General features: G+C 62.9%; 58 protein-coding genes and 1 riboswitch (1 of these 59 running past the window's edge). Of the genes, 38 read left to right on the top strand and 20 right to left on the bottom strand.

Annotation, left to right across the window (positions count from 1 at the left end; translation table 11 throughout):
- Positions 1-194: 194 nt before the first annotated feature.
- On the top strand, positions 195-1,478 hold the full coding sequence (locus ACIPZH_RS02065) for an FAD-binding oxidoreductase (RefSeq protein WP_012313845.1): 1,284 nt from the start codon (positions 195-197) through the stop codon (positions 1,476-1,478).
- 60 nt (positions 1,479-1,538) lie between these two features.
- Here ACIPZH_RS02065 and ACIPZH_RS02070 read toward each other — a convergent pair whose 3' ends face one another.
- On the bottom strand, positions 1,539-2,282 hold the full coding sequence (locus ACIPZH_RS02070) for a peptidase C39 family protein (protein ID WP_400635005.1): 744 nt from the start codon (positions 2,280-2,282) through the stop codon (positions 1,539-1,541).
- A gap of 156 nt (positions 2,283-2,438) precedes the next feature.
- Between ACIPZH_RS02070 and ACIPZH_RS02075 the strand changes: the two genes are divergently transcribed.
- Entirely contained in the window at positions 2,439-2,618 is a 180-nt protein-coding gene (locus ACIPZH_RS02075; protein ID WP_241806497.1) for a hypothetical protein, read from the top strand.
- A gap of 224 nt (positions 2,619-2,842) precedes the next feature.
- Here ACIPZH_RS02075 and pobA read toward each other — a convergent pair whose 3' ends face one another.
- On the bottom strand, positions 2,843-4,030 hold the full coding sequence (gene pobA, locus ACIPZH_RS02080) for a 4-hydroxybenzoate 3-monooxygenase (RefSeq protein ID WP_400634884.1): 1,188 nt from the start codon (positions 4,028-4,030) through the stop codon (positions 2,843-2,845).
- A 130-nt stretch (positions 4,031-4,160) separates the two neighbouring features.
- Between pobA and ACIPZH_RS02085 the strand changes: the two genes are divergently transcribed.
- From ACIPZH_RS02085 to ACIPZH_RS02095, 3 genes are all read left to right on the top strand, one after another.
- Positions 4,161-5,039, top strand: a complete 879-nt coding sequence (locus tag ACIPZH_RS02085) for a helix-turn-helix domain-containing protein (RefSeq protein WP_400634886.1) — start codon at positions 4,161-4,163, stop codon at positions 5,037-5,039.
- Between the two features lie 110 nt (positions 5,040-5,149).
- Entirely contained in the window at positions 5,150-5,548 is a 399-nt protein-coding gene (locus ACIPZH_RS02090) for a MerR family DNA-binding transcriptional regulator (RefSeq protein WP_012313840.1), read from the top strand.
- Positions 5,549-5,568: 20 nt separating this feature from the next.
- Positions 5,569-6,468, top strand: a complete 900-nt coding sequence (locus ACIPZH_RS02095) for a hydroxymethylglutaryl-CoA lyase (protein ID WP_400634888.1) — start codon at positions 5,569-5,571, stop codon at positions 6,466-6,468.
- Between the two features lie 532 nt (positions 6,469-7,000).
- Here the strand turns inward: ACIPZH_RS02095 and ACIPZH_RS02100 are convergent.
- Positions 7,001-7,519, bottom strand: coding sequence for an MgtC/SapB family protein (locus tag ACIPZH_RS02100; RefSeq protein ID WP_241806501.1), 519 nt, complete (start codon positions 7,517-7,519; stop codon positions 7,001-7,003).
- A gap of 212 nt (positions 7,520-7,731) precedes the next feature.
- Here ACIPZH_RS02100 and ACIPZH_RS02105 point away from each other — a divergent pair, with 212 nt between their 5' ends.
- The 3 genes from ACIPZH_RS02105 to ACIPZH_RS02115 all read left to right on the top strand — a co-directional run bounded on the left by ACIPZH_RS02105 (position 7,732) and on the right by ACIPZH_RS02115 (position 11,677).
- A complete protein-coding gene (locus ACIPZH_RS02105; protein WP_241806502.1) occupies positions 7,732-7,971 on the top strand; it encodes a DUF3203 family protein in 240 nt (79 codons plus the stop codon).
- A 122-nt stretch (positions 7,972-8,093) separates the two neighbouring features.
- A complete protein-coding gene (gene mapR, locus ACIPZH_RS02110) occupies positions 8,094-9,503 on the top strand; it encodes a GntR family transcriptional regulator MpaR (RefSeq protein WP_349974456.1) in 1,410 nt (469 codons plus the stop codon).
- A gap of 101 nt (positions 9,504-9,604) precedes the next feature.
- The gene (locus ACIPZH_RS02115) at positions 9,605-11,677 is read left to right on the top strand and encodes a PAS domain-containing protein (RefSeq protein ID WP_400634890.1); all 2,073 of its coding nucleotides are present in this window, start codon (positions 9,605-9,607) and stop codon (positions 11,675-11,677) included.
- On the opposite strand, the gene ACIPZH_RS02120 is transcribed toward ACIPZH_RS02115, so the two are convergent.
- The gene (locus ACIPZH_RS02120) at positions 11,674-12,420 is read right to left on the bottom strand and encodes an SDR family oxidoreductase (RefSeq protein WP_241806505.1); all 747 of its coding nucleotides are present in this window, start codon (positions 12,418-12,420) and stop codon (positions 11,674-11,676) included. The two genes, ACIPZH_RS02115 and ACIPZH_RS02120, sit on opposite strands and share 4 nt — an antisense overlap.
- A 100-nt stretch (positions 12,421-12,520) precedes the next feature.
- Positions 12,521-12,814 carry a DUF1330 domain-containing protein gene (locus ACIPZH_RS02125; protein ID WP_400634892.1) on the bottom strand — a complete coding sequence of 98 codons (294 nt, stop codon included), beginning with the start codon at positions 12,812-12,814 and terminating at the stop codon, positions 12,521-12,523.
- A 78-nt stretch (positions 12,815-12,892) separates the two neighbouring features.
- On the opposite strand from ACIPZH_RS02125, the gene ribBA reads away from it, so the two are divergent.
- The 10 genes from ribBA (at position 12,893) to ACIPZH_RS02175 (ending at position 23,392) form a co-directional block, all read left to right on the top strand.
- A complete protein-coding gene (gene ribBA / locus ACIPZH_RS02130; RefSeq protein WP_400634894.1) occupies positions 12,893-14,008 on the top strand; it encodes a bifunctional 3,4-dihydroxy-2-butanone-4-phosphate synthase/GTP cyclohydrolase II in 1,116 nt (371 codons plus the stop codon).
- A gap of 310 nt (positions 14,009-14,318) precedes the next feature.
- Complete coding sequence (locus ACIPZH_RS02135; protein ID WP_267822750.1) at positions 14,319-15,344, top strand: polyamine ABC transporter substrate-binding protein; 1,026 nt, start codon at positions 14,319-14,321, stop codon at positions 15,342-15,344.
- Complete coding sequence (locus ACIPZH_RS02140; protein ID WP_267822748.1) at positions 15,341-16,258, top strand: ABC transporter permease; 918 nt, start codon at positions 15,341-15,343, stop codon at positions 16,256-16,258. Before ACIPZH_RS02135 ends, ACIPZH_RS02140 begins: the two co-directional genes overlap by 4 nt.
- A gap of 6 nt (positions 16,259-16,264) precedes the next feature.
- Positions 16,265-17,074: an ABC transporter permease gene (locus ACIPZH_RS02145; protein ID WP_400634897.1), complete on the top strand. Its 810-nt coding sequence runs from the start codon at positions 16,265-16,267 to the stop codon at positions 17,072-17,074.
- A 19-nt stretch (positions 17,075-17,093) separates the two neighbouring features.
- Positions 17,094-18,242, top strand: a complete 1,149-nt coding sequence (locus ACIPZH_RS02150) for an ABC transporter ATP-binding protein (RefSeq protein WP_400634898.1) — start codon at positions 17,094-17,096, stop codon at positions 18,240-18,242.
- 384 nt (positions 18,243-18,626) lie between these two features.
- The gene (locus tag ACIPZH_RS02155; RefSeq protein ID WP_400634900.1) at positions 18,627-19,793 is read left to right on the top strand and encodes a DUF1624 domain-containing protein; all 1,167 of its coding nucleotides are present in this window, start codon (positions 18,627-18,629) and stop codon (positions 19,791-19,793) included.
- Between the two features lie 28 nt (positions 19,794-19,821).
- Positions 19,822-20,020: riboswitch (cobalamin riboswitch) on the top strand.
- A 109-nt stretch (positions 20,021-20,129) separates the two neighbouring features.
- A complete protein-coding gene (locus ACIPZH_RS02160) occupies positions 20,130-21,140 on the top strand; it encodes an ABC transporter substrate-binding protein (protein ID WP_400634902.1) in 1,011 nt (336 codons plus the stop codon).
- On the top strand, positions 21,140-22,156 hold the full coding sequence (locus ACIPZH_RS02165; protein ID WP_400634904.1) for a FecCD family ABC transporter permease: 1,017 nt from the start codon (positions 21,140-21,142) through the stop codon (positions 22,154-22,156). The genes ACIPZH_RS02160 and ACIPZH_RS02165 overlap by 1 nt, the downstream gene beginning before the upstream one ends.
- A complete protein-coding gene (locus ACIPZH_RS02170; RefSeq protein WP_400634905.1) occupies positions 22,153-22,941 on the top strand; it encodes an ABC transporter ATP-binding protein in 789 nt (262 codons plus the stop codon). The genes ACIPZH_RS02165 and ACIPZH_RS02170 overlap by 4 nt, the downstream gene beginning before the upstream one ends.
- Positions 22,942-22,957: 16 nt before the next feature.
- Positions 22,958-23,392 carry a pseudoazurin gene (locus ACIPZH_RS02175; protein ID WP_241803383.1) on the top strand — a complete coding sequence of 145 codons (435 nt, stop codon included), beginning with the start codon at positions 22,958-22,960 and terminating at the stop codon, positions 23,390-23,392.
- 7 nt (positions 23,393-23,399) lie between these two features.
- On the opposite strand, the gene ACIPZH_RS02180 is transcribed toward ACIPZH_RS02175, so the two are convergent.
- Positions 23,400-23,900, bottom strand: coding sequence for a GNAT family N-acetyltransferase (locus tag ACIPZH_RS02180; RefSeq protein ID WP_349974463.1), 501 nt, complete (start codon positions 23,898-23,900; stop codon positions 23,400-23,402).
- A 117-nt stretch (positions 23,901-24,017) separates the two neighbouring features.
- On the opposite strand from ACIPZH_RS02180, the gene ACIPZH_RS02185 reads away from it, so the two are divergent.
- From ACIPZH_RS02185 to ACIPZH_RS02195, 3 genes are all read left to right on the top strand, one after another.
- The gene (locus ACIPZH_RS02185; RefSeq protein ID WP_241803381.1) at positions 24,018-24,482 is read left to right on the top strand and encodes a hypothetical protein; all 465 of its coding nucleotides are present in this window, start codon (positions 24,018-24,020) and stop codon (positions 24,480-24,482) included.
- Positions 24,483-24,640: 158 nt separating this feature from the next.
- Entirely contained in the window at positions 24,641-25,027 is a 387-nt protein-coding gene (locus ACIPZH_RS02190; RefSeq protein WP_400634906.1) for a hypothetical protein, read from the top strand.
- A gap of 123 nt (positions 25,028-25,150) precedes the next feature.
- Positions 25,151-25,927, top strand: coding sequence for a ParA family protein (locus ACIPZH_RS02195; protein ID WP_267822727.1), 777 nt, complete (start codon positions 25,151-25,153; stop codon positions 25,925-25,927).
- 21 nt (positions 25,928-25,948) lie between these two features.
- Here ACIPZH_RS02195 and ACIPZH_RS02200 read toward each other — a convergent pair whose 3' ends face one another.
- From ACIPZH_RS02200 to ACIPZH_RS02215, 4 genes are read right to left on the bottom strand one after another with little or no spacing between them, the layout of a single operon-like run.
- Positions 25,949-26,683, bottom strand: coding sequence for an amino acid ABC transporter ATP-binding protein (locus tag ACIPZH_RS02200; protein ID WP_267822725.1), 735 nt, complete (start codon positions 26,681-26,683; stop codon positions 25,949-25,951).
- Positions 26,670-27,317, bottom strand: a complete 648-nt coding sequence (locus ACIPZH_RS02205) for an amino acid ABC transporter permease (RefSeq protein WP_267822723.1) — start codon at positions 27,315-27,317, stop codon at positions 26,670-26,672. Before ACIPZH_RS02205 ends, ACIPZH_RS02200 begins: the two co-directional genes overlap by 14 nt.
- A complete protein-coding gene (locus ACIPZH_RS02210) occupies positions 27,317-27,982 on the bottom strand; it encodes an amino acid ABC transporter permease (protein ID WP_400634909.1) in 666 nt (221 codons plus the stop codon). Before ACIPZH_RS02210 ends, ACIPZH_RS02205 begins: the two co-directional genes overlap by 1 nt.
- Positions 27,983-28,004: 22 nt before the next feature.
- Positions 28,005-28,790, bottom strand: coding sequence for a transporter substrate-binding domain-containing protein (locus ACIPZH_RS02215; RefSeq protein WP_267823931.1), 786 nt, complete (start codon positions 28,788-28,790; stop codon positions 28,005-28,007).
- Between the two features lie 278 nt (positions 28,791-29,068).
- Here ACIPZH_RS02215 and ACIPZH_RS02220 point away from each other — a divergent pair, with 278 nt between their 5' ends.
- The 4 genes from ACIPZH_RS02220 to ACIPZH_RS02235 all read left to right on the top strand — a co-directional run bounded on the left by ACIPZH_RS02220 (position 29,069) and on the right by ACIPZH_RS02235 (position 32,759).
- Positions 29,069-29,752, top strand: coding sequence for a FadR/GntR family transcriptional regulator (locus ACIPZH_RS02220; RefSeq protein ID WP_267822721.1), 684 nt, complete (start codon positions 29,069-29,071; stop codon positions 29,750-29,752).
- Positions 29,753-29,936: 184 nt separating this feature from the next.
- Complete coding sequence (locus ACIPZH_RS02225; RefSeq protein WP_241803373.1) at positions 29,937-31,274, top strand: MFS transporter; 1,338 nt, start codon at positions 29,937-29,939, stop codon at positions 31,272-31,274.
- A 190-nt stretch (positions 31,275-31,464) separates the two neighbouring features.
- On the top strand, positions 31,465-31,914 hold the full coding sequence (gene aroQ, locus ACIPZH_RS02230) for a type II 3-dehydroquinate dehydratase (RefSeq protein ID WP_241803372.1): 450 nt from the start codon (positions 31,465-31,467) through the stop codon (positions 31,912-31,914).
- Entirely contained in the window at positions 31,911-32,759 is an 849-nt protein-coding gene (locus tag ACIPZH_RS02235; RefSeq protein WP_241803371.1) for a shikimate dehydrogenase, read from the top strand. Before aroQ ends, ACIPZH_RS02235 begins: the two co-directional genes overlap by 4 nt.
- Positions 32,760-32,813: 54 nt before the next feature.
- Here ACIPZH_RS02235 and ACIPZH_RS02240 read toward each other — a convergent pair whose 3' ends face one another.
- Positions 32,814-33,350 carry a thioredoxin family protein gene (locus ACIPZH_RS02240; RefSeq protein WP_400634910.1) on the bottom strand — a complete coding sequence of 179 codons (537 nt, stop codon included), beginning with the start codon at positions 33,348-33,350 and terminating at the stop codon, positions 32,814-32,816.
- Positions 33,340-33,615 (bottom strand): DUF2790 domain-containing protein, encoded by a 276-nt coding sequence (locus tag ACIPZH_RS02245; RefSeq protein WP_400634912.1) that lies wholly within the window; start codon positions 33,613-33,615, stop codon positions 33,340-33,342. The genes ACIPZH_RS02240 and ACIPZH_RS02245 overlap by 11 nt, the downstream gene beginning before the upstream one ends.
- Positions 33,616-33,831: 216 nt before the next feature.
- Between ACIPZH_RS02245 and ACIPZH_RS02250 the strand changes: the two genes are divergently transcribed.
- The 4 genes from ACIPZH_RS02250 (at position 33,832) to ACIPZH_RS02265 (ending at position 36,679) form a co-directional block, all read left to right on the top strand.
- Positions 33,832-34,572 carry a response regulator gene (locus ACIPZH_RS02250; protein ID WP_267822714.1) on the top strand — a complete coding sequence of 247 codons (741 nt, stop codon included), beginning with the start codon at positions 33,832-33,834 and terminating at the stop codon, positions 34,570-34,572.
- Positions 34,569-35,855: a sensor histidine kinase gene (locus ACIPZH_RS02255; RefSeq protein ID WP_400625654.1), complete on the top strand. Its 1,287-nt coding sequence runs from the start codon at positions 34,569-34,571 to the stop codon at positions 35,853-35,855. The genes ACIPZH_RS02250 and ACIPZH_RS02255 overlap by 4 nt, the downstream gene beginning before the upstream one ends.
- 169 nt (positions 35,856-36,024) lie before the next feature.
- Complete coding sequence (locus ACIPZH_RS02260) at positions 36,025-36,159, top strand: hypothetical protein (RefSeq protein ID WP_400625656.1); 135 nt, start codon at positions 36,025-36,027, stop codon at positions 36,157-36,159.
- Between the two features lie 16 nt (positions 36,160-36,175).
- Positions 36,176-36,679, top strand: coding sequence for a DoxX family protein (locus ACIPZH_RS02265; protein ID WP_400625658.1), 504 nt, complete (start codon positions 36,176-36,178; stop codon positions 36,677-36,679).
- Between the two features lie 72 nt (positions 36,680-36,751).
- Here the strand turns inward: ACIPZH_RS02265 and ACIPZH_RS02270 are convergent, their stop codons facing one another.
- From ACIPZH_RS02270 to ACIPZH_RS02280, 3 genes are all read right to left on the bottom strand, one after another.
- Complete coding sequence (locus ACIPZH_RS02270) at positions 36,752-37,303, bottom strand: DUF4174 domain-containing protein (RefSeq protein ID WP_400625660.1); 552 nt, start codon at positions 37,301-37,303, stop codon at positions 36,752-36,754.
- A 236-nt stretch (positions 37,304-37,539) separates the two neighbouring features.
- The gene (locus tag ACIPZH_RS02275) at positions 37,540-39,900 is read right to left on the bottom strand and encodes a DNA polymerase II (protein ID WP_241803364.1); all 2,361 of its coding nucleotides are present in this window, start codon (positions 39,898-39,900) and stop codon (positions 37,540-37,542) included.
- Positions 39,901-39,973: 73 nt separating this feature from the next.
- Complete coding sequence (locus ACIPZH_RS02280) at positions 39,974-40,894, bottom strand: LysR substrate-binding domain-containing protein (RefSeq protein WP_400634915.1); 921 nt, start codon at positions 40,892-40,894, stop codon at positions 39,974-39,976.
- Between the two features lie 160 nt (positions 40,895-41,054).
- On the opposite strand from ACIPZH_RS02280, the gene ACIPZH_RS02285 reads away from it, so the two are divergent.
- From ACIPZH_RS02285 to ACIPZH_RS02320, 8 genes are all read left to right on the top strand, one after another.
- Positions 41,055-41,837, top strand: a complete 783-nt coding sequence (locus ACIPZH_RS02285; RefSeq protein ID WP_349974474.1) for a YqcI/YcgG family protein — start codon at positions 41,055-41,057, stop codon at positions 41,835-41,837.
- Positions 41,838-41,839: 2 nt separating this feature from the next.
- The gene (locus ACIPZH_RS02290) at positions 41,840-42,466 is read left to right on the top strand and encodes a LysE family translocator (RefSeq protein WP_400625668.1); all 627 of its coding nucleotides are present in this window, start codon (positions 41,840-41,842) and stop codon (positions 42,464-42,466) included.
- 40 nt (positions 42,467-42,506) lie between these two features.
- A complete protein-coding gene (locus tag ACIPZH_RS02295) occupies positions 42,507-43,601 on the top strand; it encodes a hypothetical protein (RefSeq protein ID WP_241803360.1) in 1,095 nt (364 codons plus the stop codon).
- Positions 43,602-43,799: 198 nt separating this feature from the next.
- On the top strand, positions 43,800-44,453 hold the full coding sequence (locus tag ACIPZH_RS02300; protein WP_277818026.1) for a sel1 repeat family protein: 654 nt from the start codon (positions 43,800-43,802) through the stop codon (positions 44,451-44,453).
- 96 nt (positions 44,454-44,549) lie between these two features.
- Positions 44,550-45,251, top strand: coding sequence for an AzlC family ABC transporter permease (locus ACIPZH_RS02305; protein ID WP_400634917.1), 702 nt, complete (start codon positions 44,550-44,552; stop codon positions 45,249-45,251).
- Positions 45,248-45,562 (top strand): AzlD domain-containing protein, encoded by a 315-nt coding sequence (locus ACIPZH_RS02310; protein WP_039605278.1) that lies wholly within the window; start codon positions 45,248-45,250, stop codon positions 45,560-45,562. The genes ACIPZH_RS02305 and ACIPZH_RS02310 overlap by 4 nt, the downstream gene beginning before the upstream one ends.
- Complete coding sequence (locus tag ACIPZH_RS02315; RefSeq protein ID WP_241803357.1) at positions 45,559-46,392, top strand: AraC family transcriptional regulator; 834 nt, start codon at positions 45,559-45,561, stop codon at positions 46,390-46,392. Before ACIPZH_RS02310 ends, ACIPZH_RS02315 begins: the two co-directional genes overlap by 4 nt.
- A gap of 40 nt (positions 46,393-46,432) precedes the next feature.
- Entirely contained in the window at positions 46,433-46,660 is a 228-nt protein-coding gene (locus tag ACIPZH_RS02320) for a hypothetical protein (protein ID WP_012313790.1), read from the top strand.
- A gap of 33 nt (positions 46,661-46,693) precedes the next feature.
- Here ACIPZH_RS02320 and ACIPZH_RS02325 read toward each other — a convergent pair whose 3' ends face one another.
- The 5 genes from ACIPZH_RS02325 to ACIPZH_RS02345 all read right to left on the bottom strand — a co-directional run bounded on the left by ACIPZH_RS02325 (position 46,694) and on the right by ACIPZH_RS02345 (position 52,088).
- Positions 46,694-47,182 carry a copper chaperone PCu(A)C gene (locus tag ACIPZH_RS02325; protein ID WP_400634920.1) on the bottom strand — a complete coding sequence of 163 codons (489 nt, stop codon included), beginning with the start codon at positions 47,180-47,182 and terminating at the stop codon, positions 46,694-46,696.
- Positions 47,182-47,790 (bottom strand): SCO family protein, encoded by a 609-nt coding sequence (locus ACIPZH_RS02330; protein WP_349974480.1) that lies wholly within the window; start codon positions 47,788-47,790, stop codon positions 47,182-47,184. The genes ACIPZH_RS02325 and ACIPZH_RS02330 overlap by 1 nt, the downstream gene beginning before the upstream one ends.
- A gap of 208 nt (positions 47,791-47,998) precedes the next feature.
- The gene (nfuA, locus tag ACIPZH_RS02335) at positions 47,999-48,583 is read right to left on the bottom strand and encodes a Fe-S biogenesis protein NfuA (RefSeq protein WP_012313787.1); all 585 of its coding nucleotides are present in this window, start codon (positions 48,581-48,583) and stop codon (positions 47,999-48,001) included.
- 58 nt (positions 48,584-48,641) lie between these two features.
- Positions 48,642-49,676, bottom strand: coding sequence for an acyltransferase family protein (locus tag ACIPZH_RS02340; protein ID WP_400634922.1), 1,035 nt, complete (start codon positions 49,674-49,676; stop codon positions 48,642-48,644).
- A 111-nt stretch (positions 49,677-49,787) separates the two neighbouring features.
- Positions 49,788-52,088, bottom strand: coding sequence for a fatty acid cis/trans isomerase (locus tag ACIPZH_RS02345; protein ID WP_400634924.1), 2,301 nt, complete (start codon positions 52,086-52,088; stop codon positions 49,788-49,790).
- A gap of 171 nt (positions 52,089-52,259) precedes the next feature.
- On the opposite strand from ACIPZH_RS02345, the gene metH reads away from it, so the two are divergent.
- Positions 52,260-53,705: the beginning of a methionine synthase gene (gene metH, locus ACIPZH_RS02350; protein WP_400634926.1), read on the top strand. The gene runs 2,262 nt beyond the window's last position; 1,446 of the gene's 3,708 nt are visible here — the first part of the coding sequence; the start codon lies at positions 52,260-52,262; its stop codon lies beyond the right edge, outside the window.

Below are 53,705 nucleotides of genomic sequence, written 5' to 3' on the forward strand. Positions count from 1 at the left end.
GGTGCGCATTCTACGCATTCCAAAACCGCTGTCAACACTTTTTTTTGCGCTAACCTACTGAATCTTAACCTCTTTATAGAGAAGCGCCGGCCAAGGAGCAGTAAAGGATTTTCAACGGACGACTAGCGGGTGTTTATTATTATTGATAGCATCGGTACATTCGTTAAAAATATAAAACACGAGGTTTCTCGAGCATGGCCAATACCCCCTACCCCCAGTCCTACTACGCCGCCTCGGCCAACCCGGTGCCGCCACGTCCGGCGCTGCAGGGTGAGGTGGAAACCGATGTGTGCATCATCGGTGCAGGCTATACCGGCCTGTCCAGCGCCCTGTTCCTGCTGGAGAACGGCTTCAAGGTGAGCATCGTCGAAGCGGCGAAGGTCGGCTTCGGTGCGTCGGGCCGTAACGGCGGCCAGATCGTCAACAGCTACAGCCGTGACATTGACGTCATCGAGCGCACGGTCGGCCCCAAGCAGGCGCAACTGCTGGGCCACATGGCCTTCGAAGGCGGGCGCATCATCCGTGAACGCGTAGCCAAGTACAACATCCAGTGCGACCTGAAGGACGGTGGCGTGTTCGCTGCGCTGACGTCCAAACAGATGGGCCACCTGGAATCGCAAAAGCGCCTGTGGGAACGCTTTGGCCATAATCAGCTGGAGCTGATGGACCAGAAGCGCATCCGTGAAGTGGTCGCCTGCGACAGCTATATCGGCGGCATGCTGGACATGAGCGGCGGCCACATCCACCCGCTGAACCTGGCCTTGGGCGAAGCTGCCGCCGTCGAGTCACTGGGCGGCATCATCTATGAGCAGACCCCGGCCATCCGTATCGAGCGTGGCGCCAACCCGGTCGTGCACACCCCACAGGGCAAAGTGCGCGCCAAGTTCATCATCGTCGCCGGCAACGCTTACCTGGGCAACCTGGTGCCAGAACTGGCGGCCAAATCAATGCCTTGCGGTACTCAGGTGATCACCACCGAGCCCTTGGGCGAGGAACTGGCCCGCACCCTGCTGCCGCAAGACTACTGCGTCGAGGACTGCAACTACCTGCTCGACTACTACCGCCTGACCAGCGACAAGCGCCTGATCTTCGGCGGTGGCGTGGTCTACGGTGCACGCGACCCGGCCAACATCGAAGCGATCATCCGGCCGAAGATGCTCAAGGCCTTCCCGCAGCTCAAGAACGTCAAGATCGACTACGCCTGGACCGGCAACTTCCTGCTGACCCTGTCGCGTCTGCCACAGGTTGGCCGTATCGGCGACAACATCTATTACTCGCAGGGTTGCTCGGGCCACGGCGTCACCTACACCCACCTGGCGGGCAAGGTGCTGGCCGAGGCACTGCGTGGCCAGGCCGAGCGCTTCGACGCGTTCGCCGGCCTGCCGCACTACCCGTTCCCGGGTGGCCAGATGCTGCGCGTACCGTTCAGCGCCCTGGGAGCCTGGTACTACAGCCTGCGCGACCGCCTGGGCTTCTGATGCTGCTGCCATCACTGGCCTGATCGCCGGCTTAGCGAGGATCAGGCCAGGGTTGGTGGCTTACCTTTGCAGGCTGGCCACGGCCTGCTTCGCCGCCAGTTCCTGGCCCGCGCGGGCCAGTTCATCGGCAGCCTGCAGCCAGCGCTGCCGGTCCACCTGGGCCGGCAGTTGCCGCGGCGGCTGAACCAGTATCGCCCAGCTCCCCTCTTGCGCCCACGCCGACTTGAAATCGTCGAAGGCCATCATCTGCCGCCGGTGCATCCCCGCACGCAGCAGCACCCGCTGCTTGTAACGGTCAAAGCCGATCAGCACCGCATAGCGCGGCTCGCTCCACCACGCCGAACCTTCCTGAAAACGCACCAGCACCGGGTTGCCTGCAGCCACTTGGGTCAACAGAGCGTCCAGCTGTTTGTCCAGCGGGTACACGACCCTGCCGTAATCGCGCGCCACGCGGGGGATGCCGGTGCCCAGTGACTCGGCGCCCTGGGGCAGGTTCAGCGGCTTGTCCAGCAGCCCCGGGGTGATCGGCGCGCCCTGCTGCGAGAGCAACGCCGCCAGCGCCATGGCCCCACTGTGGTTGGCGTTGCCTCGGTAGAACGGCACGCTGCTGATCTCGACCCGCTGCGCAACGCCCTTGACGGCGGTGGGTGGCGTGCCGGCACAACCTGAGAGGCTGGCGGCCAGCAGGCAGGCCACTACCAGGCGGCGCGGCTCGAAAAACCGGGACTTGAAGGAAATTTGCACCATGGACACTCGCTTGTTCTGACGCCAGGCTGCCAACGCCCGGCCTTGGCCGACGATCATAGGATGCCAGTCGACGCGGGTATAGCCCGCTGCGGGCTTGGAACCAAACGAACCAAGCAATAGACCTTCGATAGATGGAACGTCACGCGGCGGGAGCTAGACTAAAGCAATATCTGGAGGGTGAGCCGAAAGCTGACCCAAGAGAAGGAGGTAGACATGAGCCTGACCATGGCAATCCTCATGCTGGTAGGTATGTGGCTTAGCGTCGCTGCCGCCATGCTCTGGGGTGTACTACGCATCGTGCGGCGTCATGCACAGCACCACCACCTGCCACCGCAGGTTCCGGCCAAGCAGCAGCCGATCAATCGGGCGCGCCGTCACGCACAGGCGCATTGATCTTCGCAATTACCCAGGCCCATCGCCGGCAAGCCGGCTTGTATGGACTGCCCCCGCAAGCTGGATACTGATCCAGCCTTGGGGGGCAGCCCAGGCTTTGCACTGGCTTCAACCGCAGCGCAGTACCTGTAGGAGCCGGCTTGCCGGCGATGGGCTGCGCAGCAGCCCTGATCACGCTAACTGACGGCCATTGGTCTGCAGCCCTCTTGTTTGCTCGCAAGCCCCTACACCACCTCTTCGAACGGCAACCCCACGTAGTTCTCGGCAATGTTCACCAGCCCCGCAGGCGAAGACAGGAAGTACTCACGGTCCGCCTCCTGCATCTTCTGCTCCCACGCATCCTTATGTTCACCAAAGTCATGCAGCAACTGGGTCATGAACCAGCTGAAGCGCTCGCCTTTCCACACGCGGCGCAGGGCCAAGGGCGAGTACTGCTGCAGCAGGTCGGTACGCCCTTCGCGATAGACCTTGACCAGGATACGGTACAGATAATTCACGTCCGAAGCCGCCAGGTTGAGGCCCTTGGCCCCGGTGGGCGGGACGATATGGGCCGCGTCACCGACCAGGAACAGGTGCCCGTACTGCATCGGCTCGACCACCAGGCTGCGCAAGGGCGCAATGCTCTTTTCCAGCGCCGGGCCGGTAACCAGGCGCTCTGCCACGTCCTCGGGCAAGCGGGCCTTGAGTTCGGTCCAGAAACGCTCGTCGGACCAGTCCTCCACGCGTTCATCCAGCGGCACTTGCAGGTAGTAGCGGCTGCGGGTCTGCGAACGCTGACTGCACAGCGAAAAACCACGCGCGTGATGGGCGTAGATCAATTCGTGGTTCACGGGCGGCGTATCGGACAGCATCCCCAGCCAACCGAACGGATACACGCACTCATAGTGCTTGAGCACACCTTCGGGGATGCTTTGGCGCGACACACCGTGGAAGCCGTCGCAGCCAGCGATGTAATCGCAGTCCAGGCGGTGGGTCTGGTCGTCCTTCTCGTAGGTAACGTAGGGCCGTTCGCCCTTGAGTTCGTGGGGCCGCACATTGCTGGCCGAATAGATGATCGGCGCACCACTGGCCTCGCGCGCCTGCATCAGGTCCCGCGTCACCTCGGTCTGGCCATAGACCATGACCGTCTTGCCTCCGGTCAGGCCCTTGAGGTCCAGCCGTTGCCGGCGGCCACCGACAAGCAACTCGACACCCTCGTGCACCAAGCCTTCACGGTCCATGCGCTCGGCAACACCTGCCTCACGCAGCAGGTCGACAGTCCCTTGCTCGAGCACGCCGGCCCGGATGCGGCCAAGTACATAGTCTGGTGTCTGTCGTTCAAGAATGACTGTGTCGATCCCAGCCTTGTACAGCAGTTGACCCAGCAGTAGGCCAGACGGACCTGCACCGATGATTGCAACCTGAGTTTTCATTGTTGTTCTCTCGTGTTATTAGATTTCTACTTGCATTTTTACGGGCTGCGCAGGCGGATTAGCTGTGCTATCCGATGGGAAAACTGCACTTTTGTAAAAAGCGTTCGATTAACGGACAGGTCAGTTCTTGATGAAATCGTCACTCCCCGGCGTCCCACTGTTTCAGCTGTATGGCGAAAACCAGGCATGGCCCGGCACGGACCTGCTGCATTGCGAGTCGATCCCGGCCCGCAGCCGCCTGCACCATTGGGAAATCAAACCGCACCAGCACGCCGAGCTGTTTCAGTTGCTGTATGTGCAACGTGGCCAGGCGCAGGTAGAGATCGAGGGCGTGCGCAGTGCCATCAGCGAAGCGGCAATCCAGGTGGTACCACCGCTGACCGTGCACGGGTTTCGCTTCAGTGCCGATATCCAGGGGCATGTACTGACCTTCGGCACCGCGCTGGTAGCCAACCTTGAGCAGCGCCTGGGCGCACCGCTGGGGGTGCTGGCCAAGCCTGCCTGTTACCCGCTGGGCAAGGACCGCGTGCGCCTGCGCGGCCTGATCGACACACTGCAGCAGGAGTACCAGGGCCATGCCCCGGCACGCGCGCCCATGCTCGAAGCCCTGGTGACCGCGCTGATGGTGTGGATCAGCCGTCGCCAGCAATTGGGCCAGGCGCCCCGCAACCGAGACGAACGTGACCGTCAGTTGCTGGGGCAATACCTGCGCCTGGTCGAAGCGCACTACCGTGAGCACCTTTCAGTGGAGGACTTCGCCGCGCGGTTGAAGATCCCGAGCCTGCAGCTCAACCAACTGTGCCGGGCCTTGAGCGGGCAGACCGCACTGCAACTGGTGCACCAGCGGCTGCTGCTGGAGGCACAGCGCAACCTGATCTATACGCGGATGAGCATCGGGCAGTTGTCGGACAGCCTGGGGTTCAGTGACCCGACCTACTTTGCGCGGTTCTTCAAGCGCTTGAGTGGGCAGACACCCAATGGTTACCGTCGCTCGGTCCAGCCAGATTGACTGCAAATGCCTCTACTGGACGGCCAAGAGCGACGCATGCGCAACACCCTGCTTGACGTTTACGTCAACCTGCATTCAGGATACCGTCATACTCCACGCCGAGCCCACGCATGAGCACCCAGACCTACAGCATCTCCGACCTGTCCCGCGAGCTGGACATCACTACCCGCGCCATCCGCTTCTATGAGGAACAGGGCCTGCTCAGCCCGGAGCGCCGTGGCCTGGAGCGCATCTATTCGGCACGCGACAAAGTCAGCCTGAAGCTGATCCTGCGTGGCAAGCGTATCGGTTTTTCGCTGGCCGAATGCCGTGAACTGATCGAGCTCTACGACCCCAGCAGCGGCAACCTCAAGCAACTCAACAGCATGCTGGCCAAGATCACCGAGCGCCGCGCCCAGCTTGAACAACAGATGCTGGATATTCACCAGATGCAACTGGAGCTGGACACTGCCCAGGAACGTTGCGAACAGGCCTTGGCCGCAACCCTGAACAATAACGACAACCGTTGACCCGCCACAGGAACCCCACCATGCCTTTGCCCGAAAAAGTCCGCTTGGTCGAAGTCGGCCCCCGCGACGGCCTGCAGAACGAAGCCCAGCCCATCAGCGTTGCTGACAAGGTGCGCCTGGTCGACGACCTTACCGACGCCGGGCTGGCCTACATTGAGGTCGGCAGTTTCGTCTCGCCCAAGTGGGTGCCGCAGATGGCCGGCTCCGCCGATGTGTTCGCCGCCATCAAGCAACGCGAGGGGGTTACCTATGCGGCGCTGGCGCCCAACTTGCGGGGTTTCGAGGACGCCCTGGCGGCCGGGGTGAAGGAAGTGGCGGTGTTCGCCGCTGCCTCCGAGGCGTTTTCCCAGCGCAACATCAATTGCTCGATCAGCGAAAGCCTCAAACGTTTCGAGCCGATCATGCTGGCAGCGCGCAGCCACGGTGTGCGGGTGCGCGGTTACGTTTCCTGCGTGCTCGGCTGCCCGTATGAAGGCAAAGTCAGTGCCGAACAGGTCGCCCCCGTGGCCAAGGCCCTGCATGAGATGGGCTGCTACGAAGTGTCCCTGGGTGACACCCTCGGCACTGGCACCGCAGGTGATACCCGCAAACTGTTCGAAGTCGTCTCGGCGCACGTGCCGCGTGAGCAACTGGCCGGCCACTTCCACGATACCTACGGCCAGGCCCTGGCCAACGTGTATGCCAGCCTGCTTGAAGGTATCAGTGTGTTCGACAGCTCGGTGGCGGGCCTTGGGGGTTGCCCCTATGCCAAAGGTGCCACGGGCAATATCGCCAGCGAGGACGTGATTTACCTGCTAGAGGGGCTGGGGATTGAAACCGGCATTGACCTGGACCGCTTGATCGCTGCGGGGCAGCGGATCAGCGAGGTGCTGGGCCGGGCCAATGGCTCACGTGTGGCGCGAGCACGCAGCGCACAATGATTCACACGGTCGTCACAAATGTGTGGGTGAGTGTTACCGCCCCCACAGGCCTCAGCAAAAAATCGGGTAACAGGGAAACAATTCGACAGAATTTCACGCCACCCGAATTGGGCGATTCAACTCAACCCATTGATTTACAAAGCTTTTCAAAAGTTGGCACGGCGCCTGCTATATCTTTCGTACAACAACAATAAAAAATGCGACACCCAATAAAAACAACATGTACCGGCTCTGACATAACAAGAACAACACGGCAGAGGCGCAGCAAGCAGATTTTTTTGGAGTAGACACGCTTTTCAGGGGTTCGCCCCGCGGCCTGGCACAGAACAATAAAACTACCTCAAGGTAGCGGCAGCCAGCATCGGATCCTCAGGATGAAAGCAGGTCAGCGCTCAAAAAAATACGTTTGCTCTTGACCCCGGTTGGGGGTCACTCGCAGCACCAAGGCAAGCCTACAAAAACAATAAAAGGTCGGCCTTCAATAATAAGAAAAGAGCAGGCAACAACGCTTTGAGGGGAGCTTCGGCTCCCCTCAGTGCTTCCTGACATCCTCCTCCTGCTGCTTCTCCTCGTCCTGCCCCTCCACCTTCTCCACCATTATCGGCATCGTGGCCAGTACCAGCAGTGAAAGCACTGTGCTGATCAGCGCCGTCGCTTCACGCCCCATGCCTGCAGCGGTACCGATGGCGGCCGTCATCCACAGGCCGGCGGCCGTGGTCAGGCCTTTGACGTGGCTGGTGTCGCGACCATTACCTTTGAGGATGGTGCCTGCACCGAGAAACCCGATACCGGCGACGATACCCTGGATCACCCGGCTCAAGGCCTGCTCGTCGGCACCGGCCATGCTTGGCGCCAGCACGAATAACGCGGCGCCCATCGACACCAACATATGTGTACGCACCCCAGCGGACTTGCCTTTGTGCTCACGCTCGAAGCCCAGAATGGCCCCCAGACTGGCGGCCATCAACAGGCGCAGGATGATACGGGTGACTTCACGCACTTGCGTGATATCGGCGAATTCGGCTTGTATGGTTTGCCAGATCACGTCCATGAAAAATTTCTCGCGGTCATGCTAGTGGCCGGCCCTGGCGCCGTTTCGCGGCTGAGTTCGCGCTCACAGCGCAGCCTTCAGAGCCGCGTACGGCAGGGCTCTTTGAGGGTGGACCGCCGCCGCCCCCACAAAGTGCCCCGCCCGGCGGTTTGATGCAGCAACCGTTGAGTGCCTGCGGTCACAGCTGTAACTGCAACCCGGAGGACTAGCCCATGCCCGTCGAAATCGAAGAAAGCACCCGCCGCTGCACCCTCATAGGCGAAGACCTGCGGATCGAAGGTGATGGCCCGGACATTGAGATCATCACCGATGAACAGTTGCGCATGTCCGTGGCACTGTTGGCAGGCCAGCGCGTGCCGATCACCGAAGCCGAAGCCGACGCGCTGACCGTAGCCGGCGCCGTGGACAGCCGAAAGCATTTGAAGGCGAGCGTTCCTGGCTCGGTAATCTAGAGCGGCTGAAGCACTGACCAGCAACTGATCCGGTTTTTGGTGCATGGCCTGAGCCTGTACTGAAAACCGCTTCGGGCCCATAGTGGGGGTGACTTGCCTGTTGACCCTGCTGCCGAGCCTTCATGAAACGCTACGAACGATTCGCCGATGACATTGCCGAACTGATCCGCTCTGGCGTGCTCGGCCCCGGCCAGCGCGTGCCATCGGTGCGCTACGCCAGCCAGACACATGGCGTCAGCCCGTCGACCGTGTTCCAGGCCTACTACCTGCTCGAACGCCGCGGGCTGATCCGCGCTCGGCCGCGGTCAGGGTATTTCGTCACTGCCCATGCACCGCGTCACTTCTGCGAGCCACAGCCACTGGAGCCGCTGAGCGAATCGACTGACGTGGATGTCAGCGCCCTGGTGTTCTCGATACTCGAATCGATCAAGGACCCGAACACCGTGCCGTTCGGCTCAGCGTTCCCCAGCCCGGAACTGTTCCCGCTGCAGCGCCTGTCGCGCTCGCTGGCCAGCGCCAGCCGGGCCATGGACCCACGCATGGTGGTCACCGACCTGTCACCGGGCAACCCGCAACTGCGCCGGCAGATCGCCCTGCGCTACATGGTTGGCGGGATGATGCTGCCCATGGAGGAGTTACTGATCACCAACGGCGCGCTGGAAGCACTGAACCTGTGCCTGCAGGCGGTCACCGAGCCGGGTGACCTGGTGGCGGTCGAGGCACCGGCCTTCTACGCCTGCCTACAGGTGCTGGAACGGCTCAAGCTCAAGGCAGTGGAAATACCCGTGCAGCCACGCGAGGGCATGGACCTGGCCGCCCTCGCCCAGACTTTGGAAAAGCACCCGGTCAAAGCCGTGTGGTGCATGACCAACTTCCAGAACCCGGTGGGCGCGAGCATGCCCGAGGCGAAGAAACAGGCATTGGTAACATTGCTGCAGCGCCATCAGGTGCCGCTGATCGAGGACGATGTCTACGCCGAGCTGTATTACTCGCAACAGGCGCCCAAGCCTGCCAAGGCCTTCGACACTCAAGGCCTGGTCATGCACTGCGGCTCATTCGCCAAGAGCCTGGCGCCCGGTTACCGGATCGGCTGGGTAGCCGCAGGGCGCTTTGCCCAGAAGATCGAACGGCTCAAGCTGATGACCTCACTGTGCGCCTCGATGCCGGCCCAGGCGGCCATTGCCGACTACCTGGAACACGGTGGGTATGACCGCCACTTGCGCAAACTGCGCTATGCCCTGGAAGGCCAGCAAGCCAACATGCTCGCCGCCATCTCGCGCTATTTTCCGGCGCAGACGCGAGTCAGCCAGCCTTCTGGCGGCTACTTCCTGTGGCTGGAACTGCCCGAACGGATAGACGCGCTGAAGCTGTTCCACATGGCCCTGGCCCAAGGCATCAGCATCGCGCCGGGGCCTATATTTTCGCCCACCCGCCGCTTTGGCAACTGCATCCGCCTGAACTACGGCACCCCGTGGAGCGACACCGCCGAGCGGGCCATGGCAACCCTAGGCCGCATCATCCGCTCGTTCTGACAGCAAAATGGGCATTCGGGCGTAACCTGGCAAAATTACGAGTAGGCGTAGCACAGCCGCAGCGTTAAAGTCTTCATCACGCACTGCTGCCGGACGCTGCCATGCCTGTGAACGAGATGCTTGCCCTGCGCGAAGAAATCGCCACCTTGCGCCAACGTATCACGCAGCTGGAAGCCGAACTGCAGCAGCATTCGCCGCTAGGCCTGGATGTTTACCGCTTTCTGTTCAATACCATGGACGAAGGCTTCTGCATCATCGAATTCATTGACGGCCCCCATGGCCCGCTGAGTGATTTCGTGCACGTGCTCGTCAACCCCGCCTATACCAAGCACGCCGGCATCGCGGACGCGACCGGCCAGAAAATGCGCGACATATTGCCTGATGAAGCCGACGCGTGGGTTGCCCGTTACGGTCCCGTGCTGCACACCGGTGCCCCCCAGCAATTCGAACAGGAACTACGAGCCAGCGGCCGCGTTCTGTCAGTAAGCTCTTTTCGTATCGAGCCGCCGGAGCGCCGGCAGGTTGCGGTTCTGTTCAAGGATGTGACCGAGCGGTGCAATACCGAGCAGGCCCTTGCCCAGCTCAACGCTCACCTGGAGCAACGGGCAAGCGAAGCCATGGCGCAGCGCAGCCTGTTCGCAGAGCTTATCGACCAGAGCGCAGCCAACGTGCACGTGCTCGACAACGGTATGCACTGGCTGGCCGTCAATCGCAAGGCCAGGGAAGACTTTCGGTTCCTGTACGGCCATACACCGGTAGTCGGCGCCTACATGCCGTCGCTGATGGGTGACAATGCCGCAGATCGCGAGACGATCCTGCCCTTATGGCGACGCGCACTGCAGGGCGAGCAGTTCACCGAGATCGGTGCATTCGGCCAGCAACCAGAACAGCGCCATTATGAACTGCGCTTCAATGCCCTGCGTGACGCTGCTGGGGCCCCGGTGGGCGCTTACCTGTTCGCCTACGACATCAGCGACCGCGTACAGGCGCAACAACGCCTTGCCAACGCAGAGCAGGCCTTGCGCCAGGCGCAAAAGATGGAGGCCGTCGGGCAACTCAGCGGCGGTATCGCACATGACTTCAACAATTTGCTCGGCAGCATCCTCAATACCCAGGAACTGATCCAGCTGCGCCTGCAGCAACAGCGCTATACCGAGCTGGACAATTTACTCGACATGTCCAACAGCACGGCCAAACGCGCCTCATCCCTGGTGCAACGACTGCTGGCATTCTCGCGCCAACAAACCCTGCAACCACGCGCTACGGAGGTGGCAGAGCTGCTAGGCGGCATGCAGGAGCTGGTACGCCGAACGATCGGCCCCTCCATTTCCCTGCACAGCCGGTTCGCTCCTGAACTATGGCCCACCTTCATCGACCCGCCACAGTTGGAAAGCGCCCTGCTCAACTTGTGCATCAATGCACGTGACGCGCTGCCTGACGGGGGTGTCATCAGCATCCATGGTGACAACGTGGCGCTGCACAATGATCAGGCACGCCCTTTGGGGTTACCCAGCGGCGACTACGTGCGCCTTAGCGTTGTCGACAACGGCTGCGGGATGACCGAGGAAGTGATTGCACGTGCCTTCGACCCTTTTTTCTCCACCAAACCCATCGGCAAGGGCAGCGGCCTGGGGCTGTCGATGACCTATGGTTTCGTGCGCCAGTCCGGTGGGCAGTCACGCGTGCTGTCGCAACCCGGCATGGGCACACGTGTTGAATTGTACCTGCCGCGCCATCACCAACAGCCCACGGCGCAGCCCCAGGCGCCCAAGGCCAGCGCTCTGGCTCAACACCGTGCCAACGGGCAGCGCATCGTGCTGGTGGAAGACCAGCTAGCCCTGCGCGTGGTGATCAGCGAGGTACTGCAAGAGCAGGGTTACCGGGTCAGCGCCTTCGAGAATGGGCGTGGCGCCTTGGCACACTTGGAACACAGCGAACGGCCGGACCTGCTGATAAGCGACATCGGCCTGCCCGACGGCCCCAACGGTCGCCATGTGGCGGAGCACTACCGGCGGCAGCACCCCGACCTCAAAGTGCTGTTCATTACCGGCTATGACAACAGTGCGGCGCTGGGAGGCGGCCCGCTACTCCAAGGCGCTCATGTGCTGGGCAAGCCGTTCGAGCTGGACGTGCTGGCCGAGTGCGTGCAGCAACTGCTGAGCGGTAGCGATTAGCGCCCGCCGCCAAGGTCGAGAAAGCTGCCAGTGGAATAGGACGCCTTGTCCGACAGCAACCAGAGAATGGCCTCGGCCACTTCTTCCGGGCGACCGCCACGCCCCATGGGCAAGCCAGGTTCCAGCTTGGCGACACGGTCGGGGTCGCCGGACAGGGCGTGGAAGTCAGTATGAATGTAGCCTGGGCGCACGCCATTGACCCGCACACCCTCACCTGCCACTTCCTTGGCCAAGCCAAGGGTGAAGGTATCGAGGGCGCCTTTGGACGCGGCGTAGTCCACATACTCGTTGGGTGAGCCCAGGCGTGCAGCCCTTGATGACACATTGACGATGGCCCCACCTTGGCCACCGTGGCGGCGGGCCATGCGCAGCAAGGCGTGCTTGGCACAAAGCATCGGCCCGACGACATTGGTTTTCATCACCTTGAGCAGGCGGAACTCCGACATGTCTTCGACACGGCTCTGCTGGCCGATGGTGCCCGCGTTGTTCACCAGTGCGGTGACGGCGCCGAGCGCTTCATCGACGCGGTGGAACAGCTGGATCACCTCGTCCTCGACACTGGCGTCTGCACGCACACAAATGGCCTGGGCGCCGAGTGCGCGGACCTGGGCAAGAATGGCGTGCGCGGCCTGGTCATCGGCGTGGTAGTTGATGCAGATGCGGTAACCCTCACGGGCAGCCTGCAGCGCGGTGGCGGCGCCGATGCCACGGCTGGCGCCGGTGATGACAATGACTTTCTCCATGGGCCTGCCAAATCACGTGGGAACATAGGTTCGACAATAGGGGAAAAGCCAGCCTCTTGGAATGACCCAGCACAACAGCTCAGGCAATTTCGCCCCGCGCTCAGGGCTCGAACCCTTCGACGATGATCACCTCAGCCTTGGCCACGCCGTGACGATGGCTGCACGCTCGTTGGTACAGCTCGGATCGATAGCAGGCCAGCGCCTGTTCGTAGGTCTGGAACTCGATCACCACGGTCCGCTGGGGCGTCGACCGCCCTTCCATCGCCTCGCTGCGCCCGCCCCGGGCCAGGAACCGCCCGCCGAATGCGGCAAAGGCGGCGGGCGCACATTGGGTGTATTGCTGATACTGCTCGGGGTCGGTCACGTCCACGTGGGCAATCCAATACGCTTTCATCCGCTACTCTCCTGATGCAAAACTATTTGTGTATGATGGTATACCATAATAATCACCCATTCACAGTGAGCGTTCAGCATGGCTTTCAACACGATCGAAGAACTCCTCGAGGACTACCGCCAAGGCAAGATGGTGCTGCTGGTGGACGACGAGGATCGGGAGAACGAGGGCGACCTGCTGATCGCCGCCGAGCGCTGTGACGCGCAGGCCATCAACTTCATGGCCCGCGAAGCGCGGGGCCTGATCTGCCTGACCCTGACCGACGAGCATTGTCAGCGCTTGGGGCTGGAGCAGATGGTACCGGCCAACGGCAGCGCGTTCAGCACCGCCTTCACCGTATCCATCGAGGCGGCCACGGGGGTGACCACGGGCATTTCTGCGGCTGACAGGGCGCGCACCGTGGCCGCAGCCATGGCCGCCGATGCCCGCCCGGCGGATCTGGTGCAGCCCGGCCACATCTTCCCATTGCGTGCCCGCGAAGGCGGTGTGCTGAACCGCGCCGGCCATACCGAAGCGGGTTGCGACCTGGCACGCCTGGCCGGTTTTGCCCCGGCTTCGGTGATCGTCGAGGTGCTCAACGATGACGGCACCATGGCCCGCCGACCGGACCTGGAAGTGTTCGCCGCCCGGCACGGCATCAAGATCGGCACCATCGCTGACCTGATCCACTATCGCCTGAGCACCGAGCAGACCATCAAGCGCATCGGTGAGCGCGAGTTGCCGACCGTGCACGGCACCTTCCGCCTGGTGACCTATGAAGACCGTATCGAAGGTGGTGTGCACATGGCCATGGTGATGGGCGATATCCGCCGCGAGCAGCCGACGTTGGTGCGCGTGCACGTCATCGACCCGTTGCGCGACCTGGTCGGTGCCGAGTATGCCGGGCCGGCGAACTGGACCTTGTGGGCTGCGCTGGAGAAGGTCGCGGAGGAAGGTGCCGGGGTGGTGGTGATCCTGGCCAACCATGAATCATCCCAGGCGCTGCTCGAACGCATCCCGCAACTGACCCAGCCGCTGCGTCCGTACCAGCGGGGCCAGTCGAAGGTGTACTCGGAAGTCGGCACTGGCGCGCAGATTCTCCAGGACCTGGGCGTCGGCAAGCTCCGCCACCTGGGCCCCCCGCTCAAATACGCGGGCCTGGCGGGCTATGAGCTGGAAGTGGTCCAAAGCATCCCCTTCCAAGCCCAGAGCTGAAAGCTCCAAGCCGCAAGCTGCAAGCTCCAAGCAAAAGCCGATCTGCGGCACGACGCGATCCGCTTCTACTTGCAGCTTGCAGCTTGAAGCTTGCAGCTCACAGCAGACAAGAGTGATGGCCGGTAGCCTCTCCCTCTTGCCAAAATCTTGGAATACCATAATATGATATCCCGTAGACCTTGAAATCGCAGGCCGCTACCTACACTTACCCAACGGCCACCGACACTTTGTTTTAGCTGCTCCCCGAATACTGTTGGCGGGCGCACTACCAGCCCCGCCTCGAATAACAAAAAGCAACGAGGGCGTAACCATGCTGTTGAGCAAACGTGTAACCGCAGTGCTGTCCGCCAGCCTGCTGACCCTGGCATGTCAGGCGACCCAGGCCGCTGACAGCCTCAACTTCGTCAGCTGGGGCGGTACCACCCAGGACGCCCAGAAAGAAGCATGGGCCGTACCTTTCAGCAAATCGACCAACATCAAAGTGGTACAGGACGGCCCGACCGACTACGGCAAGCTCAAGGCCATGGTCGAGAGCGGCAACGTGCAGTGGGACGTGGTCGACGTGGAAGCCGACTTCGCCCTGCGTGCCGCCAGTGAGGGCCTGCTCGAACCCCTCGATTTCAACACCATCGCGCGCGACAAGATCGACCCACGCTTCGTCTCCGACCATGGCGTCGGTTCGTTCTTCTTCTCGTTCGTGCTCGGCTACAACGAAGGCAAGCTCGGCGCCAACAAGCCGGTGGACTGGACCGCCCTGTTCGACACAAAGACCTACCCCGGCAAACGCGCCCTGTACAAGTGGCCGAGCCCCGGCGTGCTGGAACTGGCCCTGCTGGCTGACGGCGTGCCGGCTGACAAGCTCTACCCGCTGGACCTGGACCGCGCCTTCAAGAAGCTCGACACCATCAAGAAAGACATCGTCTGGTGGGGCGGTGGGGCCCAGTCGCAGCAATTGCTGGCCTCCGGTGAAGCCTCGCTTGGCCAGTTCTGGAACGGCCGCGTCTACGCCCTGCAGCAAGATGGAGCGCCAGTGGGCGTGAGCTGGAAGCAAAACCTGGTCATGGCCGATTTCCTGGTCATCCCCAAGGGCGCCAAGAACAAGGACGCGGCCATGAAGTTCCTGGCCCAGGCCAGCAGCGCCGAAGGCCAGGCCGATTTCGCCAACAAGACCGCCTACGCGCCGGTGAACCTGGACAGCGTGGCCAAACTCGACAAAGACCTCGCGCAGAACCTGCCGACCGCCTACGCCCAGGACCAGGTAACCCTGGACTTCGCCTACTGGGCCAAGAACGGCCAGGCCATCGCCGCGCGCTGGAATGAGTGGTTGGTGAAATGAAAGTCGCCATCAACGCCCTGCAAAACGCGCAAGGTGCCCCCACGGGCGCCGGCGCCCCCGGGACGGCCCCGCGCCGCATGAGCCTCGGCCAGCGCTGGAAAGGCAGCCGCAACCTGTTGCCTGCCCTGCTGTTCCTTGGCCTGTTCTTCTTCGCCCCGCTGATCGGCCTGTTGCTGCGCGGGGTGCTGGAGCCCGTGCCGGGGCTGGGCAACTACGAGCAGCTGTTCGCCAACTCGGCGTATGCGCGGGTCTTGTTCAACACCTTTTCGGTTGCCGGCGTCGTCACCCTGATCAGCGTGTTGCTGGGCTTCCCGCTGGCCTGGGCAATCACCCTGGTGCCCAACGGCTGGGGCCGCTGGTTGCTGAACATCGTGCTGTTGTCGATGTGGACCAGCCTGTTGGCGCGCACTTACTCGTGGCTGGTGCTGCTGCAGGGTTCGGGGGTGATCAACAAGGCGTTGATGGCGCTGGGCATCATCGATGCCCCGTTGGAAATGGTGCACAACCTGACCGGCGTGGTGATCGGCATGAGCTACATCATGATCCCGTTCATCGTGCTGCCACTGCAGGCGACCATGCACGCCATCGACCCGATGGTGCTGCAGGCCGGCTCCATCTGCGGCGCAAGCCCCTGGACCAACTTCTGGAAGGTGTTCCTGCCGCTGTGCCGCTCGGGGCTGTTCTCCGGTGCGCTGATGGTGTTCGTCATGTCGCTGGGCTACTACGTCACCCCGGCCCTGCTGGGTGGCGCGCAGAACATGATGCTGCCCGAATTCATCATCCAGCAGGTGCAATCGTTCCTCAATTGGGGCCTGGCCAGCGCCGCCGCCGCACTGCTGGTGGTCATCACCCTGGTGCTCTTCTACCTGTACCTGAAGCTGCAACCGGAGTCCCCGGTCGGCAACGCGAGGTAAACCGCCATGCTTCTGTCTCCCAATGCCATGGGGCGCCCGCTGCGCACGGGCCTGTACCTGACCACCGGCGTGATTGCGGCCTTCCTGCTGCTGCCGGTCGTTTTCATCATCCTGCTGTCGTTCGGCTCATCGCAATGGCTGGTATTCCCGCCACCAGGCTGGACCTTCAAATGGTATGCCCAGTTCTTCGCCAACCCTGAGTGGATGGACGCCGCCCTGGCCAGCTTCAAGGTCGCCGTGCTGACCACCATCGCCGCCGTGCTGCTGGGCCTGCCTACCGCATTCGCCCTGGTGCGTGGCCGCTTCCCTGGCCGCGAAATGCTCTATGGGCTGTTCACCATGCCGATGATCGTGCCGCTGGTGATCATTGCCGTGGCGGTGTATGCACTGTTCCTGAAGCTCGGCTACACCGGCACGCTGTTCGCCTTCGTGGTCAGCCATGTGATCGTCGCCCTGCCCTTCACCATCATTTCGATCATCAACTCGCTCAAGCTGTTCGACCAATCGATCGAGGACGCCGCGGTGATCTGCGGCGCCTCGCGCCTGCAGGCGATCTTCAAGGTGACCTTCCCGGCCATTCGCCCGGGGATGATCGCCGGCGGGCTGTTCGCCTTCCTGGTCTCGTGGGACGAGGTGGTACTGAGCGTGATGATGGCCAGCCCCGACCTGCAAACCTTGCCCGTCAAGATGTGGACCACCCTGCGCCAGGACCTGAGCCCAGTGATCGCCGTCGCCTCGACGCTGCTGATCGGCCTGCCGCTGTTGGTCATGGTCATTGCCGCCGCCTTGCGCCGGCGCACCGAAACGAACGCCTGAGCGCCCGGAGAAAACAACAATGAGTGCAGTGATCAAAGACAACGCGCACAACAAGACCCTGGTCAGCCTGCGCGGCCTGAACAAGCATTACGGTGACTTCACCGCCGTGGATAATCTGGACCTGGAAATCCAGGACGGCGAGTTCCTCACCTTCCTCGGCTCCAGCGGCTCGGGCAAGTCCACCACGCTGTCGATGCTGGCCGGGTTCGAGACGCCCAGCAGCGGCGAGATTCTGGTCGAGGGGCAGTCGCTGGTGAATGTGCCACCACACAAGCGCGACATCGGCATGGTGTTCCAGCGCTACTCGCTGTTCCCGCACCTGAATGTGCGTGACAACATCGCTTTCCCCTTGGCCATCCGCAAGCTCAGCGCTGCTGAAACCCAGAAGCGGGTCGATGCCATGCTCAAGTTGGTACAGCTGGAGGCGTTCGCCCATCGCAAGCCTTCGCAGATGTCGGGCGGCCAGCAACAGCGGGTGGCGATTGCCCGCGCCTTGGTATACGAACCTCGTATCCTGCTGATGGACGAGCCCCTTGGCGCACTGGACAAGAAACTGCGCGAAGACCTGCAGGATGAACTGCGCCAGTTGCACCGCCGGCTGGGCATCACCATCGTCTACGTCACCCACGACCAGGAAGAAGCCATGCGTCTGTCCCAGCGCATCGCCATCTTCAGCCACGGCAAGATCGTCGGCCTGGGCACCGGTTATGACCTCTACCAGAATCCACCCAACGCCTTTGTCGCCTCGTTCCTGGGCAATTCCAACTTCCTGCGCATCACGGCCACCAGCAACGGCGCTGGCAGCTTCGAAGGCCAGCCGGTGGCGATCCGCCTGACGCCTGGCCTGGCGGCGGGGCAAGATGCGTTGATCATGGTACGCCCGGAAAAGGCCCTGGCACTCACCACCGAGCAAGCGGCACGCCAACCGTTGCCAGCGGGCTGGAACGAAGTGATTGCCAAGGTCGGCGAAGTGCTGTTCCTCGGCGAAAGCCAGACCTGCCATGTGATGACCCCAGGCGGGACCGAACTGACCGTGAAAGCTCTCTCGGCTGCGGGGATGTCCATGCAGCCTGGCGATACCGTGAAGGTCCGCTGGGCGGTTGCAGATGCCTGCATCTACACCCAATGGGCGCAAAGCGACCTGAGCAAGTCGGCCGGCGCGCACTGAGGAGCAGCAGTAGATGGATGATTGACGCGCATCGTGACCAATCCTCGCATGCGCGTTCCAGGTGCCAGGCGCTGACCCGCGGCGTCCTTAGCGGAGCTGTAATAGCCCCAGCGCGCTCGACGGGAGCAGCGAGCATCTGGGGCCGCTGTGCGGCCCATCGCCGGCAAGCCCGGCTCCCACCTGGATTGCGCCGGCTATTGGAAATTGGGCAAGACCGTTGCTTGCACAGGTAAGCGCAGGCTTGAAGAACTGCGCGGTCGCGGTGGGAGCCGGCTTGCCGGCGATGAGGCCTGCACAGCCACTGCAAAAAATCACTACCTTGCGCAGGTGAAAATGTTAGAAAATAACATTTCATTTGACATACAGCCTGCCTGCGATACCTCCATGACAAGCTCCGCCGCCACCCCAACCCTGCTCACCCAGCGCCTGCAGAGCATCGATGCCCTGCGCGGTCTGGTGATCCTGTTCATGCTGCTCGACCACGTTCGCGAAACCTTCTTCCTGCACCACCAGGTCAGCGACCCGATGAGCATCGACACCACCGACCCGTCGCTGTTCTTCAGCCGCACCCTGGCCCACCTCTGCGCCCCGGTGTTCGTCCTGCTGACCGGCCTGTCGGCCTGGCTGTACGGCGAGAAATATCAGGGCCGCAGCGATGTCTCGGCGTTCCTGTTCAAGCGCGGCCTGTTCCTGGTGGTGCTGGAGTTCACCCTGGTGAACTTCGCCTGGACCTTCCAGCTGCCCCCCAGTGTCATCTACCTGCAGGTGATCTGGGCCATCGGGGTAAGCATGATCGCCCTGTCGCTGCTGGTGTGGCTGCCGCGCCCGGCGCTGATTGTGCTGGGCGCAGTGATCATCGCCGGCCACAACCTGCTCGACGGCCTGCACTTTGGCACCGAGTCGGCGCTGCATGTGCCGTGGGCGATCCTGCATGACCGTGGCTGGCTGGAACTTTCTGACAGCCTGCGCCTGCGCACCTCCTACCCGGTACTGCCGTGGATCGGCGTGATTGCCTTGGGCTATGGCCTGGGCCCATGGTTCGCCCGTGGCAGCGATGCCGGCCAGCGTCAGTACCGCCTGCTGCTGGCAGGGGTCATCGCCCTGCTCGGCTTCATGGTGCTGCGCATGCTCAATGGCTACGGCGAGGCGCCGTGGAGCGGCTACCCGACGCTTACCCAGACCGTGATGAGTTTCTTCAACATCACCAAATACCCGCCCTCGTTGCTGTTCCTGGCCCTGACCCTGGGCTGCGGCCTGCTGCTGCTGCGCGCCTTCGAACGTGCAGGGCAAACACGCTGGATCGGTGCCCTGGCGGTGTTCGGCGCGGCGCCGATGTTCTTCTACCTGCTGCACCTGTACGTGCTGAAACTGCTGTACCTGGCCAGCGTCGCCCTGTTCGGCCGCAATCACGGCGATTACTTCGGGCTCGACGGCATGGGCGCGGTGTGGCTGGGCGCTGTGCTGCTGGCCGTGGCGCTGTACCTGCCGGTGCACTGGTTTGCCAGGCTCAAGGCGCGCCGCCGCGACATCACCTGGCTCAAGTACTTCTGATTCAGCGTTTTCACCGGCTGCCTGATGGTCTACCATGCGGGCCGCCGGTTTCCACCACGGAAACAATAGGGAATCCCAAGCCGCCCAGGCGCGCCAAACGGAACTGCCCCCGCAACTGTAGGTGCCGAGCCCGCTCCATCGATGCCACTGGATCCGCTGATCCGGGAAGGCCGGAGCCGGGTGATGACGCACCAGTCAGGAGACCTGCCGGCTTACATCTACCAACCGGCGGGGTGTCCGGGATTGGCCATCAGAGTTGCCCCTGTCGCATGAGGGGCTCGGCGATGCCTGTCCGCGCGTTCCTTCCGTGAACTGTCCGATAGGAGATCGCCCCGCATGCTGTCCCGTTTCGCCACCCTGCTTGTCGGCCTGAGCCTCACGGGCGCGGCACAGGCCGCCGTCACGCATTATCCGCTGACCGTGGACAACTGCGGCATGCCGCAAACCTTCGCCCACGCCCCCGCACGCGCTGTGACCATCGGCCAGGCCGGCACCGAAATCCTCTACGCGCTGGGGTTGGGCGACAAGCTGGCCGGCACTTCGCTGTGGTTCAACAACGTCTTGCCCGAGTACAAGGCGCAGAATGACAAGGTGCCGCGCCTGGCCGACAACGACCCAAGCTTCGAAGCGGTGGTGGGCAAGCGCCCCGAACTTGTGGCGGTACAGTTCGAATGGATGGTTGGCGCCCAAGGCGTGGTCGCGACCCGTGAGCAGTTCAACGAACTGAAGATTCCCACCTACCTGCTGCCCTCGGACTGCGAAGGCAAGGACAACCTGGTGGGGGCCGATGGCACGCGGCTGCAGGCGTTTCAGGTCCAGAGCATCTACAAGAGCGTCAGCCAGCTGGCAGAAATCTTCGACGTCCAGGACCGTGGCGCGGCACTGAACAGCGACCTCCAGGCACGCCTGGACGGCGCCAGGCAACAACTGGCCGGCAAAGACCTGAGCCAGACCTCTGCGCTGTTCTGGTTCTCCAGCGCCGACCTCGACATCGACCCCTACGTCGCGGGCCGCCAGGGCGTGGCAGACTTCATGCTGCGCACCCTGGGTGTGCGCAACGTGGTCGAGTCCACCGAAGAATGGCCCACGGTGGGTTGGGAAACCCTCGCCAAGGCCAACCCGACGTGGCTGATCATCGCCCGCATGGATCGCCGCCGCTTTCCGGCCGACGACTACCAGAAGAAGCTCGACTTCCTGCACAGCGACCCGGTAACCAAGCACATGGATGCCGTGAAAAACAACCGCATCATCATCCTCGACGCCGATGCCATGCAGGCCGGTATCCGCCTGTTCCGGGGCCTGCAGACCCTGTCGGCAGCCTTCGCCAGCGGTAAAGCGGCGCCGTGATGAAGCGTCTGTTGCCCTGCTCTGCACTGGCCCTGATGGCCCTGCTCGGCGCACTGCTCGCCGGCACTGCCATCGGCGAGACCAGCGTGTCACCCCGCGTGGTGTACCAGGTATTGGCCAACCAGCTGTGGCAGGCCGGTTACCCGATCGACCCGATCGACGCCGGTATCGTCTGGAACTACCGCCTGACGCGCACGCTGGTCGCCGCCGCCTGCGGCGCAGGGCTGGCGACCTGTGGGGTGATCCTGCAGGCACTGCTGCGCAACCCGCTGGCCGAACCCTACCTGCTGGGCCTGTCAGCCGGGGCATCGACCGGCGCCGTGCTGGTGGGCCTGCTGGGCCTGGGCAGCATTGCCCTGAGCATGTCCGGCGGCGCCTTCGTCGGCGCCGTCGCAGCCTTCGCGCTGGTCCTGGTGCTGGCCCGCGCAGCTGGCCCGAGCAGCAACAATGCCCAAGTGATCCTGGCAGGGATTGCCGGCTCGCAACTGTTCAACGCCCTGACGGCGTTTCTGATCACCAAATCAGCCACCGCCGAGCAGGCTCGCGGCATCCTGTTCTGGCTGCTGGGCAACCTCAGTGGCGTGCGTTGGCCATCCGTATGGCTGGCCATGCCGGTGGCACTGTTCGGGCTGGTGGTGTGCCTGTGGCACCGGCGCACACTGGACGCCTTCACCTTCGGCGCTGATTCGGCGGCGTCGATGGGCATCGCGGTGCGGCGCAGCCAATTGCTGCTGATCAGCTGCGCGGCGCTGGTGACGGCAGTGATGGTGTCCATCGTCGGCGCCATCGGTTTTGTCGGGCTGGTCATCCCGCATGCCCTGCGCCTGTTGCTCGGCCCAGGACACAGCCGCCTGCTGCCGGCCAGCGCCTTGGGCGGTGCGCTGTTCCTGATCGCCGCAGACATGCTTTCGCGCACGCTGATCCCGGGCCAGGTGATCCCGGTAGGGGTGGTCACAGCGCTGATAGGCGCACCGGTGTTTGCGCTGATCCTGGTCAGCCGCAGGGGGCGCGCATGACGGCCATGACACCGCCGAAAGTCGCTCCGCTCGCCTGCCAAGGCTTGGGTTTGCAACTGGCGGGCAACCCCGTGCTACGCGACATCAACCTGACGGTCGTCGCCGGTGAAACCCTTGGCATCGTCGGCCCGAATGGCTCCGGTAAATCATCCCTGCTCAAACTGCTGGCCGGGCTGCGCACGCCGCATAGCGGCGGCGTGCAATTGCTCGGCGAGCCGCTTGCACGCCTGCCGCGTCGGCGCATCGCCCAGGCCTTGGCGCTGGTCGAGCAACAGGCCGACACCCTCGACGCCATCAGCGTGTTCGACGCCGTGGCGCTAGGGCGTACCCCATGGTTGTCCGCCCTGGCGCCGTTTTCCCAGGAGGATCGTACGATCGTCGAGCAGGCCCTGGCCGACCTCGATGCCTCGCACCTGCGTAGCCGTATCTGGGGTTCGCTGTCCGGTGGCGAACGCCAGCGCGTACACATTGCCCGCGCCCTGGCCCAGCGCCCGCAGGTGCTGCTGCTCGACGAGCCGACCAACCACCTCGACATCCAGCATCAGCTGAGCCTGCTGCAACAGGTACAGGCGTTACCGCTAACCACCCTGGTGGCCCTGCACGACCTGAACCAGGCACTGACCTGCGACCGCGTGGCGGTGCTCGAACACGGCCGCCTGGTCGCCCTCGGCGATCCGCTTGAGGTACTGACCCCCGAGCGTTTGCTGAGCACCTTCGGCGTACACGCCCGCTACCTCACCGACCCCTTCGACGGCGCGCGCATCCTGCGCTTTCGCGCCCCCTGAACCAGGAAGCTCCGGCATGCTGTTGCGCACTACCGTCCTGCTGCTCGCCAGCGCTGTGCTACCTCTCGCCGCGCTGGCCGATGTGCACGAAGTGAAGATGCTCAACCGCGGGGCGGCAGGCTCGATGATCTACGAGCCCGACCACCTGCGTATCGCTCCGGGTGATACGGTACGTTTCGTGCCGACCCAGAGCGGCCACAACGCAGCCAGCCTGCCCGGGTTGCTACCGGAGGGCGCCGTGGCCTTCAAGAGCAAGCTGAACCAGCCCTTCGAGCAGACCTTCACGGTGCCAGGGGTGTACGGCATCCAGTGCATCCCGCACCTGGCGATGGGCATGGTGATGCTGATTCAGGTAGGCGATGCCCGCTTGACCGAATTGCCAGCGGCGTTGCCTGCCCGGGCACGCACGCGCCTGGCAGCTCAACTGCAGCAGTTGGAGGCCGGCCAATGACCGGTTCCTAAAGCGCCTGCCACTGCTCCATGTGCGTAGTCAGCCACACCGGGTCATCCTCTACGTCGACCACCACAAAGCCCTGGCGCTCCCAGAACCGGATCGCACCCGGCAGAAACGGATGGGTGTGCAGGTACAGGCAGTCGACACCTGCCTCGACGGCGTGCTCACGCAAGGCCTGGAACAACGCCGCGGCCAAGCCGTTGCGCCGGTAGCCGGGCAGCACGAACAGGCGCACGATTTCAACGACGCGTTTGCCGTGATAATCGAGCTGATGAAAGCGATGGTCGTAGGGCTGGTAGCCGATGGTTGCGATCAAGGTGCCGTTATCCCGGGCTTCCAGAAAATGCCCGTCGCCATCGAGGTAGGTCGCCTCGAAATCGGCCAGGTCTTTGGGCAGAGGTGAATGGGCGAGCATGGGGAAGAGCTCCCGGCGGGCCTTGTCGACGAAGGCTACGACTTCATCGATGGCGTCACGGCCGGGTGTTTGGAAAGTCCAGTCGGGCATGGGATTGAAGCGATGGCCTGAAAAAAGGTTCCCTACCCTACCGCATCGGACGGCCCAATGCATGGCCGGCCCGATCTCGCTATAATCCTCGCCCTAGAACGCGCCCAAGGCCAGCCCATGCCCCGCCTCTGCAAGTTGTTGCTGCCGCTGTTGTTTGCCGCTGCCCTCACCGCCTGCGACCAGAAACCGACCCGCGAAGAGCAGATCGTGGCCATGCTGCCGCTGCAGGAAGCCTACGAGCACAACATAGACCGCATGGCGTCGCTGCTCACCCGCACTCACCCGCAACTCGACGAAGAGACAATCCGCAGCGTGCTGCGCAAGCACCTCACGGTCGAGGACCAGCGCCAGGACCTGTTCAAGCTCTACAGCGAAAAGAACTTCAGCGACGCCGAGTTCGCCACCATCGTCCAGGTCACCCGCGACCCCGCCAAGGCCCAGGCCCTGGAGCAGACCGAGGACGGCCAGCGGCTGAGCGCCAAGCTTACCCGGCTGATGCGCGAGACCGCACGCGACGAGAAGGCCCAGGCGCTGGCACAGAAGCGCTTGCAGCAGGTGGAGGACGAGCTGAATGGGTTGTAACCGCGCAGTACTGTAGGCGCTGCGACCCTCTCACTGGGAGTGGCGCAGGCGCACAGCGAAGCTGACAGGCGTTCAATGGCGGCCACCCGTCGGTTGCACGGCACCTCCCACCCCGCCGGCCAGCCGAAGATTGGGTAATCACTTTACTGGAGATCACCATGAAACGGTTGACCCATCATGCGCTGCTGCTCGCCCTTTGCCTGGGCGCCGGCACATCCGCCGCCTTGGCGGCGACCGACATCAACGACAACGGTAACTCGCCCCCAGGCCCTGGCACGATGGCAGTCGACAAGGGTGGTGCGACGGGCGCGGGTGTGCCTGCCGATGCCACCGGCAGCGGAACGGGCAGCAACGACACCGACAACACTGGCGGAGATGGCACTACCAAAGGCGCGGAGAGCAGTGGATCCCAGGGCTCCGGTGGGGCTTCAGGCTCTGGCAGTGGTAGCGGCGGTAGTGGTAGCGGCGGTAGTGGTAGCGGCAGCAGTGGAAGCGGCGGTAGTAGTAGCGGCAGCAGTGGAAGCGGGTCAGGGAGCGGCGGCTGAGCAGGTCCCGCGGAGGCCGGGTTTATCGTGACCAGATGTAACGGTCGCTGTCATAAAACTGTCGTGTATTGGTCATAGGATTGACCCCAACCTGACATTTCTCTCTTCATGGATGAGCGTCCAATGCGTCGTGTGGTTTTCAATCAGAAAGGTGGCGTGGGCAAATCCAGCATCGCCTGCAACCTTGCCGCCGCCAGTGCAGCCGAAGGTTACCGCACGTTGCTGGTGGACCTCGACGCACAGGCCAACGCCACCTACTACCTCACTGGCCTGGCCAACGACGCCATACCCGCCGGCATCGCCGATTTCTTTCGCCAGACGCTGTCGCCCGTCACCGCTGCGGGCAAGAAGCACCGCGTGGCAATCACCGAAACCCGTTACCGTAACCTGCACCTGGTGACCGCCAGCCCCGACCTCAGCGACTTGCAGAGCAAACTGCAGAGCAAGTTCAAGATCAACAAGCTGCGCAAGCTGCTGCTGGCGCTGAGCGAGGATTACGAACGGATCTATATCGACACCCCGCCTGCGCTCAACTTCTATACCCTCAGCGCCTTGGTGGCGGCTGAGCGCCTGTTGATCCCGTTCGACTGCGACAGCTTCTCGCGCCAGGCGCTGCACAGTGTCATGGCCCAGGTCGAGGAACTGCGCCTGGACCACAACCCCGCGCTGCACGTGGAAGGCGTGGTGGTCAACCAGTTCGCCGGCCGCACAGCATTGCATCAGACGTTGGTTGACCAACTGCGCAGCGAGGGCATGCCAGTGCTGCCGGTGTATTTGAGCAGCTCGATCAAGATGCGAGAGTCGCACCTGGCGTCGGTGCCGCTGGTACACCTGGCACCGCGGCACAAACTGGCGATGGAGTTCGTCGACCTGCTGGACGTGCTGGAGCGGGCGGCCTGAGCTGCAGCCGCCGAGGCAGGCTCAGGCCGATACCACCGAGCCGATGAAATTGGCCAGCTCGGCCGTTTGCGGTGCAGCGAACACTTCACGCGGGTTACCCACTTCATGCACCTTGCCATGGTGCATGAACACCAGCTTGTCGCCCACTTCGCGGGCAAAGCGCATCTCATGGGTGACCATGATCAAGGTCATGCCTTCGCTGGCCAGCTGGCGCACCACGCCCAACACCTCGTTGACCAGCTCGGGGTCGAGCGCCGAGGTGATTTCGTCGCACAGCAGCACCCTGGGCGACATGGCCAGCGCCCTCGCGATCGCCACCCGCTGTTGCTGGCCACCGGAAAGCCGATCAGGGTAGGCATCGAACTTCTCCGCCAGGCCTACCCGCGCCAGCATCTGTTCAGCCAATTGGCGCGCTTGAGCCCTGTTGGCCTTCTTCACCACCTGGGGCGCGAGCATCACGTTCTCGCCCACGCTCAGGTGCGGGAACAGGTTGAACTGCTGGAACACCATGCCCACCTTCTGCCGCAGGGAGCGCAAGTCGGCGCGTCCGGCATCGAGGTACTCACCGTCCACTTCGATCACGCCATCGCTGATCGACTCCAGGCCATTGAGGGTGCGCAACAAGGTACTTTTGCCCGAGCCGCTGCGGCCGATGATCGCGACCACCTCGCCCTCCTCGATGCTCAGGTCGACGCCCTTGAGCACATGGTTGTCGCCGTAGTATTTGTGCAGCGCGGACACTCTAAGCAGGGGCATGCAGCCTCCTTTCCAGATAACGGGCGCTCAGCGAGAGCGGGTAACAGAGGATGAAGTAACCCAGCGCAACCAGGCCATAGACCATGAACGGCTCGAAGGTGGCGTTGGCCAGCATGCCGCCGGTCTTGGTCAACTCGGTGAAACCGATGATCGAGGTGACGGCAGTACCTTTGACCACCTGCACCGAAAAGCCCACGGTCGGCGCGACGGCGATGCGCAACGCCTGTGGCAGGATCACATGGCGCAGTTGCTCCATGCGGCTCATTGCCAGGCTACCGGACGCCTCCCACTGACCGTTTGGAATGGACTCGACACAACCACGCCAGATCTCGGCAAGAAACGCACTGGTGAACAGGGTCAGGGCAATGGCTGCCGCCATCCAGGCAGACACATCCAGGCCGAACAAGGCAATGCCGAAAAACACCATGAACAGTTGCATCAGCAATGGTGTGCCTTGAAACAGCTCGATGTAACCGCGCGCCAGGCCACGCAGCCACGGCGATTGAGAAATGCGGGCGACCAGCACCAGCAGCCCGGCCAAGCCACCGCACAAGAACGCCACCAGCGACAGCAGCAAGGTCCATTGCAGGCCGATCAGCAGGTTGCGCAGGATGTCCCAGAAGGTGAAGTCCATTAGCGTTTCCCCATCAGCAGACGTTGCCCCAGCCATGCCAGCAATTGGCGCAGAGCGATGGCCATGACCAGGTAGAGCACGGTGGTCAGCAGGTAGGTTTCGAATGCGCGGAAGTTGCGCGACTGGATGAAGTTGGCGGCGAACGACAGCTCCTCGGTGGCGATTTGCGAGCACACCGCCGAGCCGAGCATGACGATCACGATCTGGCTGGTCAGTGCCGGCCATACCTTGGCCAGGGCCGGCTGCAGCACCACATGCCGAAAGGCCTCGAAGCGGCTCATGGCCAAGGCCGCGGCAGCTTCCAGCTGGCCTTTGGGAATGGCCTGAATGCCCGCCCTGATGATCTCGGTGGAGTAGGCCCCCAGGTTGATCACCATGGCCAGCACCGCCGCCTGCCACTCGGTCAGGCGAATGCCCAGTGCCGGCAGGCCGAAGAAGATGAAGAACAGCTGGACGATGAAGGGCGTGTTGCGGATCAGCTCCACGTACAAGCCAAACAGCGTGTCGAAGGGGCGCACACGCCAGGCGCGTACACCCGCGCCGAGCACGCCGATGGCCACGCCCAGCAAGGTGCCGACCGCCGTAAGCTGCAGGGTGAACCAGGCGCCCTTGAGCAACAAGGGGGCCTGGGCCAGCACAGGGGCGAAGTCGAATTCATAGGCCATGGTGGCAGGCTCCGGGTACAGCTCAGAGGTCGGCCGGCAGCGGCTGCTTCAGCCATTTTTCGGCATTGCGGTTGAGGCTGCCGTCAGCCTTGGCGGCTTCGAGCGTGGCGTTCACTTTGTCCAGCAGCGCCGGCTCGTTCTTGGCCAGCCCCACATAGACAGGCGAGTCCTTGAGCTTGACCTTGACCACAGGCACCTTGGCCGGGTTCTTCTGGGCAATGGCGGCCATTACCACGCTGCCGCTGGCGATCAGTTCGACCTGGCCGGAGAGGTAGGCGGCGATGGTCGAGTTGTTGTCTTCAAAACGCTTGATCACCGCCCCCTTGGGCGCTACGGCGCTCAGTTCCATGTCCTCGATCGAACCGCGGGTAACGCTGATGGTCTTGCCAGCGACAGCGTCGATACCGGCGATGTCCACCTCGGCCGGGCCGAACACGGCCAGGTAGAACGGCGCATAGGGCCGGGAAAAATCGATCACCGCCGCACGTTCCGGGTTCTTGCCGAGGCTGGAAATCACCAGGTCGACCTTGCCGGTGGTGAGGAACGGGATGCGGTTGGTGCTGTTTACTGGGGTCAGGGCCAGCTTCACACCCAGCTTGTCTGCCAGCAGTTGTGCCGTGTCGATGTCCAGACCACGGGGTTTGAGGTCTGGCCCTACCGAGCCGAAGGGGGGGAAGTCCTGGGGCACTGCCACCTTGAGCACGCCACGGGCGCTGATGTCGGCCAGGGCATCAGCCTGGGCGGCTGGCAGCACGAGGGCGCTGCTGCAGAACAGGCTGGCCAGGAACAAGGTGCGGAATGTCTTCATGGTGTGGCCTCGCAGGTAACCAGGGAAAAGTGTGCTGGCTGGCCAGTGCACGGGCCATGCCAAGAACCCTGCGGGCCCTGGTACAACGTGCTCAAGCCCTGAGCTGAACGGTCTTACTGGTCTGAACAGTTGCCTGGCCGTGCGCCTGCCCTGCCGTCGTCACGCCCCGCTTTTGTGCAAGGCCGCATTCGCCTGCTTCAGGGCGGAGCAATGCTTGCAAGCGCCTGTCAATGGCCGTAAAAAGCCAAGGTCATCGCCCTCCGACCGGTCTGAACAGCATGCTCGACACCCTACCCCGCGCCGTCCCCGAACAGGCCCTGCAAGGCATCCGCAAATTGATCGAAGACGGCGGCTATCAGCCCGGTGATGCGCTGCCCTCGCAGCGCGACCTTGCCGAGCAGCTGGGGGTCAGCAGGGCCTCTCTGCGAGAAGCGCTGTCCTCGCTCAGCGCGCTGGGCTTGGTGAGCGTTCAGCCGGGCAAAGGTGTGTTCGTGCAAGCGCCAACGCCTTCGGCATTTGCCTGGCCTTATGCCGAACAGGTCTCGGCGAGCGACACCTTCCAACTGCGCTACGCCTTGGAGGGTTTCGCCGCTGGGCAGGCGGCGCTGGCGCTCACCGCTGACGACATCGATCGCCTGGAGCTGAACGTGGAGGCGATGCATCAGGAGTTGCGTGCGGGCCGCTTCGAAGCCGCCGCACGGCTGGATTTCGCCTTCCACCAACAGTTGCTGCAAGCCTGCGGTAACCACGCCATGCTGCAGGTGATCACCGCCAGCCAGGAGATCTTCCTGGAAAGCCAGAAGCTGCCCTTCATCCGCCCGGAACGGGCGATGGAAACCTGGCAGGAACATCGCAAGATCCTGCGCGCCCTGGCCCGCCGCTCACAGGCGGCGGCGCAAAAAGCGATGCAGGAGCATATTCGCAACGCGGCTTCGCGCACCGGGGTGGTGTTCTCGGTTTAACCCCCGCTGACTGCCGAGGCTTGGCCACCCAAGGGTCTCACGCGGTCAAAACAGATATCTGGGCGTCGTCCTCGAAAAAGCGCCCTTTCGCTCACACCGGTTTACTGCCTGCAACAACAACGACGACGCGGCCAGACCGCCTCGCTAATCCGCCAGGCTGCCTTTGAAACCGGAGCGTATCCACATGTCCGCATCTCACGAGGTATCCCCCGCCACCCTGCGCCGGGTCATCGCCGCCTCGGCCATCGGCAACTTCGTCGAATGGTTCGACTTTGCCGTCTACGGCTTTCTCGCAACGATCATCGCCAGCCAGTTTTTCGCCAGTGGCGATGCCAGCGTGGCCTTGCTCAAGACCTTCGCCGTTTTCGCCGTGGCCTTCGCCTTGCGGCCATTGGGCGGGATCGTGTTCGGCGCACTGGGTGACCGGCTGGGACGCAAACGTATCTTGTCACTGACCATCCTGCTGATGGCCGGCTCCACCACACTGATCGGCCTGCTGCCGACCTACGCCAGCATCGGCCTTGCCGCGCCCGCGCTATTGACCCTTGCGCGCTGCCTGCAGGGGTTCTCGGCAGGCGGTGAGTATGCAGGGGCCTGTGCCTACCTGATGGAACACGCACCGCAAAACAAGCGGGCCTTCTATGGCAGCTTCGTGCCCGTGTCGACCTTCTCGGCCTTCGCCTGCGCGGCGGTGATCGCCTTCGGCCTTGAGGCGAGCCTGTCGGCCGAAGCGATGGCGGCCTGGGGCTGGCGCATACCGTTCCTGGTGGCTGCGCCGCTGGGCCTGGTGGGCCTGTACCTGCGCTGGCGCATGGAGGAAACTCCAGCGTTTCGCGAGGCCATCGCCCAAGGCAAGACCCATGAGCATTCGCCACTCAAGGACACGTTGCGTAACCATGGCCGGGCCATCCGCAACCTGGGTGCCTTCATCTCGCTCACTGCGTTGTCCTTCTACATGTTCACCACCTACTTCGCCACCTACCTGCAGATGGTCGGCAACCTGACACGCGCCCAGTCGCTGCTGGTGACCACGGTAGCGCTGGTGTTCGCGGCCATCGGTTGTCCGCTGGCCGGCGCGTTCTCCGACCGCGTCGGGCGGCGCAAGACCATTGGTTTCACCTGCCTGTGGGTGATGGTGTGCGTATTCCCGGCCTATTGGCTGGCCAGTTCCGGGTCAGTGCCCGCCGCGCTGCTGGGGGTCATCCTGTTGGCGGTAGGCGCACTGTCCAGTGGTGTGGTGACCGCCGCATTGCTGTCGGAGAGTTTCCCGACCCACACGCGCTACACCGCTTCGGCGATCACCTACAACGTGGCCTATACGTTGTTTGGCGGCACCGCACCGTTGGTGGCGACCTGGCTTATCGGGCAGACCGGCAGCAGCCTGGCACCGGCGTTCTATCTGGTGGCCATCGCGCTGGTGGCGCTGGTGGGCGGGTTGGCATTGCCGGAAACATCGCGAATATCGTTGCATGAAGAGACCCCTGACGGTGAGGTGGGTCGCGGGGTTGCCAACAGCATCTGAGATGTGGGCTGCATTGCAGCCCCATAGCAGCGACAAGCGGCGCTTTCGGGGGGTGCACCCGCGCTGAAAACGCCGTGCTCGGGGTTCGATAATCGCCCACTTTCCACGCTGCGACACTCAACCCAATTGACGAAACTAACCAGGTGGTACAAACATACGGGCATTCAACAACAACAAAGTGATGCCCGCCATGAAGCCCCTTATCCTCGTGCTCAACGGCCCCAACTTGAACATGCTGGGTACTCGCGAGCCTGCGCAGTACGGCCGTGAAACCCTTGCTGACCTGGCCCAGAGCTGCGCAGACACCGCGCAGGCCCACGGCCTGGAAATCGAATTCCGCCAGACCAACCACGAAGGCGATCTGATCGACTGGATCCACGCTGCCCGTGGTCGCTGCGCCGGTATCGTGATCAACCCCGGTGCCTGGACCCACACTTCGGTGGCCATCCGCGACGCGCTGGTCGCCAGCGAGGTGCCGGTGATCGAAGTGCACCTCTCCAACGTGCACAAGCGCGAGCCGTTCCGCCACCTGTCGTTCGTCTCCTCGATCGCGGTGGGTGTGATCTGCGGTTTGGGCAGCCACGGCTACCGCATGGCTCTGGCGCACTTCGCCGAAATGTTCCAGGAGCAGCCAGCATGACTCAGCCGGCCATCCTCGCCGGCCTGATCGGCCGTGGCATTCAGCTGTCGCGCACCCCTGCCCTGCATGAACATGAAGGCGATGCGCAGGACTTGCGCTACCTCTATCGCTTGATCGACGCAGACCAGCTGCAACTGCAAGACAGCGCCTTGGCGCAATTGCTCGAAGCGGCCCAGCACACCGGCTTCACTGGGCTCAATATCACCTACCCGTTCAAGCAGGCGATCCTGCCGCTGCTCGACGAGCTGTCCGACGAGGCCAGGGGTATCGGTGCGGTCAACACCGTGGTGCTCAAGGACGGCAAGCGTGTGGGCCATAACACCGACTGCCTGGGCTTCGCCGAAGGCTTGCGCCGCGGCTTGCCCGACGTCGCGCGCCGGCAGGTGGTGCAGATGGGCGCAGGCGGTGCTGGCTCGGCTGTGGCCCATGCGTTGCTGGGCGAAGGTGTCGAGCGGCTGGTGCTGTTCGAAGTGGATGCAGCGCGCGCCCAGGCGTTGGTCGACAACCTCAACGGCCATTTCGGCGCAGGCCGGGCCGTTGTGGGCACGGACCTGGCGGCCGAGATTGCCGAGGCGGACGGGCTGGTCAACACCACGCCGGTCGGCATGGCCAAACTGCCGGGCACACCGCTGCCGGTCGAGCTGCTGCATGCCCGGCTGTGGGTGGCGGAGATCATCTATTTCCCACTGGAAACCGAGCTGCTGCGTGCGGCACGGGCACTGGGCTGCCGCACCCTCGATGGCAGCAACATGGCCGTGTTCCAGGCGGTGAAAGCGTTCGAACTGTTCAGTGGCCGTCAGGCCAATGCCGAGCGCATGCAGGCGCATTTCGCCAGCTTCGGTTGAGCCCGTTACCGTCCCTTTTGCGGGCTTTCAACCGCGAAAGGGACGGTAAACACTTCAGGGTTTTTCATCCAGCAACGCCTTTATCAACGTCTCCTGCCCGTCGTAGTCACCTTCGCCAACGTGCACATGCCGCACCTGGCCCTGGCGATCGACGAAGTAGTGCGCTGGCCAGAACTGATTAGCCCAGGCATTCCACACCCGATGATCGTTGTCCACCGCCACCGGGTAGGCGATCTGAAGGCTGGCCACCTTGTTTTTCAACTGACCGACGTCATGCTCGTAGTCATACTCCGGCGTATGTACGCCCACCACGACCAGCCCCTGATCGGCGTAGCGCCGCGCCCAGTCGTTGACATGTGGCAGGCTACGCTGGCAGTTGATGCAGTCCCACGTCCAGAAGTCCACCAGCACTACCTTGCCCTTGAGTTGCGCGGCATCCAGCGCTGGCGAGTTGAGCCACTCACTGGCCCCCGACAGCGACGGCATGGCCCCGTAACTGTCGCGGGCCGCCAAGTGGCCGGCCAGCCCCAGGCCAAAGAGCGCCAAGGCCACACCGCCCACTTTCAGCAGCATGCGGCGCTCAGTTGTCATGGCAGCCGCTCGTGGCATAGGTACGGTATTGCAGGCTTTGGCGCTGGCCTTGGGAGTCGAGGTAGTCCATACGGGTATTGACCAGGCCACAGGCATCGCTTTGGTCATCCTTCACCGACAGCACTTTGTGTATGTCCAGCCGGTCGCCATAGCGGTACTGCATGACGCTGGCATCCTCCATCGGCTGTGTGGTTGCCAGGGCAACCAGGGCGCCGAGGCTGAGCACAGCGAACAGGCTGGCGCTGGCGAGGGTTTTCACGTTCATGGCATCTCTCCTGACAGCTTCTGAGGGTGGGGAGTGGTGCTCCCCGGTCAGAGCCATTTCACGCGTGCCAGGTATCAGGCATGTGTCGCCTGACCCTGCGCCCTGCCTCCTGCTGTATCTGTCGCACGGCCAGATACACTGCAATACAAACCTCTGCAGGCAAGCTCATACCTGCTCGGTACACTGCGCTCATTCCCCTTGCACAGGACCCCACCGATGGAACATGTCGATCACATCCTGATCGTCGACGACGACCGTGAAATCCGCGAACTGGTCGGCAATTACCTGAAGAAGAACGGCCTGCGCACCAGCATCGTCGCCGACGGCCGGCAGATGCGAGCTTTCCTGGAAGCCAACAGTGTCGACCTGATCGTGCTCGACATCATGATGCCGGGCGATGACGGCCTGCTGCTGTGCCGTGAGCTGCGCGCCGGCAAGCACCGCACTACGCCAGTGCTGATGCTGACCGCGCGCAACGACGAGACCGACCGCATCATCGGCCTGGAGATGGGCGCTGACGACTACCTGACCAAGCCATTCTCAGCCCGCGAATTACTGGCCCGCATCAACGCGGTGCTGCGCCGCACCCGCATGTTGCCGCCCAACCTGACCATCAGCGAAAGCGGCCGCCTGATCGGTTTCGGCCAGTGGCGCCTGGACACCACCGCGCGCCACCTGCTTGACAGCGAAGGCACGCTGGTGGCTCTCAGTGGCGCCGAATACCGCCTGTTGCGCGTGTTCCTCGACCATCCACAACGGGTGCTCAGCCGCGAACAGTTGCTCAACCTGACCCAAGGCCGCGAGGCCGATATCTTCGATCGCTCCATCGACCTGCTGGTCAGCCGCCTGCGCCAACGCCTGGGCGACGACGCGCGCGAACCCAGCTGCATCAAGACGGTGCGCAGCGAAGGTTATGTGTTCTCGCTGCCCGTGCAACTGCTCGAGTCGCCATCATGAAGTGGCCGCGCACCCTCGCCTCGCGCCTGGCGCTGATCTTCATCACCGGGCTGGTGCTGGCCTATGGGCTGTCGTTCAGCCTGCAGGCCTATGAGCGCTTTATCAGCAGCCGCTCGATGATGCTCAGCAACCTGGAACAGGACGTCGCCACGTCAGTGGCCATCCTTGACCGCCTTCCCGCTGCTGAACGCCCCGCCTGGCTGCCCCGCCTGGAGCGGCGCACCTACCGCTATCGGCTGGACACTGGCGTGACCGGCGCGGCGATGCCAAGCGATGACCCACCCATGGCTGCCGATTCGATCGTCAAGGCCATCGGCAGCCAGTATCGCCTGACCTTCCAGGAGATACCCGGCCCGAACGCCCACTTCCAGGCGCACCTGCGTCTGGCCGACGGCGCGCCGCTGACCATCGATGTCACCCCGGCAGCTGTGCCGATCGCCACATGGCTGCCGCTGGTATTGCTCATACAGCTTGCCGTGCTGCTGTTCTGTACCTGGCTGGCCGTGCGCCTGGCCATCGGCCCGCTGACCCGCCTGGTCAAGGCGCTTGACGACCTCGACCCGGACAAGCCCGGCATGTTGCTGGACGAAAGCGGCCCGCGCGAAGTGAAATATGCCGCCGTCGCCTTCAACGCCTTGCAGGCGCGCATCGCTGCCTATCTCAAGGAGCGCATGCAGTTGCTGGCAGCGATTTCCCATGACCTGCAAACCCCGATCACCCGCATGAAACTGCGGGTCGAGGTAATGGACGAGGGCGTGGAAAAGGACAAGTTATGGCATGACCTGGATGCCATGGAGCATTTGGTCCGCGAAGGCGTAGCCTACGCCCGCAGCATGGATATCAACACCGAGCCGCCCTGCCGCATTGACCTCGACGCGTTCCTCGACAGCGTGGTGTTCGATTACCAGGACAGCGGCGCGCAGGTCGAGCGCCATGGCACTACCGGCCGTTTGCTGGAAACGCGCCCGCATGCGCTGCGCCGGGTGTTGATCAACCTGCTGGACAATGCCCTGAAGTTCGCCGGCAAGGCGCAATTGGAGGTCAGCCATGAGCAGGGACGTATCCTGATCCGCGTGCTGGATGAAGGGCCTGGCATCCCCCAGCAAGCGCTCAGCGAAGTGCTCAAACCATTCTACCGGGTGGAAAGCTCGCGCAACCGCAGCACCGGCGGCACCGGCCTGGGCCTGGCAATCGCCCACCAACTGATCCAGGCCATGGGCGGGCAATTGGTGCTCAGCAACCGCCAGGGCGGAGGCCTGTGCGCACAGATCGAGCTGAAGTGAAACCCTGCAGGCCTTGACGCGGCGCTGCGCGCCGGACTGCAGGGGTGACATTGCCCTACACCTCATGTCACTCCTTTCTGATACACAACACAGCCTGCACCGACACACTGCCGGTACGTCGTACCGCCACACTCCCGGTCACACTTTGACACACCGGGAGATTTTTTCGATGAGAGCCATCGCCCTTCCCTCTGGCTGGGGGCTGTTCGCCGCCCAGGCCGGCCTGCTCATGACCGCCATCGCCCTCAGGCTCACCGCCAAACTGGCGCTTTACCAGCGCCGCAACGCCACCGCTCTTTCCTGACGGAGTAGCACAGCCCATGACCACGCTAAAACGCACCTCGAGCCCCCTGGACTGCCTCGCAGGCTGGGGAGCGGATTTGCCATTACGGCTGTTTCTGGCCTGGGAATTCTTCGAATCCGGCCTGGAAAAATTCAACGGCAGCAACTGGTTCGGCGATATACAGGGGCGCTTCCCCCTGCCCTTCAGCCTGCTGCCAGCGGAGTTGAACTGGCACCTGTCGATGTGGGCCGAACTGGTCCTGCCGTTGCTCCTGCTGCTAGGCCTTGGTACACGGCTGGCGGCGGCGGGGCTGGCATTGGTAACCGTGGTAGCGATCGTTGCGCTGCACTGGCCTGCACACTGGTCGGACCTGGCCGAACTGGCCAAGGGTTACGCCATCACCGATCTAGGCTTCGGGGCCTACAAGCTGCCTCTGATCTACCTGGTTGCATTGCTGCCCTTGCTGCTCAAAGGTGCCGGTAGGCTAAGCGTTGATCACTGGATCAAACGGCACATCGCGGCGCAGGCCAAGGCAACCTGAAATGCAAAGGGCCCGGACCGTAAAGCTCACGAGCCCTTTGTGTTTCGCCAAGCGTGATACGCGTGGCGGATATCAGTCTTCCAGTGGCTTGGGCGGTGCTGCCGGCTTGGCCGGTTTGGCGGGTTTGCTGTCCTTGGCCTTGGGCTCCGCTGCCGCAGCGACAGGCTCCGGTGCAGTCATGGCCTTTTCGCTGGCTGGCAACTCATCGACTGCTTTGATGATGGCCTTGGCGTCGATCTTTTCGTTTGTTTCGTCATCCTTGAGCATGTGGCGCTCACCATCCTTGCCAATCAGGATGACCTTGGTGCCCTTGCTGGCACCAAGCTTGAGCTCACGTATCAGCGCCATGGTGGTCTGCTGCTCAAGGTTCTTGTCGTCACGCTTGCCCATCATTCTGGCGACGCTGTAAACCACCAGGCCACGCTCCTTGAACGCGGCCTGAGTGGCAGGGTCTTTCAAGTCCCTGTTCAGCCCCTGCAAGGTCGGGTCGGCGGTACTGGGGGCAATGATCACCAATGGCCGTGCCTTGCCCAGTTCCTTGGCCAGCGGAGCGTCGCTGTCGGCGGCGAACAGGGGGCCGGTGACGGCGAGCAGGGTGGCGAGGGTCAGTGACCGGACGAGCATACGCATCTCCTTATTGTCTCGATAAACCAATGACTACAGATCACGGAGAAAAATCCGACCCGGAGCCTAAACCACTTCGAACATCAGAGGGCCAGGGAAAAGTAACTGGCGGTTTCCGATGAGGCGCGATGCCAGGATGGCAGAATTTTCGCAAACAGCCGATGCCCAGATTCAGCATAGCCCAAAGCCACTAACGGCAACCTTGCGCGCCCTGTTTCGCTCACCTGAGGGGGCACTTAGAACAGCAACAGTTGGCGGTCGGTCAACGCTGCAAAGTCATCACCGACAAAGGGCAGGATGGCATCGGCCACAGGCTGTAGCTGGCGGCTGAGGTAGTGGTCGTAATCGATCGGCGACTGCAGGTTTTCCATGGGCTCTGGGCCGGCCGTGGTGATCACGTAACTGATCCAGCCGCCATTCTGGTATTGCCGGGCACGCCCAAGCCGGCTGTTGTACTCATCAGCCAGGCGTGCGGCGCGCACATGCGGCGGGACATTGCGCAGGTAGTCGGCCAACGGGCGACGCAGGCGTTTGCGGTAGATCAGCAGCTCATCCAGCTCACCTGCCAGGGTCTGCTGGACGAACCCGCGCACATAGTCACGATAGGGCTGGCCCCGGAAAATCCGCCCGTACAAGGCCTGCTGGAACTGCCGGGCCAAGGGCGACCAATCGGTGCGTACCGATTCCAGGCCTTTGTACACCATGTCTTCGCTGCCGTCGGCACGCTGAACCAGGCCGGCGTAGCGCTTCTTGCTGCCCTCGTCGGCGCCGCGGATGGTCGGCATCAGAAAGCGCCGATAATGGGTCTCGAACTGCAACTCCAACGCGCTTTCCAGGCCCATGGTTTCACGCAGGTGCTGCCGCCACCACTGGTTGACCTCGGCCACCAGCGCGCGGCCGGTGCGCGCCGCAGCCTCTTCATCATGTGCACCTTTGAGCCAGACGAAGGTAGAGTCGGTGTCGCCGTAGATAACGTCGTAGCCGCGTGCCTCGATCAGCGCGCGTGTCTGGCGCATGATCTGGTGCCCGCGCATGGTGATCGAAGACGCCAGGCGCGGGTCGAAGAAGCGGCAACCGCTTGACCCAAGCACCCCGTAAAACGCATTCATGATGATCTTGAGTGCCTGCGATAGCGGTGCGTTGCCTTCACGCTTGGCCTCCTCCCTGCCCTGCCACACCCGCTCGACGATGGCGGGCAGGCAATGCCGGGTACGCGAGAAACGCCCGCCGCGAAAGCCTTCGACGGAGTGCACGTCATCCGGCTGACGCAGGCCTTCGACCAGGCCCACCGGGTCGATCAGGAACGTCCGGATGATCGAGGGGTACAGGCTCTTGTAGTCGAGCACCAGCACCGAGTCATACAGCCCTGGGCGCGAGTCCATGACAAAACCGCCCGGGCTGGCCTCATCCGGGCGACTGCCCAGGTTGGGCGCGACGAAGCCCAGCCGATGCATGTGCGGGATGTACAGATGACAGAACGCTGCCACCGAGCCACCGCTGCGGTCCACCGCCAGCCCAGTCACCGACGAGCGCTCCAGCAGAAACTCCAACAGCCGGGTATGCGCAAAAATCCGCGTCACCAGCTCGCAATCCTTGAGGTTGTAACGCGCCAACGACGGCTTGTCCTCAGCAAACATGCGGTTGATCTCGTCCATGCGCTGGTAAGGCGTATCAATCGCCTTGCCTTCCCCCAGCAAGGTCTGCGCGACGTTTTCCAAGCTGAACGAAGGGAAGCTCCAGGTGGCCGAGCGCAGCGCTTCGATGCCATCGATCAGCAAGCGGCCGGGCGCATCTGCAAACACGTGGCCCCGGTTGGCGTGGGCGCGCACAGTCATGGGCGCACCGTTACGTCCCAGGTTCAACGGCACCTGCAGCAGCTTGGCGTGCTCATGCAACAGGCGCAGGTCGAACTGGACCAGGTTCCAGCCAATGATCGCATCCGGATCGTGCCTGGCCATCCACTGGTTCAGGCAGTCGAGCATGGCCGCCCGGTCGTTGCAGTAATGCAGGTCGAAATCCACGGCGTCGGGCTGGCCATTGGCAGGCCCAAGCATGAATACCTGCCGCTGCCCGCAGCCTTCCAGCGCGATGCTGTACAACTCGCCGCGCTCGCTGGTCTCGATGTCCAGCGACACCAGGCGTAGCGGCGGGCGAAAGTGCGCCAAGGGTTTGAGCTGGGCCTCGCAGATGACACCGTGGGCATCAGGCTGACCGGTGAATTGCACGGCGGCGGTGATGAAGCGCTCCATCAGGTAGCGTTCGGGCGGGCGGATGTCCGCTTCGAACACCTCGACACCGGCACCGCGCAAGCGCTGCTCCAGTTGCATGAGTTGCCGGTGCTGACGGCAATACACGCCCAGCACCGGACGATGTTGGAAGTCCTGCAGGCGCAGGGGCCTGATTTCCACACCGGCCTCGCCCGCCAGCAACAGCCGCGCGTGTTCGACCTGCGATTGCAGGATGAACGCCACCGACTCCTGCGGGGCCAGACGCAACAGCCTCGGCCCCTGGTCGGTGGCCAGCCAGAACTCCACGCAGGTACCTTGGGGCGTGTCATGCCAGTGCCGGGTCAGGACAAAGCCCTGCTGCAACTCCACTGCGTTGTCCTCGGTGCTACGGATAGGTCGAATGGGATGATTCTACCCGTGCGCGGGGTGGCTGTGCGGGCAATCAGCCATACAGGTAGTTGATATCCTTGTACGCCAACGGCGGCACCTGCCCCAGCAGAAAGTCACGCAGCTTGTGCATTTGCCGCGCCTTGGGGCTGGATTTGAGCCAAGTCATGTAGTACCCGTCCCCGGTCGCCACGGCATGCTTGAACGGGGTGACCAGCCGCCCTGCGGTAAGGTCGGCACTGGCCAGCACCAGGTCGACCACGGAAATGCCCAGCCCCTGCTGGGCCGCAGAAATGCCCTGGTCGAGGGTGTCGAACACCTGGCCCTGATCGATGCTTATGTCCAGGGCATCCATGCGCGCCAGCCAGCGCCGCCAGTCGCGCCGGTCCGATGAAGGGTGCAGCAGTTCACACTGGCGTAGGTCACCCAGTGCCGGCTGCTCATGCGCCATATATTCTGGGTGGCACACCGGGATCAGCCATTCGTCGAACAGCTTGAAACTCTCGATGTCGGCGGCGAACCGGCCGTTGGACAGAAGAAAGGCGCAGTCGTAAGGCTCGGAGTAGAAGTCCACCGTGTCGATGTCCATCCACACGCTCGACAATTGGACGCTGCAGCTGTCATCGACTTTCTTGAAGGCATCCAGCGCCCTCAGCAACCAGCGCACCGTCAGCGTCGAGGGCGCCTTCAAGCGCAGGCCGTAGCGGTCCTGGCGCAGCAGTGCACAGGCGTTCTCGATGATCTTGAAGCCGACTTTGAGCTCCTGGGACAGCAGGCGCCCATGCTCGGTGAGGCTCAACTTGGGCCCACGTCGCTCGAACAGGTCGCAGCCGAACAGGCTTTCGAGGGTCTTTATGTGGTGGCTGACGGCGCCTTGGGTCAGGGCCAGCTCTTCGGCCGCGCGGGTGAACGACCCGTACCGTGAGGCCACCTCGAAGGCACGCAGCGCGTGCAAGGCCTGGATCCGTTCCGACATGATGCCCCCGAAGCATGAGTGAGACTAATGGCAGGTCATAGTACCACGCGTTTTACAACGCCAGGTACGCCCCAGAAAATGCAGGTAAACAACAAAGATAAGCCAATAACCTGCCTGCATGTGTCTTGAACGTTCTACTCATTAAACGCCTGGGGAAATCATGTTTACGGGTTATGGAAACTGCTATCGCCTGGACGCGCTAGAGCTGGCCACTGAACATGTCCGGAACACGCAGCACTGGACGCACGAAACGATACAACATTTTCGCACCATCCTCGCCAACCCCGACTTTCCATGCCTGTTCGGGCGCAAGGCGGTGGCCGGTGAATCCTGCCACATCCTCTTCGCCCGCGCTGAACAGCTCGCCGATGACATCGCTCAAGGGCTGGCCGAATACGTGCGCACCATAGCACCGGTGCCGGTCAAGCAACGCATCGGCAGCCCGCTGGTGGTGTTTCTCGAAACGGCCGCCGACAGCAACCTGGCCGAACAGCAGGCGCTGGCCTGGAAGGTGCTGCGCGGGGTTCATGCCCGTGACCCGCACCCCTGGCCGCAAGCGATCCCAGCCGACCCCCACGACAGTGGCTGGTCGTTCTGCTACGCCGGCATGGCGCTGTTCATCAACATGAATTTTCCCGGCCACCATCAGATGAAAAGCCGCAACCTGGGCAATCACATCACCTTCGTCATCAACCCGCGGGAAAACTTCGACGAAGTGGCCAATGCCGCCACTGAGAGCGGCAAGCGCATCCGTGCACGCATTCGCGAACGCGTGCAGCGCTACAACGACGGCGTGATGCCCGACAGCCTGGGCTTCTTTGGCCAGGCCGACAACTTCGAATGGAAGCAATACCAACTGCAGGAAGCAGGCTCGCTCAACCCATCGCGCTGCCCCTTTCATGCCCACGTCCACGCAACACCAGACACCCAGATCGAGAACTGACCGTGAATACCGCACTGACCGCTACCTACGCCCTGACCGTACTGCTGCTGATCGCCACACCCGGCCCGGTCGTGGCATTGATCGTCAACACCGCCGCGGCCTCTGGCTCACGCAAGGCCATGTTCACCGCTGTCGGCACCAACTGGGCTTCCCTGGTGCTGATCGGCGCCGCGGCCTGGGTCATCCTCACCAGTGCAGCGATCGACAAGGCCTGGCTCAGTGGCATGAGCCTGCTCGGCTGCCTGTTCATTGGCTACATCGCCGTAGGCACCTTGCGCGAATGCCTGCAGGCGCCTGCCTGCGAGGCGCTTGAGCATCCGGCAAGAGCCGGGCGGGGCGGTTTGTGGCAAGGGTTCATGGTCGGTATTTCCAACCCCAAGGACATCATTTTCTTCATCGCCTTCTTCCCACAGTTCATCCAGATCACCGAATCGTTCGGCAAAAGCATGATGGTGCTGTCCCTGCTGTGGGTGGCCATCGACTTCGCCGTGCTCAGCCTTTACATCTTTGCCATCGGCAAGATCGCCTCGCAGCGTAGCAACCGGGTGATTTCGCTGGCCTCGGGGGTTGCCCTGTTGCTCATCGCAGTCGGTGGCCTGGCCTACAACATCAAGGAGCTGGCGGGCTGACGCCTCGGTGCGACGCCACGCCGGACAACAAGGAGCGCCCATGAACCCGTCCAGTAGCGCAACATTCGGCCCGGGCCTGCCTGCGCCACTGTCGCTCGACTACCAGCGTTTCCTGCAACTGGGCAGCCGCCGTGCCCCACACACCCTGCATGTGCACGAAAGCGGCTACCGTTCCGGCACCATCAACACCGATGCGCTGGGTTTGCGCTACAGCCATTGCGCCGGCAAGCGATTTTCGGCCGGCGAATATGGCGGCACCGGCCGTGTCAATTTGCTCGTCGGCGGTTCGACCGCCTTGGGGATCGGTGCCAGTTCCGATGAGCATACGGTGGCCTCGCACCTGTCGATGCTCACCGGGGAGGTGTGGTTGAGCCTCGCTGGCTGTGGGCTCAATGCCAGCCAGGAACTGCTGCTGTTTCTCACCCACCAGCATCGCTTCAGCGAAATCGGCCACGTGGTGGTGCTCAGCGGCCTCAACACCTTGGCCCACGAGGGCCTGGGCGAAATGCTAGGCGGCCCGCACGCTGCGCTGCATGCCAAGGCCTATCAGAACTACCTGAACAGTTTCAACGAAGGCGCGCTACCTGCCAGCCCGGCACGCCGGGACTCGCTGTGGCAACGCCTTGGCCAGGCCCTGGCCCCGCGTCGGCAGGTGCCGCCCCCTGCCTGGCCATTATCCGCCCCACAGAAACGCCTGGCACACGCTGCCGACTGCATCGGGCGTACCTTGAGTCAATGGGAACGCTTGCTTGCCGACAGCCACGCCACCCTCACCTTCATTCTCCAACCGCTGCTGCCGTGGTGCCGTGAAACGCTGCCTGCCGGAGAGCGAGCCATGCTATCGGCACTGGAACAGCAACCGACCAACTTCGACCGGCTGCTCGAAGGCGCCTTCGACAGTCAGCTGCACATGGCCTTCTTCAGGCGCATCAAGAGCCAGGCGGATCCGGTGCCGTGTTACGACATGAACAGCATGTTGAGCAGCTCCCCTGCCTTCGGGGCCGAGCTGTTCATCGATCGCTTGCACCTGAACGATCTGGGCAACGATGCACTGGCCAAGGTCATCACCGCCAAACTGGGCCTGGCCCAGGAAAAACATGCCCAACGCAAGGTCGCCCCGGTCAAGCTCGTCTGACAAATGTGCGTTGCCCTTTCGGTAGCACCATCCGGTTGGCTAGAATAGGCCATCGTTCCGATACGCCTGAGGCGCACGTGTACTTGTGATGAACACCCGAGCCGACTACCAGTATCTTTCTGCTTATCCGGGCTGTGGTGCCAGTGGGGCCTGCCTGTGAGTGGTTTCGCCCGCGTGCCCGCACTGCTCATCTCGCTGATGCCGTTTGCCGCACAAGCGCTCGACGTGCGAATCGACCCGCATGCCGACTTGCTGTATCGCCAGGCCCTGCCACTGCTGGAGCAGGCCGACACTCCAGAGGATGACGGCAACACCCTGCGCACTGCCATTGGCGGCGACCCGGAACTCAAACGCCAGGGCCAGGCCATGGCCCGCACGCTGCCAACTGCGGTAGCCCTGCTTGAAAAGTCAGTGGAGCTCGGCCATCCCGTGGCCCAATACCGCCTGGCCCTGTACTACACGACCTACCTGCCTGCGGCGCAAATCCCTGATGCTGCCTGCCCGCTGCTCAAGGCCAGCCTGCAGCAGGGCTTTGCCCCGCCCGCTACGGCGATCGCCACCTGGTGCCCACCGTATAACGCCAGCCCCCGTTACCGCGAGGCGCTCGAAGCGATACCAGGCATGGCCACGCTGTATGCGCCCTACTACCCGCAACCGGCCACACGCCTGGCTTGCAGCCGCAGCCAGCCACAAGGGCTGGAAATGCAGTGGGGCCGCCAACGCGACTATCAGGCTGAGGTGTATCGGTTGCTGGGCGACCTGGACCCACAGCATCGCCGGGACTTGCTGCAAAAGGCGGTGGAAATCAATGGTTGCGCAGCAGCACAACGGCGGTTGACCAGCCAGCGTTGATCATTGCTACGGCAGTGGCAAACCAGCAAGATCGTTCAAGCCACCTGCCCCACCCTCTGGCATGCTGCGCTGCCGAACAACAGTGTTGCAGCCATCATGCAAAGCAGTCCGCCCATCGCTCGCCAAGCTTTTCTGCACGGCGCCATCGCCATTCTTCCGTTATCACTGGCCGTCGCGCCTTGGGGCCTGCTGGCTGGCTCGATGGCCATCGAGGCCAACCTCAGTGCCTGGGAGGGTCAGGGCCTGTCGGCGATCGTGTTCGCGGGCGCCGCGCAACTGGTGGCCATCGGCATGCTCAAGGGCGGCGCCAACCTGCTGTCGATCTTGCTGACCACCCTGCTGCTGACCTCGCAACATCTGCTTTACGGCTTGTCGATGCGCCCGGTGCTGTCGAACCAGCCGCTGCGCTGGCGCCTGGGCTTGGGTTTCCTGTTGACCGATGAGTTCTTCGCCTTGACCAGCCACTATGACCAACAGCAATTCAACCGCTGGTACGCGCTGGGGGTCGGCCTGACCTTCTATGTGGCCTGGAACCTGTTCACCCTGGCCGGCATCGTGCTGGGCCAGAACATCCCGCACCTGGACCAGCTGGGCCTGGATTTCTCAATCGTCGCCACCTTTGTCGCTCTGATCGCCCCACTGGTGCGTAACCTCGCCACGCTAGTGTGCGTCGCGGTGTCGCTGTTCTGTTCAGTGCTTTTCAGCTACTGGCATTGGGAAACCGCGCTGGTGGCCGCCGGCCTGCTGGGCATGGCTGCCGGTTTCGTCTGCCAGAATTTTTCCGGAGGCCGCGTATGACCTGGCTACTGATCTTCGCCATGGGCGCCGTCGTCTTCCTCAATCGCTACGCGTTCCTGGAGCCGCGCCTACCGCTGCGCCTGAGCTCCAATGCCCGGCAGTTTCTAGGCTTTGCCGTGCCGGGCATGCTCACCGCGATTTGCGGGCCAATCGTCTTCCTGCCCGGCCATCAGCTGGACTTGAGCCCGCTCAATCCCTACCTGCTGGGGGCTGTAGTGGCCATCGTGCTGGTGCTGTTGACCCGCAGTGTATTGCTGAGCATGCTGGTGAGCATGTTGATCTTCTTCTTGCTGCGCAGCTGGCTGACATGAGCACGCCCCTGCGCGAACAGACCCACCTTTGGCAGGCGCCCGCCCTGGGCGATGTCGAGATGTTGCATGCGCGCTACATTCAGCAACGCTTCGCCCCGCATGTTCACGAAGGTTATGTGTTCACCGTGATCGAGTCGGGTGCCCAGCGCTTCTGGCACCGCGGCAGCGAGCACCTGGCGCCGGTGGGCAGCATGGTGCTGATCAACCCCGACGAGCTGCATACCGGCGCTACCGCCCATGAGGCTGGCTGGCGCTACCGCGGGTTCTATCCGGACCATGAACGGGTGACCGGGGTGCTCGACGAGCTGGAACTGGGCCGCCACGGCATGCCCAGCTTCAAGGACAGCGTGATCCAGGACCCGGCCCTGGCCATCGCCTTCAGCAAGCTGCATCAGCTGTCCGAAGCCAGCGCCAGTGCCCTGCAGCAACAGACGGCCTGGCGCCAGGCGGTTCTGGCCCTGGTTCAACGACACGGGCAATGCGCTGAACCCGCGCCCCCTGGCCACGAACCACTGGCCGTAGCCCGCGCCCGCGAGCTGCTGGAGAGCCAACTGGCAGAGCCGCCATCGCTCGAAGCGCTGGCGGGCGCGGTCAATCTATCGCCGTTCCATTTCGCCCGGGTGTTCCGCCAAGCCACCGGCCTGCCGCCGCATGCCTGGCTCAAGCAACGGCGCCTGGCCCGCGCCCGGGAAATGCTCAAGCGCGGCCTGGCTGCGACCGACGTGGCTTTCAACCTGGGCTTCGCGGACCAGAGCCACCTCAGCCGGCAATTCAAGCAAGCCTTTGGCGTCACCCCAGGCGCCTATCGCACCGCCTGCCTGCACGGTTAACTGCTGCTACACTGACTAGGCTGAATTGGAGGTTCCTGCCATGTCCGAAAGAGAGCTCACCACCCTCATATCGTTGATGAACCAGCGCCAGGCCTGCCTGAGCAGTGCCTGCAAAGAGATCGCCGACTGGATCGACCGGCAGGGTGATGTGCCTGCCGCTGGCAAGATCCGCGCGAGTCTCAAGGCCCTGGAGGCCGACGAAGCCCAGGTCCGCAAGACCTTGACCTCGCTGACCCTGGAACGGCCCTTGCCACGTTTTCGTAGCTGAATGAAGTGGGGCCGCTTAGCGGCCCCGGGTCAATCAGTGCTTCATGTGCATGTGGTCGTGCCCGCCGCCCATCTCGGCGTTGAGCGCCCGTACCTCTGCCTGCACTTCCAAGGTTTCCTTGCCACCCTTGGCATCTTCCACGGTCAAGGTCAGCGGGACTTTGTCGCCTTCCTTCACCTGCTTCGTCAAACCCATCAACATCACGTGATAGCCATTGGGGTCCAGGCTCACCGGCTTGCCGGCAGGCAACTGCACGGCTTCGACCTGCTTCATGCCCATCACATCACCGTTCATGGTCATCTCGTGCACTTGCACAGTCTTGGCCACTGGCGATGCCACCCCTGTCAGCTTGCTGTCGCTGCTGGCAGTCAGGGTCATGAACGCACCGGTGGACTGCTGGTGCGGTACGCTGGCACGTACCCAGGCATCACTTACGGTGGTCTGGGCCAAGGCCGGCAGCGCCAGCCCCAGCAAGGCGATAGCGGCCAGGCCGCGCTTGAACGGGTGCAGTGAAACAGCCATTAGCAGATCTCCATCAGGGTGACCAGGTCTTCGGCGCATTCCTTGGCGTTCAGGGAATGGCCCAGGCTCAGGCGCAGGGTGCCACGCGTATCGTAGACGTAGCTGGTGGACGAATGAGAGATGGTGTACGTGTCACCGGCCGGGACCTTCTCGTAGAACACCTTGAACTCCTTGGCCACCTCGGCGATTTCCTCCGGCGTACCGGTAAGGGCCATGAACGAGGGGTCGAAAGCCTTGACGTAGGCGTCGAGCACCTCGGGGGTGTCGCGCTCAGGGTCCAGGGTGATGAACACCACCTGGAACAGCTCGCGGTCGCGGCCACGGAGCAGCTTGCGGATTTGCGCCGCGCGCGCCAGGGTGGTCGGGCAGACTGCCGGGCACTGGGTGAACCCGAAGAAGATCATCGGCATGCTGCCGTAGAAGCTCGACAGGGTGACGACGTTGCCCTTGGTATCCTTGAGACGGAACTTGCGCCCCAGGATTTCGTTGCTCATGTTCTTGCCGTACTCGAACTCGAGCCCTCGGGCCGGGTTGCAGCCTGCCAGCAGGCCGAGCCCGAGAACGCCCATCCCGGCGACAACTGCGCGCCGGGTCAACAGATCATTCATGGAACCATCCTTTAAAGGGAAGGTGCCGACCCTCGGGACGGGCCGGCCGAAAAACCGGGGCATTCTGGCATGACACCCCAAGCGGTTCTACCCGACCAAGGCGGTGGTGGCTTGCAGCCCTTTAAACACGGGCTGCGGCCTGTTGTCGCAGGGGTTGAATCCGTAACAGTTTGTTGCTAGCAGGGTGTTGCCAACGCCGAACTACCGATCAGTAGTAGGCGTTTTCCTTCTGGGTGTGGTCAGTCACATCCCGCACGCCCTTGAGCTCTGGAATACGTTCGAGCAGGGTCCGCTCGATGCCGTCCTTGAGGGTTACGTCAGCCTGACCGCAGCCTTGGCAACCACCACCGAACTGCAGCACTGCAATGCCGTCGTCGACCACATCCACCAGGCTGACCTGGCCACCGTGGCTGGCCAGGCCCGGGTTGATCTCGGTCTGCAGGTAATAGTTGATACGCTCGTTGATCGGGCTGTCTTCGTTGACCATTGGCACTTTGGCGTTCGGCGCCTTGATGGTCAGCTGGCCGCCCATGCGATCGGTGGCATAGTCGACCAGCGCGTCTTCCAGGAACGGCACGCTGACGGCATCCAGGTAGGCCGTGAAGCTCTTCAGGCCCACGGCGGTGTCGTCAGGCTTTTCTTCGCCTGGCTTGCAGTAGGCAATGCAGGTTTCGGCGTACTGGGTGCCCGGCTGGGTGATGAATACGCGGATGCCGATGCCAGGCGTGTTCTGCTTGGAAAGCAGATCGGCCAGGTAATCATGGGCGGCGTCGGTAATGGTTATAGCGCTCATGTAAGTTCCTCACAGACTTGCGGCCAAGTGTACGCCAACCTGGCCTTCGAACAAAGTCCTAGCATTTGACTCGGGAAAGCGCAAATGCCGGCGTTTGCTCCCGCGGCGCCGCCAGCCACGCCTGCATCCGCCGGTAAAGGCCCCGCTCCAGCCACTGGTAGCTGAACCACGACATTAGTCCAATGGAAGGCACGCACAGGGCAAAGACCAGGTAGGGATTGAGGTGCAGGCGCTGGCTGGCGAACCAGCCCGCGTACAGTACCAGCACGTGGATCAGGTACACCGAGTACGAACAGTCGCCCAATGCCTTGAGTACCCGATTGCCCTGGAAGTACGGCTCAAGCGCTACGAATGCCAGCACGATCAGTGCGCTGGGAAGGCCCCAATGCAAAAGGCGCAGGGAGGCGTCCAGGTGGTAGATCGCATAGACGGCCACCCCCAGCAATGCCAGCGGCAACCACAGCGCTTCACGCACCAGGCCGCGGCGGTACAGCACACCGATGCCGATACCGAACAGAAATTCATAGATGATGCCGTTGTTGTAGAAGCGGCTGAGCACGCCAACGCGGCCCAGCACTTCGCTGACCAGCAGCAGCGCAGCGGTCACCAGCAGCAATTGGTGGCGCTTGCGGACCAGGAATGCCAGGCCGAACAGAAGGTAGAAGAACATCTCGAAGTTCAGCGTCCAGCCCACGTTCAAGGTCGGGTACAGGCCGTAGCCACCTGGGTTCTCTGCCGGAATGAACAGCAACGACAGCAACAGGTGATGCCAGGTGAATGCCTGGTGCGGCATCCATTGGCTGAAGGCCAGCAGCACGAGCGCCATCAGCAGGGTGTAGAACCAATAGGCAGGGACGATCCGCAACGCGCGGTTGAGCAGAAACTGACGCGGCTCCACGGGTTTGTCCCGGGTCGAAAGGTAGATCACCAGCCCGCTGATGACGAAGAAGATGTCGACTCCCACAGCGCCGCGGGCAGTGAGCAATTGGCCAACGGGGCCAGTGGCATGGAAGTCGAAAAAGATCTGCATGAAATGGTGGCAGACCACCACCCAGGCGGCGAACGCCCGCAGTGCCTGAAGCGAGTACAGCATGGATCACCCTGCGATTGCCTTGGTGCATTGAGGCCACGTTGGGCTGCCTGGCAGCCCCGGACCGTCCAACCTTTCCGACCGCAGGTGTGCCGGAAAGGTCAGCTCAACCGATCAGAGGTTCTCGTAGCGGTTCATGTCCAGCACCCCGGCCTCCAACGGTTGGGTTTCCTTGATATAGGCGCTCAGGTCGTGGAAGTAACGCCAGAACTGCGGGTGGCTGCGGCGCACGCCCCAGCGCATGACGATACGTTCGAACCTGGCCGGATCATCGCGCGCATATTCCATGTCTTCGACGAACTCTGGCACATCTGCCGCCGGGATGTTGAAGATGAAGTTCGGGTAACTGCTGAGCACCCCGGGGTACAGGGTCAGGGTATCGAGCCCCGGCTGGTAGCGCGCGGCCTCGCCCAGCAGGAACGCGACATTGCTGTGGGCACGGTTGCGCAGCAGGCTGTAGACCTGGCGCTGACCGCCCTGCCCTTCGATGCGCAACATCGTGGCTTCCGGTAACTGATCGATCACCTTCAGGCCCGCGGCCGGGCGAGATACCAGGCGGCTGAGCGACTGCTCGACGTTACGGAATTCTTCGTTCATCTGCGGCCGCGAACAATAGGCACCCTGGCACCGGTTGATCGGGTCAGGTGCGGCATTCAGGCTGCCGGTGCGTTGCAGCAGCTTGAGACCGAAGTCACGCTTGGGGTCGCGCGGGTCGAGCCTGATGCCGCTTGGCGTGTCGGTGTCGATGTCTTCATAGTCGAGCCACATCTTCACCTTGCCACCGTTCTGGTACCAGTCGCTGAGAATTGCACCACGCTCATCCGCCGGCATCAGGCGCAGGAAATTGACCTCGGCACCGTTGCGGATCAAGTCGAAATACAGCCGCGTCTGCAACTGGTGCGAGACATTGCCGAAGACATCGAAATTGACCGCCAACTGGTAATAGGTACGTTCGAACAGCGGGTAGTCGAACAGCCACAGGGTCAGCGGCACATCGCCGACCAGGCCCTTGGTCACTGACGCGCTGTCGAAGTGGCGGAAGATGCTGAGCAGCGCATTGTCGTTGCCGGCCCACAGGGTCGACCAGCCAGGCGCTGGCATTTCGGCGTAGGCCTGGCGACGCAGCTTTTCATACTCGTTGCGCTTGTCACGATAGGCATGCCACAGGTTGAGCACACTGCCCACGTCGTCGATCTGGCCCGGCATGGCGAGCAACGGTGTGGCCTGGCCACGGTACGCAGCATCGGTAATGTAGCGGTCGTGCGCCGGCTCCTGGAACAGCGCCCAGAAGTTATCGCGAATCACATCGGTAGCGATCTGCCCACGGCACACCGGCCCGCGAATGAAGGTGCGGACGAAGTACTCGGCGTTATCCAGCATGAACTGGTAGCGCGCCACCGCCGGGATCGCCTCGAAGGTCTCGAACGGGTTGGCGCGGTGGCGCGGCCCATAGCCTGGCAGCGCACTGGCGTGCCAGTCACCGGCATAGAACAACTGCTTCACGCGCTTGAGCTTTTGCGGCCCCATCGGGTAAGTGATGTGGGTCTTGTGCACGATCACGCCCTGCACTGGAATCAACCGGTAATAGAAGTCGGTACCCGGCGGATCGTTGGGGCGGCGCGTGGCAATCACGTCGACCGGCTGGCCGCTGGGCGTGCGCGAACGCACCCACTGGAAGAAGTGGCCCTGCTCGCCACCGACGAAATGGATGTGCGCCAGGAACAGGTGCTCGTACAGCCAGCGCCCCACCAAGGCCTCGGTAGAGCCTGGTCGATTGAGCAGTTCTTCCCAGTCGGCGATCTGTTTTGCCTCGGCCGCGCTGGGTTGAATGGGCTGATACTCGACCGGCGCACCTGCCGCCAGCCACGCTTGCAGGGTCTGGTATTGCTTGTCGGTCAGGCCGGTGACAGCCAGTGGCATACCCTCTTTGGGGTGGGCGCCGGCGTAGGCATCGAACTCATGGGGCAATGGGCACATGTTGTTGCGCTCAAGCCCCAGGACGATGTCGTCGGGCAGCTTGGCGTTGGGGGTAAGCGGGGCCTTGTGCCCCAGCTCCAGCATGCGGGCCATCAACGCAGCCTGGCTACCCTGGCTGTCGAGCACCGAATAGAAGCCCTTCTTGCGCCACTGCTCTTCGCTGTGCGCGTCGTAGAAAAGCCGCGTGGTCGGGACTGCCTTGCTCCTTTCACCCTGGTACACCGGTACCTTGGTTGCACCGCGCACAGCCCCTTCCGGGCTCTCCAGTTTCAACTGGCAAGCAGCGTCGTTACAGGCATGGCAGGCCACGCACTTCTCGGTGAAAATCGGTTGAATATCCCGGGTGTAGGAAATTACCGCGCTCGATTGGGGGGCTTGTGCGAGCGCGACACTGCTGAGCAGCAGCGCGAGAGCGCCGACAAGAAAACGATGCACCATGTGCCGAAAGTCCTGGGTTCTAGAAAAGCCATCACGTTTTTGCCTGGTCGAGCGTGGGTGCTTCATGGCGCAACATGAACGAAATTCATGCGAATGGCCGGTGCGCCTAAAAACCGCGCAGCTTTGTTATGATTCCGCACCTTCTGATATTTGCCCGACCAGGTAGTTCCTATGTCCGACCGCAGCGCTCGTCTCCAAGCACTCCAGCACGCACTCAATGAGCGCATCCTGATCCTCGACGGCGGCATGGGTACTATGATCCAGAGTTACCGCCTCGAGGAACACGACTATCGTGGCACGCGCTTCGCCGATTGGCCAAGCGATGTTAAAGGTAACAACGACCTGCTGCTGCTCAGCCGCCCCGATGTCATCGCTGCCATCGAGAAGGCGTACCTGGACGCCGGCGCCGATATTCTGGAAACCAACACCTTCAACGCCACGCAGATTTCCCAGGCCGACTACGGCATGGAGTCGCTGGTCTACGAGCTGAACGTCGAGGGCGCGCGCATCGCCCGCCAGGTGGCGGATGCCAAGACCCTGGAAACGCCCGACAAACCGCGTTTCGTTGCCGGCGTGCTCGGCCCCACCAGCCGCACCTGCTCGATTTCCCCAGACGTCAACGACCCCGGCTACCGCAATGTCACCTTCGACGAACTGGTGGAGAACTACATCGAGGCCACCCGCGGCCTGATCGAGGGTGGCGCCGACCTGATCCTCATCGAGACCATCTTCGACACGCTCAACGCCAAGGCGGCGATCTTCGCCGTGCAGCAGGTGTTCGAAGATGACGGCATCGAACTGCCGATCATGATCTCCGGCACCATCACCGATGCCTCGGGCCGCACCCTGTCCGGCCAGACCACCGAAGCATTCTGGAACTCGGTACGCCATGCCAAGCCGATTTCCGTTGGCCTGAACTGCGCACTGGGCGCGAAGGACCTGCGCCCTTACCTCGAAGAGCTGTCGACCAAAGCCGACACCCACGTGTCTGCCCACCCCAATGCCGGCCTGCCGAACGCCTTCGGCGAGTACGACGAAACCCCGGCCGAGATGGCTGCGGTAGTCGAGGAGTTCGCAGCCAGCGGGTTCCTCAACATCATCGGCGGTTGCTGCGGTACCACGCCCGGGCACATCCAGGCCATCGCCGAGGCCGTGGGCAAATACAAACCACGCCAGATTCCGCAGATCGCCAAGGCCTGCCGGCTGTCGGGCCTGGAGCCGTTCACCATCGATCGCCAGTCGCTGTTCGTCAACGTCGGTGAGCGCACCAACATCACCGGCTCCGCCAAGTTCGCCCGGCTGATCCGCGAAGAGAATTACACCGAAGCGCTGGAAGTCGCCCTGCAGCAGGTAGAGGCCGGTGCTCAGGTGATCGACATCAACATGGACGAAGGGATGCTCGACTCCCAGGCTGCCATGGTCCGTTTCCTCAACATGATTGCAGGCGAGCCAGACATCTCTCGCGTGCCGATCATGATCGACTCGTCCAAATGGGAGGTGATCGAAGCGGGCCTCAAATGCATCCAGGGCAAAGGCATCGTCAACTCGATCTCCATGAAAGAGGGCGTCGAGCAGTTCAAGCATCACGCTCGCCTGTGCAAACGCTACGGCGCGGCC

This window comes from Pseudomonas sp. NPDC089758, assembly GCF_044748705.1.
Classification (GTDB): Bacteria; Pseudomonadota; Gammaproteobacteria; order Pseudomonadales; family Pseudomonadaceae; genus Aquipseudomonas; species Aquipseudomonas putida_X.

What these genes read in the sequence shown, in the direction of transcription:
- ACIPZH_RS02065 (WP_012313845.1), top strand. Translation starts at nt 195, where the DNA reads ATGGCCAATACCCCCTACCCCCAGTCCTACTACGCCGCCTCGGCCAAC.
- ACIPZH_RS02070 (WP_400635005.1), bottom strand. Translation starts at nt 2,282, where the DNA reads ATGATCGTCGGCCAAGGCCGGGCGTTGGCAGCCTGGCGTCAGAACAAG.
- ACIPZH_RS02075 (WP_241806497.1), top strand. Translation starts at nt 2,439, where the DNA reads ATGAGCCTGACCATGGCAATCCTCATGCTGGTAGGTATGTGGCTTAGC.
- pobA (WP_400634884.1), bottom strand. Translation starts at nt 4,030, where the DNA reads ATGAAAACTCAGGTTGCAATCATCGGTGCAGGTCCGTCTGGCCTACTG.
- ACIPZH_RS02085 (WP_400634886.1), top strand. Translation starts at nt 4,161, where the DNA reads ATGAAATCGTCACTCCCCGGCGTCCCACTGTTTCAGCTGTATGGCGAA.
- ACIPZH_RS02090 (WP_012313840.1), top strand. Translation starts at nt 5,150, where the DNA reads ATGAGCACCCAGACCTACAGCATCTCCGACCTGTCCCGCGAGCTGGAC.
- ACIPZH_RS02095 (WP_400634888.1), top strand. Translation starts at nt 5,569, where the DNA reads ATGCCTTTGCCCGAAAAAGTCCGCTTGGTCGAAGTCGGCCCCCGCGAC.
- ACIPZH_RS02100 (WP_241806501.1), bottom strand. Translation starts at nt 7,519, where the DNA reads ATGGACGTGATCTGGCAAACCATACAAGCCGAATTCGCCGATATCACG.
- ACIPZH_RS02105 (WP_241806502.1), top strand. Translation starts at nt 7,732, where the DNA reads ATGCCCGTCGAAATCGAAGAAAGCACCCGCCGCTGCACCCTCATAGGC.
- mapR (WP_349974456.1), top strand. Translation starts at nt 8,094, where the DNA reads ATGAAACGCTACGAACGATTCGCCGATGACATTGCCGAACTGATCCGC.
- ACIPZH_RS02115 (WP_400634890.1), top strand. Translation starts at nt 9,605, where the DNA reads ATGCCTGTGAACGAGATGCTTGCCCTGCGCGAAGAAATCGCCACCTTG.
- ACIPZH_RS02120 (WP_241806505.1), bottom strand. Translation starts at nt 12,420, where the DNA reads ATGGAGAAAGTCATTGTCATCACCGGCGCCAGCCGTGGCATCGGCGCC.
- ACIPZH_RS02125 (WP_400634892.1), bottom strand. Translation starts at nt 12,814, where the DNA reads ATGAAAGCGTATTGGATTGCCCACGTGGACGTGACCGACCCCGAGCAG.
- ribBA (WP_400634894.1), top strand. Translation starts at nt 12,893, where the DNA reads ATGGCTTTCAACACGATCGAAGAACTCCTCGAGGACTACCGCCAAGGC.
- ACIPZH_RS02135 (WP_267822750.1), top strand. Translation starts at nt 14,319, where the DNA reads ATGCTGTTGAGCAAACGTGTAACCGCAGTGCTGTCCGCCAGCCTGCTG.
- ACIPZH_RS02140 (WP_267822748.1), top strand. Translation starts at nt 15,341, where the DNA reads ATGAAAGTCGCCATCAACGCCCTGCAAAACGCGCAAGGTGCCCCCACG.
- ACIPZH_RS02145 (WP_400634897.1), top strand. Translation starts at nt 16,265, where the DNA reads ATGCTTCTGTCTCCCAATGCCATGGGGCGCCCGCTGCGCACGGGCCTG.
- ACIPZH_RS02150 (WP_400634898.1), top strand. Translation starts at nt 17,094, where the DNA reads ATGAGTGCAGTGATCAAAGACAACGCGCACAACAAGACCCTGGTCAGC.
- ACIPZH_RS02155 (WP_400634900.1), top strand. Translation starts at nt 18,627, where the DNA reads ATGACAAGCTCCGCCGCCACCCCAACCCTGCTCACCCAGCGCCTGCAG.
- ACIPZH_RS02160 (WP_400634902.1), top strand. Translation starts at nt 20,130, where the DNA reads ATGCTGTCCCGTTTCGCCACCCTGCTTGTCGGCCTGAGCCTCACGGGC.
- ACIPZH_RS02165 (WP_400634904.1), top strand. Translation starts at nt 21,140, where the DNA reads ATGAAGCGTCTGTTGCCCTGCTCTGCACTGGCCCTGATGGCCCTGCTC.
- ACIPZH_RS02170 (WP_400634905.1), top strand. Translation starts at nt 22,153, where the DNA reads ATGACGGCCATGACACCGCCGAAAGTCGCTCCGCTCGCCTGCCAAGGC.
- ACIPZH_RS02175 (WP_241803383.1), top strand. Translation starts at nt 22,958, where the DNA reads ATGCTGTTGCGCACTACCGTCCTGCTGCTCGCCAGCGCTGTGCTACCT.
- ACIPZH_RS02180 (WP_349974463.1), bottom strand. Translation starts at nt 23,900, where the DNA reads ATGCCCGACTGGACTTTCCAAACACCCGGCCGTGACGCCATCGATGAA.
- ACIPZH_RS02185 (WP_241803381.1), top strand. Translation starts at nt 24,018, where the DNA reads ATGCCCCGCCTCTGCAAGTTGTTGCTGCCGCTGTTGTTTGCCGCTGCC.
- ACIPZH_RS02190 (WP_400634906.1), top strand. Translation starts at nt 24,641, where the DNA reads ATGAAACGGTTGACCCATCATGCGCTGCTGCTCGCCCTTTGCCTGGGC.
- ACIPZH_RS02195 (WP_267822727.1), top strand. Translation starts at nt 25,151, where the DNA reads ATGCGTCGTGTGGTTTTCAATCAGAAAGGTGGCGTGGGCAAATCCAGC.
- ACIPZH_RS02200 (WP_267822725.1), bottom strand. Translation starts at nt 26,683, where the DNA reads ATGCCCCTGCTTAGAGTGTCCGCGCTGCACAAATACTACGGCGACAAC.
- ACIPZH_RS02205 (WP_267822723.1), bottom strand. Translation starts at nt 27,317, where the DNA reads ATGGACTTCACCTTCTGGGACATCCTGCGCAACCTGCTGATCGGCCTG.
- ACIPZH_RS02210 (WP_400634909.1), bottom strand. Translation starts at nt 27,982, where the DNA reads ATGGCCTATGAATTCGACTTCGCCCCTGTGCTGGCCCAGGCCCCCTTG.
- ACIPZH_RS02215 (WP_267823931.1), bottom strand. Translation starts at nt 28,790, where the DNA reads ATGAAGACATTCCGCACCTTGTTCCTGGCCAGCCTGTTCTGCAGCAGC.
- ACIPZH_RS02220 (WP_267822721.1), top strand. Translation starts at nt 29,069, where the DNA reads ATGCTCGACACCCTACCCCGCGCCGTCCCCGAACAGGCCCTGCAAGGC.
- ACIPZH_RS02225 (WP_241803373.1), top strand. Translation starts at nt 29,937, where the DNA reads ATGTCCGCATCTCACGAGGTATCCCCCGCCACCCTGCGCCGGGTCATC.
- aroQ (WP_241803372.1), top strand. Translation starts at nt 31,465, where the DNA reads ATGAAGCCCCTTATCCTCGTGCTCAACGGCCCCAACTTGAACATGCTG.
- ACIPZH_RS02235 (WP_241803371.1), top strand. Translation starts at nt 31,911, where the DNA reads ATGACTCAGCCGGCCATCCTCGCCGGCCTGATCGGCCGTGGCATTCAG.
- ACIPZH_RS02240 (WP_400634910.1), bottom strand. Translation starts at nt 33,350, where the DNA reads ATGACAACTGAGCGCCGCATGCTGCTGAAAGTGGGCGGTGTGGCCTTG.
- ACIPZH_RS02245 (WP_400634912.1), bottom strand. Translation starts at nt 33,615, where the DNA reads ATGAACGTGAAAACCCTCGCCAGCGCCAGCCTGTTCGCTGTGCTCAGC.
- ACIPZH_RS02250 (WP_267822714.1), top strand. Translation starts at nt 33,832, where the DNA reads ATGGAACATGTCGATCACATCCTGATCGTCGACGACGACCGTGAAATC.
- ACIPZH_RS02255 (WP_400625654.1), top strand. Translation starts at nt 34,569, where the DNA reads ATGAAGTGGCCGCGCACCCTCGCCTCGCGCCTGGCGCTGATCTTCATC.
- ACIPZH_RS02260 (WP_400625656.1), top strand. Translation starts at nt 36,025, where the DNA reads ATGAGAGCCATCGCCCTTCCCTCTGGCTGGGGGCTGTTCGCCGCCCAG.
- ACIPZH_RS02265 (WP_400625658.1), top strand. Translation starts at nt 36,176, where the DNA reads ATGACCACGCTAAAACGCACCTCGAGCCCCCTGGACTGCCTCGCAGGC.
- ACIPZH_RS02270 (WP_400625660.1), bottom strand. Translation starts at nt 37,303, where the DNA reads ATGCTCGTCCGGTCACTGACCCTCGCCACCCTGCTCGCCGTCACCGGC.
- ACIPZH_RS02280 (WP_400634915.1), bottom strand. Translation starts at nt 40,894, where the DNA reads ATGTCGGAACGGATCCAGGCCTTGCACGCGCTGCGTGCCTTCGAGGTG.
- ACIPZH_RS02285 (WP_349974474.1), top strand. Translation starts at nt 41,055, where the DNA reads ATGTTTACGGGTTATGGAAACTGCTATCGCCTGGACGCGCTAGAGCTG.
- ACIPZH_RS02295 (WP_241803360.1), top strand. Translation starts at nt 42,507, where the DNA reads ATGAACCCGTCCAGTAGCGCAACATTCGGCCCGGGCCTGCCTGCGCCA.
- ACIPZH_RS02300 (WP_277818026.1), top strand. Translation starts at nt 43,800, where the DNA reads ATGCCGTTTGCCGCACAAGCGCTCGACGTGCGAATCGACCCGCATGCC.
- ACIPZH_RS02305 (WP_400634917.1), top strand. Translation starts at nt 44,550, where the DNA reads ATGCAAAGCAGTCCGCCCATCGCTCGCCAAGCTTTTCTGCACGGCGCC.
- ACIPZH_RS02310 (WP_039605278.1), top strand. Translation starts at nt 45,248, where the DNA reads ATGACCTGGCTACTGATCTTCGCCATGGGCGCCGTCGTCTTCCTCAAT.
- ACIPZH_RS02315 (WP_241803357.1), top strand. Translation starts at nt 45,559, where the DNA reads ATGAGCACGCCCCTGCGCGAACAGACCCACCTTTGGCAGGCGCCCGCC.
- ACIPZH_RS02320 (WP_012313790.1), top strand. Translation starts at nt 46,433, where the DNA reads ATGTCCGAAAGAGAGCTCACCACCCTCATATCGTTGATGAACCAGCGC.
- ACIPZH_RS02325 (WP_400634920.1), bottom strand. Translation starts at nt 47,182, where the DNA reads ATGGCTGTTTCACTGCACCCGTTCAAGCGCGGCCTGGCCGCTATCGCC.
- ACIPZH_RS02330 (WP_349974480.1), bottom strand. Translation starts at nt 47,790, where the DNA reads ATGAATGATCTGTTGACCCGGCGCGCAGTTGTCGCCGGGATGGGCGTT.
- nfuA (WP_012313787.1), bottom strand. Translation starts at nt 48,583, where the DNA reads ATGAGCGCTATAACCATTACCGACGCCGCCCATGATTACCTGGCCGAT.
- ACIPZH_RS02340 (WP_400634922.1), bottom strand. Translation starts at nt 49,676, where the DNA reads ATGCTGTACTCGCTTCAGGCACTGCGGGCGTTCGCCGCCTGGGTGGTG.
- ACIPZH_RS02345 (WP_400634924.1), bottom strand. Translation starts at nt 52,088, where the DNA reads ATGGTGCATCGTTTTCTTGTCGGCGCTCTCGCGCTGCTGCTCAGCAGT.